The sequence below is a fragment of the Candidatus Kuenenia stuttgartiensis genome (genome assembly GCF_900232105.1).
GTDB lineage: Bacteria > Planctomycetota > Brocadiia > Brocadiales > Brocadiaceae > Kuenenia > Kuenenia stuttgartiensis_A.
Window position 1 is genome coordinate 2,018,198 of sequence record NZ_LT934425.1, and the last position, 57,671, is coordinate 2,075,868.

The 57,671-nt window shown below is 41.0% G+C and carries 40 protein-coding genes (1 of these 40 cut by a window edge); 23 read left to right on the forward strand and 17 right to left on the reverse strand.

Annotation, left to right across the window (positions count from 1 at the left end; all coding sequences use genetic code 11):
- Nucleotides 1–45: 45 nt before the first annotated feature.
- The 5 genes from groL to KSMBR1_RS09295 form a co-directional block, all read right to left on the reverse strand.
- Nucleotides 46–1,683 carry a chaperonin GroEL gene (gene groL, locus KSMBR1_RS09275; RefSeq protein WP_099327020.1) on the reverse strand — a complete coding sequence of 546 codons (1,638 nt, stop codon included), beginning with the start codon at nt 1,681–1,683 and terminating at the stop codon, nt 46–48.
- A gap of 524 nt (nt 1,684–2,207) precedes the next feature.
- Nucleotides 2,208–2,546, reverse strand: a complete 339-nt coding sequence (locus KSMBR1_RS09280) for a type II toxin-antitoxin system HicB family antitoxin (RefSeq protein WP_099325073.1) — start codon at nt 2,544–2,546, stop codon at nt 2,208–2,210.
- Nucleotides 2,543–2,803, reverse strand: coding sequence for a type II toxin-antitoxin system HicA family toxin (locus tag KSMBR1_RS09285; protein ID WP_099325074.1), 261 nt, complete (start codon nt 2,801–2,803; stop codon nt 2,543–2,545). Before KSMBR1_RS09285 ends, KSMBR1_RS09280 begins: the two co-directional genes overlap by 4 nt.
- Before the next feature lie 100 nt (nt 2,804–2,903).
- Nucleotides 2,904–3,983, reverse strand: a complete 1,080-nt coding sequence (locus tag KSMBR1_RS09290; protein ID WP_099325075.1) for an ABC transporter ATP-binding protein — start codon at nt 3,981–3,983, stop codon at nt 2,904–2,906.
- Entirely contained in the window at nt 3,980–4,687 is a 708-nt protein-coding gene (locus tag KSMBR1_RS09295; RefSeq protein WP_157820503.1) for a carbohydrate ABC transporter permease, read from the reverse strand. Before KSMBR1_RS09295 ends, KSMBR1_RS09290 begins: the two co-directional genes overlap by 4 nt.
- 538 nt (nt 4,688–5,225) lie before the next feature.
- Between KSMBR1_RS09295 and KSMBR1_RS09300 the strand changes: the two genes are divergently transcribed.
- The 7 genes from KSMBR1_RS09300 to uvrB all read left to right on the forward strand — a co-directional run bounded on the left by KSMBR1_RS09300 (nt 5,226) and on the right by uvrB (nt 19,373).
- A complete protein-coding gene (locus KSMBR1_RS09300; RefSeq protein WP_099325077.1) occupies nt 5,226–6,002 on the forward strand; it encodes a hypothetical protein in 777 nt (258 codons plus the stop codon).
- Nucleotides 6,003–6,212: 210 nt separating this feature from the next.
- A complete protein-coding gene (locus tag KSMBR1_RS09305) occupies nt 6,213–9,911 on the forward strand; it encodes a mechanosensitive ion channel family protein (protein ID WP_099325078.1) in 3,699 nt (1,232 codons plus the stop codon).
- A 480-nt stretch (nt 9,912–10,391) separates the two neighbouring features.
- Nucleotides 10,392–12,608 carry a TonB-dependent receptor plug domain-containing protein gene (locus tag KSMBR1_RS09310; RefSeq protein ID WP_164994385.1) on the forward strand — a complete coding sequence of 739 codons (2,217 nt, stop codon included), beginning with the start codon at nt 10,392–10,394 and terminating at the stop codon, nt 12,606–12,608.
- 14 nt (nt 12,609–12,622) lie between these two features.
- On the forward strand, nt 12,623–13,648 hold the full coding sequence (locus KSMBR1_RS09315; protein WP_099325080.1) for an ABC transporter substrate-binding protein: 1,026 nt from the start codon (nt 12,623–12,625) through the stop codon (nt 13,646–13,648).
- A 639-nt stretch (nt 13,649–14,287) separates the two neighbouring features.
- Nucleotides 14,288–16,672: an EAL domain-containing protein gene (locus KSMBR1_RS09320; RefSeq protein ID WP_164994384.1), complete on the forward strand. Its 2,385-nt coding sequence runs from the start codon at nt 14,288–14,290 to the stop codon at nt 16,670–16,672.
- A gap of 251 nt (nt 16,673–16,923) precedes the next feature.
- Nucleotides 16,924–17,328: a ComEA family DNA-binding protein gene (locus tag KSMBR1_RS09325; RefSeq protein ID WP_099327021.1), complete on the forward strand. Its 405-nt coding sequence runs from the start codon at nt 16,924–16,926 to the stop codon at nt 17,326–17,328.
- Between the two features lie 77 nt (nt 17,329–17,405).
- The gene (gene uvrB, locus KSMBR1_RS09330; protein ID WP_099325082.1) at nt 17,406–19,373 is read left to right on the forward strand and encodes an excinuclease ABC subunit UvrB; all 1,968 of its coding nucleotides are present in this window, start codon (nt 17,406–17,408) and stop codon (nt 19,371–19,373) included.
- A 177-nt stretch (nt 19,374–19,550) separates the two neighbouring features.
- Here uvrB and KSMBR1_RS09335 read toward each other — a convergent pair whose 3' ends face one another.
- From KSMBR1_RS09335 to KSMBR1_RS09385, 9 genes are all read right to left on the reverse strand, one after another.
- Nucleotides 19,551–20,138, reverse strand: a complete 588-nt coding sequence (locus KSMBR1_RS09335; RefSeq protein WP_197705390.1) for a DNA-processing protein DprA — start codon at nt 20,136–20,138, stop codon at nt 19,551–19,553.
- 123 nt (nt 20,139–20,261) lie between these two features.
- Nucleotides 20,262–20,612, reverse strand: coding sequence for a hypothetical protein (locus KSMBR1_RS09340; protein WP_099325083.1), 351 nt, complete (start codon nt 20,610–20,612; stop codon nt 20,262–20,264).
- Nucleotides 20,612–21,085, reverse strand: coding sequence for a hypothetical protein (locus tag KSMBR1_RS09345; RefSeq protein WP_099325084.1), 474 nt, complete (start codon nt 21,083–21,085; stop codon nt 20,612–20,614). Before KSMBR1_RS09345 ends, KSMBR1_RS09340 begins: the two co-directional genes overlap by 1 nt.
- Nucleotides 21,054–21,845, reverse strand: a complete 792-nt coding sequence (locus KSMBR1_RS09350; RefSeq protein ID WP_099325085.1) for a TIGR04255 family protein — start codon at nt 21,843–21,845, stop codon at nt 21,054–21,056. The genes KSMBR1_RS09345 and KSMBR1_RS09350 overlap by 32 nt, the downstream gene beginning before the upstream one ends.
- A 339-nt stretch (nt 21,846–22,184) precedes the next feature.
- Nucleotides 22,185–22,373, reverse strand: a complete 189-nt coding sequence (locus KSMBR1_RS09355; protein ID WP_099325086.1) for a hypothetical protein — start codon at nt 22,371–22,373, stop codon at nt 22,185–22,187.
- Between the two features lie 240 nt (nt 22,374–22,613).
- Nucleotides 22,614–24,800 carry a DEAD/DEAH box helicase gene (locus tag KSMBR1_RS09365; protein WP_099325088.1) on the reverse strand — a complete coding sequence of 729 codons (2,187 nt, stop codon included), beginning with the start codon at nt 24,798–24,800 and terminating at the stop codon, nt 22,614–22,616.
- Between the two features lie 2 nt (nt 24,801–24,802).
- Nucleotides 24,803–25,363, reverse strand: coding sequence for a hypothetical protein (locus tag KSMBR1_RS09370; RefSeq protein ID WP_099325089.1), 561 nt, complete (start codon nt 25,361–25,363; stop codon nt 24,803–24,805).
- A 372-nt stretch (nt 25,364–25,735) separates the two neighbouring features.
- Nucleotides 25,736–29,167 (reverse strand): Eco57I restriction-modification methylase domain-containing protein, encoded by a 3,432-nt coding sequence (locus tag KSMBR1_RS09380; protein ID WP_099325091.1) that lies wholly within the window; start codon nt 29,165–29,167, stop codon nt 25,736–25,738.
- A gap of 148 nt (nt 29,168–29,315) precedes the next feature.
- A complete protein-coding gene (locus tag KSMBR1_RS09385; protein ID WP_099325092.1) occupies nt 29,316–32,663 on the reverse strand; it encodes a helicase-related protein in 3,348 nt (1,115 codons plus the stop codon).
- 512 nt (nt 32,664–33,175) lie between these two features.
- Here KSMBR1_RS09385 and KSMBR1_RS21970 point away from each other — a divergent pair.
- Nucleotides 33,176–34,051, forward strand: coding sequence for a helix-hairpin-helix domain-containing protein (locus KSMBR1_RS21970; RefSeq protein ID WP_099325094.1), 876 nt, complete (start codon nt 33,176–33,178; stop codon nt 34,049–34,051).
- A gap of 75 nt (nt 34,052–34,126) precedes the next feature.
- On the opposite strand, the gene KSMBR1_RS09400 is transcribed toward KSMBR1_RS21970, so the two are convergent.
- Together KSMBR1_RS09400 and KSMBR1_RS09405 are read right to left on the reverse strand one after the other, a co-directional pair.
- On the reverse strand, nt 34,127–36,232 hold the full coding sequence (locus KSMBR1_RS09400) for a VWA domain-containing protein (RefSeq protein WP_099325095.1): 2,106 nt from the start codon (nt 36,230–36,232) through the stop codon (nt 34,127–34,129).
- A gap of 974 nt (nt 36,233–37,206) precedes the next feature.
- Nucleotides 37,207–38,604: an alanine/glycine:cation symporter family protein gene (locus tag KSMBR1_RS09405; RefSeq protein ID WP_099325096.1), complete on the reverse strand. Its 1,398-nt coding sequence runs from the start codon at nt 38,602–38,604 to the stop codon at nt 37,207–37,209.
- A gap of 503 nt (nt 38,605–39,107) precedes the next feature.
- On the opposite strand from KSMBR1_RS09405, the gene KSMBR1_RS09410 reads away from it, so the two are divergent.
- Entirely contained in the window at nt 39,108–39,992 is an 885-nt protein-coding gene (locus KSMBR1_RS09410; RefSeq protein WP_099325097.1) for a hypothetical protein, read from the forward strand.
- Nucleotides 39,993–40,270: 278 nt separating this feature from the next.
- On the opposite strand, the gene KSMBR1_RS09415 is transcribed toward KSMBR1_RS09410, so the two are convergent.
- On the reverse strand, nt 40,271–40,930 hold the full coding sequence (locus KSMBR1_RS09415) for a protoglobin family protein (protein WP_099325098.1): 660 nt from the start codon (nt 40,928–40,930) through the stop codon (nt 40,271–40,273).
- Nucleotides 40,931–41,615: 685 nt separating this feature from the next.
- Between KSMBR1_RS09415 and folK the strand changes: the two genes are divergently transcribed.
- The 14 genes from folK to KSMBR1_RS09490 all read left to right on the forward strand — a co-directional run.
- Nucleotides 41,616–42,089, forward strand: coding sequence for a 2-amino-4-hydroxy-6-hydroxymethyldihydropteridine diphosphokinase (folK, locus tag KSMBR1_RS09425; protein WP_099325100.1), 474 nt, complete (start codon nt 41,616–41,618; stop codon nt 42,087–42,089).
- Between the two features lie 15 nt (nt 42,090–42,104).
- Entirely contained in the window at nt 42,105–43,178 is a 1,074-nt protein-coding gene (locus KSMBR1_RS09430; protein ID WP_099325101.1) for an LptF/LptG family permease, read from the forward strand.
- A complete protein-coding gene (locus KSMBR1_RS09435; RefSeq protein ID WP_099325102.1) occupies nt 43,171–43,920 on the forward strand; it encodes a ComF family protein in 750 nt (249 codons plus the stop codon). The genes KSMBR1_RS09430 and KSMBR1_RS09435 overlap by 8 nt, the downstream gene beginning before the upstream one ends.
- Nucleotides 43,921–44,015: 95 nt before the next feature.
- Nucleotides 44,016–44,375 (forward strand): ribosome hibernation-promoting factor, HPF/YfiA family, encoded by a 360-nt coding sequence (gene hpf / locus KSMBR1_RS09440; protein ID WP_099325103.1) that lies wholly within the window; start codon nt 44,016–44,018, stop codon nt 44,373–44,375.
- 36 nt (nt 44,376–44,411) lie between these two features.
- A complete protein-coding gene (locus KSMBR1_RS09445; protein ID WP_099325104.1) occupies nt 44,412–44,882 on the forward strand; it encodes a PTS sugar transporter subunit IIA in 471 nt (156 codons plus the stop codon).
- A gap of 441 nt (nt 44,883–45,323) precedes the next feature.
- On the forward strand, nt 45,324–47,360 hold the full coding sequence (ptsP, locus tag KSMBR1_RS09450; protein ID WP_099325105.1) for a phosphoenolpyruvate--protein phosphotransferase: 2,037 nt from the start codon (nt 45,324–45,326) through the stop codon (nt 47,358–47,360).
- A gap of 485 nt (nt 47,361–47,845) precedes the next feature.
- Nucleotides 47,846–48,589, forward strand: coding sequence for a TIGR03936 family radical SAM-associated protein (locus tag KSMBR1_RS09455; protein ID WP_157820504.1), 744 nt, complete (start codon nt 47,846–47,848; stop codon nt 48,587–48,589).
- Nucleotides 48,590–48,592: 3 nt separating this feature from the next.
- Nucleotides 48,593–50,122, forward strand: a complete 1,530-nt coding sequence (locus KSMBR1_RS09460) for an Rne/Rng family ribonuclease (RefSeq protein WP_099325107.1) — start codon at nt 48,593–48,595, stop codon at nt 50,120–50,122.
- Nucleotides 50,123–50,162: 40 nt separating this feature from the next.
- Nucleotides 50,163–50,477 carry a 50S ribosomal protein L21 gene (gene rplU / locus KSMBR1_RS09465; protein ID WP_099325108.1) on the forward strand — a complete coding sequence of 105 codons (315 nt, stop codon included), beginning with the start codon at nt 50,163–50,165 and terminating at the stop codon, nt 50,475–50,477.
- Nucleotides 50,478–50,610: 133 nt separating this feature from the next.
- Entirely contained in the window at nt 50,611–50,859 is a 249-nt protein-coding gene (gene rpmA / locus KSMBR1_RS09470) for a 50S ribosomal protein L27 (RefSeq protein WP_099325109.1), read from the forward strand.
- A gap of 878 nt (nt 50,860–51,737) precedes the next feature.
- Complete coding sequence (locus tag KSMBR1_RS09475) at nt 51,738–52,229, forward strand: ferritin family protein (RefSeq protein WP_099325110.1); 492 nt, start codon at nt 51,738–51,740, stop codon at nt 52,227–52,229.
- Nucleotides 52,230–52,440: 211 nt separating this feature from the next.
- Nucleotides 52,441–54,771, forward strand: a complete 2,331-nt coding sequence (locus KSMBR1_RS09480) for a glycoside hydrolase family 15 protein (RefSeq protein ID WP_099327023.1) — start codon at nt 52,441–52,443, stop codon at nt 54,769–54,771.
- A complete protein-coding gene (locus tag KSMBR1_RS09485; RefSeq protein WP_099325111.1) occupies nt 54,768–57,224 on the forward strand; it encodes a response regulator in 2,457 nt (818 codons plus the stop codon). The genes KSMBR1_RS09480 and KSMBR1_RS09485 overlap by 4 nt, the downstream gene beginning before the upstream one ends.
- A 173-nt stretch (nt 57,225–57,397) precedes the next feature.
- A protein-coding gene (locus KSMBR1_RS09490) for a response regulator (RefSeq protein ID WP_099325112.1) crosses the window boundary here: on the forward strand, nt 57,398–57,671 show its 5' portion. Its footprint extends 98 nt past the window's final position; only the first 274 of its 372 coding nucleotides appear in the window; its start codon is at nt 57,398–57,400; its stop codon lies off the right edge, out of view.

Consider the following 57,671-nt stretch of genomic DNA (forward strand, 5'->3'; position numbering starts at 1 on the left):
CGCAAAAGCGGGGTTTTTTGTGATGGCGGTAAAAACGTAAAAAAATTAATACATATCTCCATAACCACCATAGCCGCCGCCAGGAGGCATTGGAGGGGTCTTCTTTTTCTCCGGTATCTTGCCTATTATGGCGTCTGTTGTAAGCAGCAAAGTGGAAACGCTCGCTGCATTTTGCAGTGCGGTTCTCACCACTTTCGTCGGATCAATGATGCCTTCGCTCACCATATTGCAATACCGGTTTGCCCCCGCATCATAGCCTTCATTTCCTTTCGCATTTTCAACATTCTGTACGACAATTGCAGCGCTAACCCCTGCATTCGCTGCGATTTGTCTTAATGGCGCCCTTAAAGCCCTCTGAAGGATATCAACGCCTATTTTTTCATCGCCTGTAAGGGCAAGATCATTCAGGGGGGAAATAGACCTGAGAAGTGATACGCCTCCGCCGGGAAGGATGCCTTCTTCAACGGCAGCTCGGGTTGCATGGAGTGCATCTTCAACACGCGCCTTCTTTTCCTTCATTTCACTTTCCGTTGCCGCGCCTACATTGATCATTACCACGCCGCCAGCCATCTTGGCAAGCCTCTCCTGAAGCTTTTCCCTGTCGTAATCCGATGTGGTAGTCGAGATTTCCCTTTTTATCTGTTCAATACGATCCTTGATTTTTTTGCTTTCACCGGCGCCCTCGATGATGATTGTATTTTCCTTGTCGATTTCTATCTTCTTTGCGCGGCCAAGGTCGCTTAATTCTAACGTTTCAAGGTTAATACCCAAATCTTCAAAAACAGCCTGGCCGCCGGTAAGGACAGCGATGTCTTCCAGCATCGCCTTGCGTTTATCACCAAAACCCGGCGCCTTAACTGCAGCGCATTTCAGCGACCCACGAAGCTTGTTCACAACAAGCAAGGTCAAGGCTTCGCCTTCTATCTCTTCGGCAATAATCAAAAGAGGTTTGCCTGTTTGAGAAATTTTCTCCAATATCGGCACCAGCATCTTGGTGGTGGTTATCTTTTTCTCATGAATAAGCAGGTAAGGGTCTTCCAGAACACATTGCATCGTGTTAGGATTCGTGACGAAATAAGGAGAGAGATATCCTTTGTCAAACTGCAATCCTTCAATCCATTTCGCTTCAGTTTGCAAACTTTTGCCTTCCTCTACCGTAATCACGCCATCTTTGCCGACCTTATCCATAGCGTCGGCGATAATTTTACCGATTTCAGCATCGTAATTAGAGGCTACCGTGGCAATCTGCTCAACCTCTTTTCTTCCCTTTACCGGAATACTCATCTGCCGCAGCTTGTCCACTACACACTGAACGGCCTTGTCTATGCCGCGCTTCAACGCCATTACGTTGGCTCCAGCAGTAACATTCTTAAGCCCTTCTACAAATATTGCCTCTGCAAGCACCGTAGCTGTGGTTGTTCCGTCACCGGCAACATCGCTCGTTTTTGCGGCAACGGACTTTACCATTTGCGCACCGATGTTTTGCATGTGGTCGGGCAAGTCTATTTCTTTCGCAACAGTTACCCCGTCCTTCGTAATCGTTGGCGAACCAAAACTTTTTTGAATAATAACATTACGTCCCCTCGGTCCCAACGTTACCTTTACCGCATCTGCTAATTGTTTTACGCCAATCTTGATTGCCTCCAGCGCGTCGTGATCATAAATAATTTTTTTTGCCGACATAACAAAGTTTCCTCCAAATGTATGTACTGCTGACTTTAATAAATCTTTTAACGGCTGAATTAACGGAGCAAACAGTATGCCGAACAATGCCTGCCACCCCTCAGTTGACTTCTTTTTCCCCTGCAAATTAACTTATTTAATCACAATAGGATATGTGAAAAGTTTTTTGCACAAAAAAATCTTTACGGATTACATAAACAAAAGTATGCCATTGTGGCAGTGCTTTGCTTAAAACCACCCTTTTAGATGTGTCAATATGACAGTATTACATGGTAGGCGAATGGTATTCGGCGGACGAGCAGGCTTTGCACGAAACCTACCGGCAAAAACAGTCGGCAGTCGGCAATCCACAGTCTACAATTTGCCGATTGCCTGCTGTAAGTACTTTCCATTCTAATGATGGACGACGGATGATAGATGATGGACGATGTTCGTCCTTCGTCCATCGCCCAAAGTTGGGTCGGGATAGGACACTTCATGTATTTTAAGAATTAATCAGGGAGTGTCCCTCTATTTTCAGGTGATCAATTATGTACCAATTCTTTCTCTATTGCTGTTTGAACAAGCTGATTTAATGACAAGCCTTTTTGAATAGCTCTCTCGGCTGCTTTTCTGTGCATCTCTGGCGGTATACGAACATTAAAACTTCCCCTATATGACTTTATAGGCACTTTACCCATTTCTCTGCAAAGAGCAGCATAATCATCCGCCGCATTGTGAAATGCCTTTACTAGTTCTTCTACACTATGACCCTCAAAGATTACAAGGTCATCTATACCCTCGATTTTCCCATGAAAAACTTTATCCTCTGCGCTGAAATGCACAGTTCCCGTGAAACCTTTGTACGTTAAAACATCCTTCATTGTATTAACCCCTTATTTCTTAATGCTTCTTCTATATAATCCAATTGATATCTCTTAAGCTCAACTCCCGGATGTGGTTTATGCAATCTTATAATATGCCTTGTTTCCGGATTAATAAAGGTTACCCCCGACCCGGTAGTTTTGCCTGACTTTGCCTTTTCATAACCAAATCCAGCCAGAAGACTTTTAAGATCATCATAGGTGAAATCCTTTGGCTTTGATAAGAAACGCCTCAATAATTTCTCAGCCTTACTCATGCTATAAATATAACAGCAAAATAAAAATGTGCAACTGTAATATAGTTGCTATTCCTGTTTTCTCTTATTGCGTAGCACTTTAATTTTTTGAAAAAGATATTCACGTATGCATGGTATTAACAGATCTGTCTAGGATTCTCATTCCTGTTGACTGGTCGAACCAATGAACCGCATCCGGGGAAAATGCCAGGCCAACAAGGTCGCCAGCCGAGACCGTTGATTCGGTATTTTTTACTGACCAAAGTATATCCGGGGAGATCCTCACATGGCATACTGATTCATGCCCAAGGTATTCAATATGTTCCACAATGCTTTTAATGGCGTTTTTAAAATCCGGCGAAACGCATTGCAATTTTTCAGGACGTATCCCCAGAATAACCTGCGGCGTATTTGCCGGGGGAACCGGGGATTCAAGGATTGTTTCCCCTAAGGCAAAAGAACTTGCCGTGATTAGCCGCACCTCTGCAAAATTCATGGCCGGAGCGCCAACAAACCCAGCGATGAAGGTGTTTTGAGGCGCATTGTATATTTCATAAGGAGTCCCTATCTGTTGCAGATGCCCCTTATCCATAACAGCAATCCGGTCTCCCAGTGTGAGCGCCTCGGTTTGATCATGGGTAACGTAGACGGTGGTAACATTCCGTTGTTTTTGAAGTTTTTTTAATTCCCCCCTCGCTGAAATTCTTAGGCGTGCGTCAAGGTTGCTCAAAGGTTCGTCCATTAAAAATACCTGCGGATTTCTCACGAGCGCCCTTGCCAGTGCAACCCGCTGTTTTTCGCCGCCGGAAAGTTCTTTTGGATACTTTTGCAATAAGTTGTTTATTCCCAGCATCCTGGCGGTATTTTCCACGTTTTCATTTAGATCCTTTGCCTTTCGTATCCTGAGAGGAAATGCAATATTGTCAAATATTTTCATATGCGGATATAAGGCATAGTTCTGAAACACCAGGGCAATGTCCCTTTTGCCGGGAGGCACAGTATTTACAAGGTTATCATTAAAATAAATATCTCCCGAAGAGGGAGTCTCCAGCCCCGCGATCATATTTAATGTCGTGGTCTTTCCGCTCCCGCTCGATCCGAGTACTACAAGGAATTCACCGTCTTGTATCTCCATGTTCAGGCAATTCACCGCAGCGGTGTGTTTGTAATATTTTGTAATATTTCTTAAGTGAATTCTCATTCTTTCACCGCTCCGGAAATAATGCCCTGTACGATATACCTTTGAAAGGCAAGTAAAAAAATAAGGAGCGGAACGGTAACAATCACTGAAGCTGCGGCAATATCTCCCCACGGAACCTCATATGTGCCCTGGAACAGGGCAATGCCTACAGAAGCGAGCCTGGAGGATTCGTCAAGGGTAAAAGTAAGGGCAAACAGAAACTCATTCCAGCAAAAAATAAAGGTTAGAATTGCTGTGGAAATCAGCCCCGGCAATGCAATTGGCGCAATAACGTACCTAAGCGCCTGAAAATGGGTACAGCCGTCAATGAGAGAGGCGTTATCCATTTCGATGGGTATTTTATCAATATATTTTATCATAAGAAATAGCGCCAATGGAAAGTTGTGGGCGCTGTAGGCACAAATAAGCGAAACGGGTAAATTTATCCACCCCAGGGTGTAAAAAAGTTTATACAGGGCGGCAACAAGACAGATCGACGGAAGGGTAAACAAAACAACAATCATAAACAATATCGCCGTTTTCCCTCTGAACGAAAAACGCGAAACACTGTAGGCGGCGAGCAATGCACATGGTATGGCTACGCATACGGTAGAAAGCGAGACCATGAAACTATTGAACAAATAATACGGGAAATGGCTTTTAAAGAGGACGTTTTTGTAAGAGTCAAGGACATACGTTTCAGGGAAAACGGGAGGCAATTGCATAATCTCTGAAGGGGGTTTGAAGGAGGTTAATACAATCCATGCAAACGGGCCTATGCTCCAACAGACCGCCATGAGGGTAAATAGAAAAAAAAGGCATCTTTTTCGCATTTTATAAAGGATGTTATCCGCCTTGCCTACACATTTAAGAAAGCAGGGGCGAGGCACTTGCCCGTTTGGGCATGAGCACATTTATGACAATTTACGGCAAGTGCCTCGCCCCTGCTTTGCGATTATTGGAATTTTTCAAAAACTAAAATGTTACCTATAAAAATAAAGATACGTAATCGGGTTTTTTGGGCCTTAATCGTGACCGTTATAAGACACAAGGAAGGTAAAATTATATACAATACGCATATTTATGAGAAGAAAAAAAGACGGCATTTGAACAGTGTAAAGGGTGTCTGGCAGATACTTTCTATTGAAAAGCCCTAGTGTGTACTTTATAATCGATTCATTAATATTTGCAACAGTTTTCCGATAACCAAAAATGGAAACATGTTGTAATCATTAAAAATCGCATATCTTTGATAAGAAACAGGTGCTCAGGTTGCAAGGAATTAATAACAAGTACACAATACTTAATTTAGCAATAAAGGATTTGGGGTTAAGCGCCTTCACAAACTTCATCGGTATTAATCTGCGTTTTTTTACGGAAAATACCCTAAACGCATTTATCTTTTTTAATATTATCCAGGCGGATGACCCCGCAAACAGGTATGATATACATACCCCAAGCCCCCCCGATATAGCCGGAGATGCAGCAACCATAATTACCCTTACTATCGCGTACCTTTTTTTTACGTCCTATAACGTAAGAAATGCGCTCAACGTCACAATCCGCAATAATAATAAAATGGATGCGCAGTACATTAAAGCGGTCAAACATTTAGAAGCGTGTTACCGATGGGTAAAAAACTTTTTTTTGGTAACCGTGGCAGGTTTTGGAGTATATCTTTTTTCGAAATATGTATTGTCAACGGGAATCGACGTGGTCTTTGTTGAAGGCAATGCTATTTCAAATATTTTAGGCATCGTAAGCTGTCTTCTCCAAATCTGTTACCCCTTTATCTTTGTTTATGTATATTGTAAATATGTATTCGCAAATACGGCTATTGCCCTGTTGTTCTATACTTTTTTCTTTATAAGGAATCTTTTTGCGACGGGTTTGCTGGGATTTGTTACTTATTATGATCTGCATGTAGTTGCCCCTTTTTTAGATTGGCTGACGATTCTTATACTATTATATTCCATAGGCTGCATAATGCTGCATCATCGCGCCTCTAAATTGTTTCATAAAATTGAATTTAAGGGATGACAGGTTTACAACCTGAACCCATAGTTTTATGTTTAGGAATTTCAATATTTTCAGTTAAATAATGAACAAACCCACCCCTCAATCCCCTCCCAAGAGAGGACTTATAAAATTCCCCTCTTGAGAGGGGTCGGAGGTGGGTAAAAATGAATGCCGTTGGGTTTTTGGCTTTTCAAACCTTAGCCTAACGTAACCATAGGAGGTATTTTTCAGTTGAAAACCTTAAAAAAGTACATCATTAAAGTTGTTGTATGCGTAGCAATGTGTTTGCTGTGGACGTCACTGTGTATACAGGCACAGGACCAAACCGTTGCCGTTGAGAAAAAAGCAGATGAGATTAAACTAGCGGGACAGCGTACGACAATAAAAAACGAAGATCTTGAAAAGGCGAAAAATAGACTCGAAGAAATAAAGGTCAGCGCAGAAAAGACTATTGCTGAAAATGAAACGGCAATTTTGAAATTGCAAAGCGATCGGGAATCAACATCTTCCTACCTTAAAAAATTAACGGAAGAAAAAAATACCTATCCGGCAGAAGAACCGCATGTGAAATATTTGGAATTGTTAGACAAAGAGATCGGCATCCTAAAAGAAAAAATTGACGCGGGCAATGAGCAATTAGAAGAGTGCGAGGATCTCATCGCAGCACTTCAGCATCAGGTAAAGACATATGCAAATTACGTTTCATTATTAACCTCGGCGTTAAAGTTAAATGAAACAATTGCAGCAACCCCTGCCGACCAGGCGGCGCTTGTCAGACAGGAAGCTGAGATTGCAAAGGGATATATCAAAGCGGCGCAGGCAAGCATGAAAGAAAAAGAATCATTAATTGCCATTGCTACAAAAGAATTGGAGGATTACAGGCTTAAAGCGCCCGTTATCATGCAAGGGCTTGTTAAGGTGCTGGAGTCATTGAAGGCGGATACTGCCGGCAGTAAATTGGAAAGTCTGGTGCAGGAAAAGATAAACAATGTTTTGTTCTGGCAAAAGGAGGTAAGCAATCTATGGATTTCAATATTAAAAAAAAGACTGACGATAGCAAAAATTCAATATGATGAAGCAATTCAGGCGCTAAAGTCTGCAGAATTCAACGCGGAGTTATTGGCAGAAAAAGCCGGCCTTTTGGAGGAAAAGCAGAAAACAGAAGAATTGAAAAGAAAACAGGAAGAGCTGGCGTACGCAAAAAAGGTTGAAGAAGTTACAAAAAAGGCTGCGGAGGTCACCCGGGCAGAGACGGAAAAAACCATACAGGAGGCTGCTAAGAAAGGAGAAGAAATTGTTCAGGAGCAAATGATAACCACCTCCCCAGAAAAAAAGAGGGTGCTGGAATTAGAGGCGGAAGTCTACAAACAGAACGGTATGGTGGCAAAAATGAAGGACGCACTTATTACGGAAGGCGCACAGCGATATAAAGGGCGTACCGAACTTAAAAAATTACAGGCAGACATTGGCGTTTTTCTGAGTAAGGGCGCCACGGCAAAAGATATCGAGGAAATGGAAAAGAAGGTCGCTGCGGAGGAAAAGCGTTATTCAGAGGCGGTCAATTCAGTAAAAAGCCTTATTGTTTCCTTAGATCAGGTGAAGAAACTCCTTTCTGATAAACTTGCCCTTTCCAGCGAAGAGATGTCAAATATTAAAAAGGAAGTTTCCTCTTTTGCCGATAAGGAATTGGCGCAGCAGGCAATTAATCATGTGGAACAAAGAATCAAGGCGCAGGAAGAACAGTTCTCTCTTGTTCTGGAAAGAGTAAATATTTTATATGAACGTCTGGAAATAAGGGAATATGGCATGTCAGTGCTTTCAAATGTCAAAGAAAAATTACAACAGATGAAAGCGGCAAACATATGGAAAAGGGATGAAGTGCAGATAACCACCCAAACCTTTGACGTAATTTACCTTGATGTTATAAACCTTCCTTCAGGTATTCATGCTCTTCTTGAAACAGCAAAGAGCCATATGAAAAACGCAGCGGCATATATTACTCTTGAGAAAAATACGGTTCGTTTCTGGTTAAGATGCCTTGGATTGGCGTCACTCATAGCATTATTTTATTTTTCCAACCGGTATATACGCCGATGGAGCACAGACACCCTGCAACAGTTGCATGAATCAATAACCTTTACCTATTTTAAATCGCGGTTGCTCCCCAGCCTGCTTGTAATACTGGATAAGAGTATTACTGTGCTCTGGGTGGCGGTCCTTTGCATATTGATACGCGCGTTATTCCCTGTAAAAATACCGTCAACAACTTCAGCGATGTATATACTATTATATATTTCTCTTTATACGGCGCTGAAAGGTTTTCTTGTGGAGTCTTTCGGTCCGGAAAAGGGACACAGGAAACTCGTTGTTTCACTCGCCTACATATCACCAAAGCATATTTACAAGTCATTAAGCATCATTTTGCTCTTTTCCCTCATTTCCTTGTCTTTTATTACGGTACTTACCGTATTTCAGTACAAAAGAGACGTTATTGACCTGTTCTGGTTCATCTATCGAATAGGAATGCTGCTCCTGCTTTTGTGGCTTGCAACCCAAAAATCCCTGTTTTTCAAATTGTTGCCTGGAAAGAACAGCCAGTTGGGAAGGCTCATTCAGCGTATTATTGGCATTATTTACCCGGTGTTTGTGGTGTTTGTCGTCTCTCTTTTTGCGATACGCAGTCTGGGATATCCTATATTGACGTATGTACTGCTGAAAACATGTATAAAAAGTATAGTTGCCGCAATTATCGCTCTATGGATAGCGAAATTCCTGCTTTACCGGATAAGCAGAATGAGAGAAAGACTTTTTGCGGCGAGAAAAATAGAAAAGAACACCCCCGAAGAAAAGAAATTTAATGCGGCGACTGCGGCTTACGGTATCTCATTAAACTACGTCGCCTCCATTGTTTGTGCGATAGTTATTGTACGGATATGGATGGGAACCTTCCGGGATGCAGTGGATTCTCCCGCCGCGCCCTATCTTATTCAGAAGATTTTTGCACAGGTAGGCATAATTTTCAGGAGCATTGGCAATGGCCTGTTGTACCGTTTCGTAATGCAGGAGGGAAGGTACACAACGCCGCTGAGAATTATCTTTGCAATACTCGTATTGGTTGCGTTTTTCTTCCTTGCGCGTTATATAAAAAAATTGATGGAAGAAAGGGTGTTTTCCAGGCTGGGAATGGAACGAGGGCTTAAGCATTCGTTCTCCAACCTTATCCGATATTTTATCGTAGCCATCGCCGTGCTTATCGGGTTCAATCTGGCGGGAATACCTTTACGCAGCCTTGCCTTCTTTGCCGGCGCATTTGGCATCGGGATCGGATTCGGCATGCAAAACATCATAAGTAATTTTGTCAGCGGTATCATACTTTTACTTGAACGACCAATGCGTGTGGGCGACGTGGTAATCCTTGACGACGGGACATTAGGCACTATTGAAAAAATCAGCACCCGAAGCACCACAATGATCACCCCGGACAATTTTGTTTTAACCATACCCAACTCAAAGTTCGTTGAAGGCAGGGTGACAAATTGGTCATTGCCTGATTCCGTGATGCGGGGCAGTGTTCAGGTGGGGGTTGCTTATGGGTCTGATGTCGCCCTCGTAAAAAAATGCCTCTTAGAAATTGCCGCACAAAATCAGAATGTAAAGAAATTCCCTGAACCTTATGTACGGTTTGATGATTTTGGCGATAGCTCGCTTGTCTTTAAATTATTCTATTGGGCGGATGACCCCGGAAAACGATGGTTTGCCATGAGCGAGATGCGTTTTAGCATCGATGAAGTATTTCGCAAAAATAAAATAGAAATTGCATTTCCCCAAAGAGATATTCATATTCGTTCCTATGTGCCATTCCCCGGCAGCAACACGGTGCATGAAAACAACAAACGGGAAGAAACACAGGAAAAACCGCAGAATACCTGATGGAATGCTAAGGAATTTCAATGCGTAGAGGCGAAGCATCTGCTATAAACGGTTACGACTCGTTCCTCATCCGATATCTAAGTCCACTAAGTTCCCGGCGCGGCCTCTGGCCGCAACCAAATTCGAAATACAAAACAAATTCAAATGATAAAAAACCCAATGCTACAAACTTTACGTAAGCCCCATCTAATCCATTCTTTACAGTTCTGCATTTTGAAAAACCAGCATTAAAAACAAAAGGTTGATGGATAGTCGTCTGTCGTGCGATGCGGTTCGTCGCAATACAAATGACAATTTCCAGTTTCAAAAGGCTAAACTGTTGTATATTTTCTGATGTTCAATTTAACTACAAGAATAAAAATATTTGAAATCTTACTCATTTTTGGTTTAATGCTACCGCAGATTGAAAAAGCATTTTCCTGTCATCTCTACTTTACACCTCTCTTCTCACATCACACCATTCGGAAGTAGGCGGAGAATTTGAAAGAATCAAATATGAATCGTAATTTTGAAAAAAACGAATGTGGAAACATTATCGCGGCGTTTCTGTTTTTCATCTTTCTTCTTGCAGGCATTTCCGGGACACTTTTTGCTGCCGGTACGGAAACGGCACATCAGTGGGAAACGCCTCAAAAACCGGTTTCTCAAACATCCAACGGTGGTATTGATACTTCGGTATTAGATATGCATTCCTCTGAAGTTCTCTGGCTTGAAAGCGAAGGGGTAGCCATTGCCACGAGACATGAAACACCCGTGAGCAAGGCGCCGGGAATTGTTACCGTAATAACGGCTGAAGAAATCAAACACCTGGGCTACCGCACCTTTGCGGAAATCTTAAGGACCGTGCCTGGATTTGAAATCCTTAAGTTGCCTGATTTTGGCGACGTGGTGCCGGCTGTGCGTGGCCTTGAGGCCGCAAACAAGGTAAGGCTGATGCTTGATGGACACTTTGTAAACAGTCCCCTGAAGGGGAGTTCCTTTAACGCTTTTGATGACTTCCCGGTGCAAAATATAAAGAAGATAGAAATTATTCGAGGGCCTGGATCCGCAGTGTACGGAGAAAATGCATTCCTGGCCGTCATCAATATCATCACTAAGGATGCAGGCGATATCGACGGCGCCAGAATAAGCAGCGGCTACGGGAGTTTTAACACATACGAGGAGAATGTTATATTCGGCAAGAAATACGGGAAGGTTGACATCTCCGGCATGCTTCATTACCGGTCAACGGATGGTTTTAGCGGTACGTTAGAGAGAGACGTGCAGACAACGCTCGATGAAGTTTTTGGCACTTCGGCATCAAATACGCCTGGAAATGTGCATGATAAACGGCAGGAATTCGCAATGAATCTCAAAGTTGAGTACGATAACCTGTGGTTTCATGGATGGTATAACAATAAAAACAGGGAAACCTTTGTCGGTCCCCAATACGTGTTGAGCAATGATTCCGATATAGAAAACAATTATGTTTTCGGCGAAATAGGATACAAAAAGATTTTTGACGGGGGACTTACCATAAAGCCAAGAATTTATTATGACCAATTCGATATCAGGCCTGAAATTGAAGCATACCCGGAAGGCTCGGTACTCGCCTTTGACACAAACAAGGACGGCGTCTACGACACCACGGTATCATTTCCTGATGGTTTTATTGGCATTGGCAGTGAGATTGAAAGGATAGCAGGGGCGGAAGTGCCCTTTGATTATGAGTTATTTGATAAAAACATCCTCACCGTAGGACTGGAATATCGTTGGGTGAATCAGGGAAACGTCCGCTATCAAAGCAACTTTAATCCTGCAACCTACGAAGTCTTTGACGCAGTACAAAATCTTTCAGATACCTACCCGTATCTGAAAGAGGCGACCCGCCGGATATTGTCCGTATATTTACAGGATACCTGGGACTTGACAGACACCCTGAACTTAACGCTGGGGGTGCGCCATGACCAGTACAGCGATTTTGGCGGGGCAACCAGTCCACGCACCGGCCTGACCTGGGCGTTTATGAAAAACGCCTCGCTGAAACTCCTGTACGGAGAGGCATTCCGCGCGCCGGATTTTATGGAAATGTACATCCAAAACAATCCGGCACTTCAGGGAAACGAAGACCTCGACCCTGAAATTATCAAGACCTATGAAGCGGGATTGAGTTATAGATTTAACAAATATGTTACGGGCGGTTTAAATTATTTTTACAACGATATACAGGACTTTATCGTCAAGCGGCCGTTAACTCCCGGCAGCACCACCTTACGTTACGAAAATTATGGAGACGGGCACGTGCATGGAGTCGAAATGGAAACGAATGTGGATATTGGCGGAGGCAACTACCTGTTTATGAATTATTCGTTTCAGGATCCTAATGATGACAACGGCAACGATTTGCCATACGTCGCCCGGCACAAGGGCAACTTTGGGGTAAACGTGCGTTACTGGAAATATATAAACACCAACGTAAACACATTTGTCAGTGGAAGGCGGTCGAGGGAGGCTGATGACGCAAGGGATGACATGCCTTCATATGCATTGCTGAATCTTTCCGTAATTGGCAAGGAATTTTTCAGGACGATGGAAATACAGGGCACGGTGTTTAACCTGCTCGACAAGGATTACAATGACCCGGGGACTGCATCCATGTCAAGCGACCTTCCCCGTCCCGGGAGGTCGTTTTTTATTGGATTAAGTTATCAATTTTAGCTCCAGGGAACCGGATGGGTATGCATACACAGGGACAGGAATTGGTTCACGCCGCATCGCACCTTTCAATCGCCTTTATTGGCAACATTTCAAAGCAGATAGCACCCGTTTTCGTTTTTTTTCTGGCATTGTTTGCTGCCGTAATGTTAGGGGCTATTCCAAATGCAAATGGGAGCGGATACCGCGCCGTTATCGTGAAAAGCCTGGATATTCCGGCATATAATGACGTTGCCAAAGGTTTTAAAAAGCAGTGCCGTCATTACGGTATATCTCTCATGGCAACGTACGATTTAAAAGGAGACATTGAAGAAGGAAAACGGGACATCCAAATTATACAGGAACTCAAACCTGAGCCGGATATCATCATCACCATAGGAGTCCTTGCAACAACGCTCGCAAGAAAACACATCAGCAATATACCCCTGCTGTTTTGCGCCGTTATTAATCATGAACTGCTGGATTTGAGCGGCGAAAATATCTACGGCATCTCTTCCAGCGTGCCTTTCGAAGAACAATTTGCTGTAGTGAATAAGATGTTTCAGTCGCAAAAAACGATCGGGATAATATATGACCCGGCAAAAACCGAAAAGATTGTGTCAGAACTAACGTCTTTAGACGGCAGGCACGGCTACAAGTTTATTACCAGAAAGGTTACTTCCGGAAATGCCATCAAACCCGCGCTTGACGATTTCCGTAAGAAAATTGACGTTTTGTGGGTAGTGCCGGACGATACCGTGATTTCAAAGGAGTCAATCGGCATATTTCAGGATGCGGTAACGGAAAACCGCCTGCCCATATTTTGTACTTCGAGTGCGCTTGTCAGGACCGGTGCGCTGGTCTCTATCTCCCCGGATTATTATTCGATGGGTGAACAGGCGGCAAAAATGGCGCAGGAGTTATTGCATGACCCCTCACAAAATTCGCCGCGCTGTATGAAACCGGAAAAATTGACAATCACGATCAATGCCAGGACAGCGGAAATGCTGAAAATAGATATATCGCAGTTTTTTTCATTACCCGACGTGGTGATATACAAGTAATCTAAAAATGAGTAACACTTTGGTTTTTAAAAAAAGCGTATTACCGATAAGCTCCGTAGTAGCAACCTGTTTGTAGATAGGATATCATAACAGATCGTAGAGACAGGTTTGAAACCTGTCTCTATAATCAGGAGCGGCCTGTCTTCCTGTCAATCATATACAGGCCGCTCCTGCGGAGCTATTTACCTGTTGAATTTTATTGTGCTACAAACAGACCGCCTCTAAAGGGGCTACATTGTTTTTTATGTCCCCTTGGATTTTTCAAATAACTAAGGTGCTATGAATTATTTGATCAAAAACAACCCCCCCCTTTTTTCCCCTTTATTAAGGGGGACTTTTGCGGCCGTTTGCTTAACTTAATGACATTGGTTTGCAACCTGAACCCGCCGGGAATGTTTGCCGCACGGTATAGGGGCGAAGTATTTGCTATAACTGGTATAATGCGTTCATGCCCAAACACGCAAATGCTTCGCCCCTACGGTTTCAAAATATTAAAGTGTTACTGATTTTTCAAAAAACTAAATTGTTACAAAAATGAGCATTCGGATAAAACTCATCTTATTTATAAGCGGAATCATCATTATCATTGATGCCCTCAGTTGCATGTCATTCTTTTTTTACTCAAAAAAGAGATACCGCGTGGAACTGAGGTATTTTGGAGAGACACTGGTTAATTTGTTTAGCAGGGATAATGAAATACGATATGCCCTGGAATATGAACAGCCATTGCTCTTTGCGTCACCGGTAAGAAGGATAAAGGAATTTGACAGGGAAAACGTCGTGTGCTACATCAGCATTTCAAATGACAGGGAAAAGCTCTTTGAAGACAAAGCGACGTGGCTGGATATTGAAACAAACGAAATCCCCGGGAGGAACCATCAGGACGATACCTCTGATACAGACTACAGGGTAATCACCGTATCCGGGAAAAGATTCTATGAATATTTTACCCCTATCCGCGAAAGGCAGGTATTTTCAGGCGAGGGCCTTGCGGAGCAGATACTAAGCGAAGAATCGGTCAACAGGAAAAATATGCCGAAAGGGTTCGTGCAGGTGCTGTTATCCACCCACAGGTTAGATGAAAAAATACGCAGTGTTATCATATACAGCATTATGCCGGTAGGTATCGGCATTGTTTTTGGAGGTCTCGGCATTATGCTGCTTTTGACAAAATATATCGTGTCTCCTTTGCAGCATCTGACGAATGTTACCCTGGAGATAGCCGGAGGAAATCTTGACCGTAAGGTACACGCTTCCCATAATGATGAAATAGGGCAATTGTGCGATAATTTCAATCAGATGACTGATGCACTGAGAAACTCACACAACCATCTAACCGCCGAAATCGCCGATCATAAACGGGCAAAGGAACAGCTTCTGAAATTGTCCCAGGCCGTGGAACAGAGTTTCACGGCAATTGTCATTACCGATGTTGCCTGCGCTATAGAGCATGTTAATCCCAAGTTTACGGAGGTCACAGGCTATGCACGGGAAGAAGCCCTGGGGAATAAATTATTTGACCTGCTCTTATTCAATATGTCCGACGAAAGACACGAAAATATTATTACAATGGTGCTTTCCGGTGAAATATGGCGAAAGGAATTGGTTAATAGCAGAAAAGATGGTGAACAATTTTTTGCACAGGTAACCATTTCTGCAGTGCGGGGCGATGACGGATACATTATAAACTTTATCGGAGTCATAGAGGATATTACCGAAAGAAAGAAGTTTGAGGAGATGCTGGTCGTCATGGCGGAACACGACCCCCTTACCAACCTCTTTAATCGGCGCCGGTTTCAGGTGGAACTGGAATATTGGCTTGGATACAGCAAACGATACAACACGGGTGGGGCGTTGTTGTTTCTTGATATTGATAATTTTAAATATATTAATGATACGCTTGGCCATAAGGTGGGCGATGAAATACTGGTCGAGTTTGCAATACTCTTAAAAGAACGTGTACGCCCGAACGACATAATTGCCAGGCTTGGCGGCGATGAATTTGCCGTTATTTTGCCCAATACAAACGTTGATCACGCCCGGTCTTTTGCAGAACAAATAACACAGTCAGCGCAGAAACATTTCCGGGTGTTGAATGAACGCGGACATAATATTACAACAAGCCTGGGGATAGCGCTTTTCCCCGATCACAGCCTTGAAGCTGATGCGCTCCTTGCCTGCGCGGATATGGCCATGTATGGCGCAAAAGAGGCGGGCAAGAACCAGTGCTGCATATTTTCCCTTGAACAGAAACAGAATATCGAATCCAGGTTTTTGTGGGACAAGCGAATTCGTAGTGCTTTGGGAAAAGATGATTTTGAAATATACCTACAACCTATAGTAGATTTGCGGAGTAACGCTGTATTCGGCTACGAAGCATTGTTGCGAATGGTCGGCGAGAATGGAGAATTGATACCACCTGCCGAATTTCTCCCCTATGCCGAGAGACACGGCTCCATTCTTGATATTGATCGCTGGGTAGTGCGCAACGCCTTCCGGCTTTTTGTCAGATATAATATGCAGGAGAAAAAAGCAGTGCTCGAAATCAACCTCTCCGGTAAGGCAATTACCGATTCGGGAATGCTTTCTTTTATTAAAGAGGAGTTGTCCGCATCGCAGGCGGATGCGAGATACATAACATTTGAGGTTACGGAAAGCGCCGTCGTGGAAAATATAGAGTACGCCCGGTACTTTATGAATGACCTTTGCAACCAGGGTTTCCGGTTTGCGCTTGATGATTTTGGAATCGGATTTTGTTCGTTTACTTACCTCAAGCATCTTCCGGTAGATTTTCTGAAGATTGACGGAGGTTTTATTCGCAACCTGCCAGACAATCCGACAGATCAATGTTTTGTAAAGGCAATTGCTGATATCGGAAACGGACTGGAGAAAAAAATTATAGCTGAATTTGTAGAAAACAAACAGACCATTTCCTTGCTTAAGGAGATTGGAGTTGTCTACGGGCAGGGACACTTTTTCAGCAAGGCACTTTCCGCCTCTGAAATTTTTAAAACCTCCTCCTAACCCACACACTGGGGGGGGAAATGTTAAACTGGTACATTTGGGAGCTCGTAGAGACATGACATGCCATGTCTCTACGGGCTGCAACCAAATTCGAAATACGAATATCGAAATACGAAACAAATTCAAATGACCAAAAACCCAATGCTCCAAACTTCCGGTGTTGTTTCATTGGGATTTTGTATTTTGGAATTTGTCTCGTATTTCGTGCTTCGTGTTTAGTATTTTTTATCCACAATCATGGTATTGTTATTATGGAAAATTCGCAAAAACAGCCAAATAAATCTTCACCTGTAAAAAAACAACTTATTATTATCTTTTTTCTTACAACGGCTTTATTTGCCGGAATTGCAATAAAGGCAGGAAGAGATTACCATTGGTGGTTGCCGGAAACGGAAATCGTAAGCGTTCTTACCCCCGAAGACATAAAAACAAAAATCGATATTAATGAGTCCCCCTGGTATGAATTGTTATTATTGCCAAAAGTAGGAGAGGCAAAGGCAAAAGCAATTGTTGCCTATCGCGAAAAATATGGCAGATTTGAAAGCCTGGATGAATTGAGCCGCATCGACGGCATAGGAAAGAAGATAATAGCGTTATTAAAAGATTGCGCGATAGCAGGTACCGGCAGTGCGCATGTATCAGACAATCATGAATGAAATAACAACTAACGAAAATAGCCGTAAAGGAACCGGAATATCTGTTTTCAGACTAAACGATAGGAAAGTATGTGTTTATGTATGATTTTGAATTAATCTCCCCCTTCGAACCCGAAGGCGACCAGCCGGAGGCAATCCGCAAACTGGTGGAAAATTACAGGAAAAACGTCACATTTCAAACATTGCTTGGTGTTACAGGATCGGGCAAGACATTTACTATGGCAAATGTCATTGCTGCATTAGGAAAACCGACACTGGTTATGACTCACAATAAAACCCTTGCAGCGCAGCTTTACAGCGAATTTAAAGATTTTTTCCCTAAGAATGCGGTGGGGTACTTCGTGAGTTATTACGATTATTATCAACCCGAGGCATATATTCCGCAGCGTGATATTTATATTGAAAAAGAGGCAACGATTAACCAGGAAATTGACCGGTTACGATTGGCGGCGACCAGTGTCCTTATGTCGCGCAAAGACGTAATTATTGTCGCAAGCGTTTCCTGTATATATGGTCTTGGATCCCCGGCAGAATATCAGGAAATGTATCTGCATCTCAGCAAGGGCGATGAAGTAGAACGGGACACTGTTTTGAAAAAACTTATCAGTATTCAATACGAACGGAATGACAGCCATTTTAGACGCGGAACATTCCGGGTACGGGGGGATGTTATCGAAGTGTTTCCCGCCTACGAAGAGTTTGCGTACCGGGTGGAATTGTTCGGGGATGAGGTGGATAAGATTTCCATGATAGACCCTTTAACTGGCAATACATTGCAAAAAATAAAAGAGGTTTCTGTTTATCCTGCAAAGCATTTTGTCATGCCGGAAGAGAAAATAGAACGTGTTGTCCAATCAATTACCGCTGAATTAAATGACCGCCTTAAGGACCTTCGTTCCCGTGATAAGTTGTTGGAGGCGCAGCGTCTGGAAGCGCGGACGCGGTATGATATTGAAATGCTTCTGGAAATAGGGTATTGCCATGGCATTGAAAATTATTCAAGGCACATAAGCGGACGAGCGCCGGGAGAGCCGCCTTATACGCTGTTTGATTATTTCCCGAAAGATTTTTTCCTCATCGTTGACGAGTCCCATGTTTCAACGCCTCAAATTGCCGGCATGTATCATGGGGACAGGGCGCGTAAAGAAACGCTGGTTGAATATGGCTTCCGGTTGCCATCCGCCCTTGATAACCGTCCGCTGAGGTTTGATGAGTGGGAATCAAGGATTAAGCAGATACTTTTTGTTTCAGCAACCCCCGGCCCTTACGAACTGAAAAAATCTCAAAACAATATCGTGGAACAGATTATTCGCCCTACCGGCCTTGTGGATCCGATAATTTACGTAAAACCTGCAAAAACACAGGTCAATGATTTGATAACGGAAATTAAAAAAAGAACTTTGAGAAAAGAACGGACGCTTGTCACCACATTGACAAAACGGCTGGCGGAGGACTTAAGCGGGTATTTAAAGGAAGAGGGGATTAAGTGTATGTATCTGCACTCCGAGATTAATGCCATAGAAAGAGTCACTATTCTCAGGGAGTTGAGAATGGGGACGTTTGATGTATTAATTGGCGTCAATTTGTTACGGGAAGGATTAGACTTACCCGAGGTTTCTTTGGTGGCTATTCTTGATGCGGACAAGGAAGGTTTTCTCCGTTCGGAAACCTCCCTTATACAAACCATTGGCAGGACAGCCCGGAATGTCAACGCTGAGGTGATATTGTATGGGGATGAAATAACAAAATCCATGCGGCGGGCAATTGACGAAACCAACCGGCGCCGGGCAATTCAAAGCGCATATAATAAGGAACATAACATTACTCCCGCTACAATACAAAAGGAAATCAAAAAGGGGATAGAGTCCGATATTTCTTCGCATAAGATAGTCTATGAAGCCGTTGCGGAAAGCGAAGAAGAATACATTACCCAGGAGTACCTTAACGAATTGGAAGCCGAAATGCTGAAAGCCGCCGAGGAATTGGCGTTTGAGAGGGCGGCGGAATTAAGAGACAAGATACAACAGCTTAAAAAAAGTGTGTAGTAAAGATCAAACGGCATTTTATCGTAATTTGATAACGTAGGGGCAAAGCATTTGCCGGTTTAGGCATGAGCGCATGTCTGCCGGTTATCGCAAATGCTTCGCCCCTACATTTTGTTTCCAGACGTAAGCCAGTGGCTTTAGTCTGATTGAGTATATATGCTTTAAAATCCCAATCTCTTATCCAGTTTTAAAGGATGAAATTGTTTTCCCTGTGCGTGAAATGTCCGTAATGATCTTTTCAATATTTCCACACGGTAAGGCATAGGCGATAAATATTTCATCCGCCAGTTCTGCCATTAAGTGGTTCCTCTGGTTGGCCGTTTCTCTGGTAACTCGTTTAACCTTTTCATCAAATGGTGTAGCGATCAACAGTCTGTTTTTATCCAGGGCATCCTTTAATTCGGGCTCTAGTCTCTTTTTAAGACCTCTTGCCAGTGCAAGGATGATGGGCTGTGCGCCTTTGAGCAGGTAATGCAACACATCTTTCTCTATTTTGGAATGAAAACCTGATATGACACAAACGCCTTTTTCCCTTTGTGCAATTGCCCAGTCATACGATTTGAGGATGATATCAGCCGGGCATTTGCGGGAACATAAGAAGGCGATTTTGTGGTCTTTAAGTATCTGCTTATTCCCCATATAATTTATATTGTTTTGTGATAGGGGCGAAGCATTTTCCATGACAATGCCCGGAAGCGGTTTAATGGGCAAGGAAAATGCTTTGCCCCTACAGGCATCGTTTTGATTATTATTTGTTGTCGCCATTATTATGTCCCCTGCGGTATTTGATGTCGTAGTTCCGTAAGTATTACCCCATTGATTCTTAATGCAGAGAGCAGGTTAGTATTTTGTTCTTCTTTTGGGATGCAGTTATTTCTTTTTCAATTCTTAATCGGGATAGGCAATTCTTTTTGCTGATTTGGCAAGCACTCGCGATATCTTTTTAGTAATTTCGCCCTTTATCAAGGCGTGGGCATAGTTGGCGGGTTGCGGGTCATGCACACATTCTAGCCCCAATTCTCTTGGTTGTTGTGCTTTTAGATAATACAACCTAAATCTGTGTATATCTTGAATACTATCCTCGTAGGAGGTTAATCTTTCAACGTTTACAGAAAGGCCATACTCTCCTTTTTTTAATTGAAATGCACATGAGGTAAGCGTGCCATCATCCCTTACATAATTAGGATCAATAAAGGGAACTCTTCTCAGCAGATTATCATTATCCAGTATGGCTTCCATTAAAACAGTTCAAGTATTTGAGGCAATAAATGATCAAGCGCACCCTCTGAAATACAGGCATCGCCCTCATAAATCAAAACCTCATTTGAATTATCGGCATTGAAATATACTTCAGCCTCGTAATTTCCTTTTCTAAGCTCTACCACAATTTCCCCATTAGGTCCTGGAGCAACAAAGTAAACCGGAATTCCATGCGCATCAATGACTCTTATAAATGATAATGCATTAACAATGGCGCTTTCTGAAGGTTTTTCAGCTCCATAACTATCCCAATTATCTGCAAAATTTCTAAAACCTAAAATTTTTGAGGTAGCCTTCATGGCTGCATTACTTAATGAAGGCGTTTGTGGATAAATGTCTATAACAATGCTCGTATTCCATTCCTGTTGTTCGGTTTCGAATGCTTCTGAAAGATAAATAGAAGAGCTTGCGCAACGTTTTCTATATGGAGACGCTTCTTGTAAAGCTGTCATAAAACTTCCCCCTTGTCATTTCTTTAAATAACGGTGAAATAATCTCGTGTGCATGTGTGCACCATTTCGTCATTTCATTTCTAGTAAACCTGCCTTTTTTGACAATTGCTGTTTGCCAAACCAGTGTGGGATCATGGGTTTTTTTATCACTGCCTGTTGTTACGTTAATGTGCAAAGCAGACCCATCTTTTAACCCGAATGTTTGATTCAGGTTCAGACCTTCCATCGGACCGAGTGTGTCAAAATGGTTATGCAGTTCTATTTTCAGTGAATCATGTATAAAGGGTAATAAATTATCTTTGACGGTTACTTGATAATCTTTCAATTTTACAGCATCAATGTAGCGTAGGCTGCAAAAATTCAGGTTTATTTTTTGATTATATGCCTCAAATAGCTTATTGGTAGATTCTAAAATCAGTGGGAAAAAGGTATCCTTCCAACAATACTTTTTGTCGGTATCATTTACTGTAAAAATCCCGGGACCCAATTGCAGTACGGGCCAAATATCTTCACCTTTCCAAAACTGATAGATAACGGAATAGTTTAGTAAATCTGTTGGAAAATCATCGGGAATTTTACGTACTATGTGAGGAAAATCATTTTTTAGCAAGGTGGCCAATGTTCCTAAAGCAATAGCAAAACCCTCATCAAATTCCCGATTGCTGTCCGGATTTATATTTAAATCCCAGCGAATTTCAAATATCACTTCTTGTAAGGGTGCGTTAGGGAGTTTTTCGATATGTTCGTTATTCGATATCATATTTTATTAATAATACGATTTATTTGTTAATATAGGAATAGGGCTATTCCTATAGATTTATTGATCTTATACATTGTTTAACCTGAAATCAAGGATTGAGTATTGAAGAGAAATTAAAAAAAACACAAAAGCAAAAATCAATTATTACGAAAAATTTGATGGAATATTCCAATGAAATAAAACTTATTCTTTGTCTTCGTCTTCGTCTTCGTCTTCAAGTTCTTTGCCCATGCGGTATTAATATCATAGTTGATACCTTGTCCTGAGCCAAGCCGAAGGAATGAAGTCTAATTCCTCATCGGTGAAACCGTAGTGGCGAGCTAAACCGCAAACAAGCTGTTATTTAATGGAATGCGCCAATTCAATTTTAGAAAATGCTTTCATTAACATTCCTTCTATGTTTACAATGAACAATCCCATGGCAAAAGAAGTCCGTTGGGCTTTGGCACAAGTTTTTTGCAACGTGTTATCTGCCGGTGCAAACACATTTTCTAATAGAAGGACAAATTTATAATCTTCCGACCACATATCGTCTTCTAGTTTTCCCTCCTAAAATTATCCTCAATCTCATTTAGTCTTTCCCGGCACTGATTTATCATGTGTAAAACACATTTAGTACAGTAGAAAGAATCCTTGTACATACCATCTTTGACCTTAAGAACGAGTTGACCCTTCTGGATAGAATGGGCATCATCGTGATAGCATTTTCGCTTTCTGCCAGCGACATCAACCGAATGAGTCTTAAGCATGCTTTTGTATTTTGCCATTTCAGTTACCTTCCATTTTTTTTCTAATTTCAGACACCAGTTTATCAATAATTTCATCCATGTTGTCATGAGCATTTTTGAGTTGGTTTTCCGTGAGTAAATCTCGTTCCCGTGAGCAAACATGCAAGTATTCAAGGACTGCTCTATTAATTAAAATTATTGCCGCCGGAAGATTAGCAGATGCAGTTGTTGATGGAAAATGCTTTGGGAGGTCTAATCCACCAATCTTCAACTGAAGTTCATTTAATAGTTGCTTTGCTGCAGAACGTACTCTCTCATCAAGACGCCGCCTTGCTGCCTTTCTCGCTTCTTGTGGGGACACCTGAAGTTTACTGAGAGTTCCTCTTTTTTGTGCTTGTAAGTATGATTGCATGAGCTTAGTCTCTAATTCCTCACGAGACAAACCAAAAACTTCAAAATCAATCCCTCGCATTTGCATTGTCTGAATTAAGTCCTCGACAGCTATTCTGGTGTCTTCTGGTACAAAATGATCCTGAACAAAATGTACGATGGCCTCTTCAATTACCTCCATTTCAGGTCTGAAGCGTTTGCGACTTGGAGCAGGGTCTTTTTCACTGCTTTTATGAAGAATGAACTCATGCTTACCAAATGCAAGTTCTGCAAAGAATGCCTCATCATCTTGGTCAAATTCCTTTAACTCATTCCACCACCGGTCAACATTGAGGCCAACATGAGAAACAACAAAACCACGATTAGCTGGATGACCAGGAGCGTTTTGTTTAATAACACGCATTACACGACCCACGAATTGAACGTATGGCATCAAATGCCTGTAAGGCCTGAATATCGCAGCTACGCTTAAGTTTGGATAATCTGCACCTTCACCAAGCATTTGGACTTGTACTATTGCATCAATACTTTTTGTTTGTAGCTTATTTCTAACCTTATATTGTTCTTCTTCTGGCAGATTACTGTGTATAATTTCTGTTCGAATGTTCCTCTCGGTGTATAAAGCCCTAATTGAATTTGCATGGTCAATTGAGCATGCAACGGCTATTATTTGGTGCACTTCCCCACTTTCTTTCAATTCTTGCAGGCTTTGGATGGAAGCATCAACAATGCTTTCGTTACATTCACGAGACAGTGCTACGCCTTTACTAAACCAATCTTTTTCCCGTAACATCAGGACGTCGTTTAGCCCAACTTTTCGGTTCTCGCCTTTGTAGGTAAAATAGATTTCTTGAGGCTCTAGCATACGAGAGGCAATGTCCTTGATGTACCCATCTCTTATCGCTTTCGCGATAGGAAAACGGTAGATTCTTTCTCCCTCAACCTTCTTCCCATCGGCTCTGAGTGGTGTTGCTGTGAAACTGACCTTCTTTGCATCGGGAAACTTGTTTAGCACTTCTTGCCAAGTCGGGGCAACATTATGGTGTGCCTCATCGATAAGTATCATATCAAAGAAATCTGGCGCAAGCATTTTAATCCATTTCTTTGAACTTTTGGTTGTAAGCTGCTGAATGTTAGTAACTACGATATCAGCACCATCGCAGTCGTGTATGCTAGCCTCGCTGTCGAGGTAGGCACAGGTAGGGCCATACCCGTTTGAGAGAACACCAAATCTCCGAAGAAAACTGCCACCGCAACTATAATCAAAATTGTCGTGTAGATTTCTTCTAATTTCAAGATTCGGCGCTATTGCCAAAACGCGCCCAGAACTTACGTGAAAGGGTAGCAAAGACATTGCCCCCGTTTTACCACACCCAACTGGAAGTTGAATTATCGCATGGTCGGAATAAGATTCGAAGTACCTCTTCGCAGCATAATATGCTTCTTTCTGCGGTACCCTAAGCCTATCGTTCTTCTCAATATTCGGTGCTAGCGTTTGAAAAGGGTTGGCTCTCAATGTTACTGCAGGAATTCGTGTTAGCTCTTTCTCAATCCATTGTTTGGTATCAGGTAAAGTGGAGAGTGATAATGCATGCCTAAATACCTTTACTGCTTCAGAATAACGGCGGGAATCACAGAGACAACTAGCCTGGCTAATGAAATTGATAACTGCATTTTCCACTTCACCTTTAGTCAAATATGCTCTGGCTATGATAGCCTCAAATACCGCAACTTCAGAACCTAGGTGGAAGATATCGCGATTATTTTTACTGAGCTTTGCATACTCAAGGGCAAGGAGTTTAGCATTTTTTTCTTTCTTGAGTTCATTTAGGTCCATTGTCACTCCTCACTTCTCTGGTAATACCATAGCCTTGCCTTTGAATCTTTGTATATGGCCACACAGACATACCCTGGTCTGCGAAATGGATTCTCAAGTAACTGCACAGATTTTTTTGCGCATATTTCTTCAATGTCGCCGTTCTGCTGACCACTTACTTCAATCATTTCTTCTCTTTCTCCGATCCAATAGTCGGCTTTTTCTCCTCGACGAGTTACCTCCGTGATTTCTCGATTGACGTTCAAATGCAAGAGTATACAACTGAGGCCAAGAGTCGCGAACTCAGTGATAACTGGTTCTTGGTAGGTGTTAATGCATTTATTATAGTCATCTCTAAGTCCTGACCAATTTAAATTAACATCCGTCTCAGTAGCCTCTAAGGCTGATGACCGGTAACTATTTCGCAAAGTTTTATGCCCATCTGTATAACGTTCTGTTCCTAAGAGTCTTCTGACTAAAGGAGAACGAAAATCCTCTGCACGAATTCTCGGATGATGATTGTGCAGTTCGTTCACATTAACTACGTTGTTATTGTCAGGGTCTAAAACATTTCGTCGATTCATTTACGCTCCCTTGAAGTTATCTTGAAATTTAATACGGTCTTTATTTGCAATAAATGATACATGGTCGTTTATATCTATACTCAACGTTTTCATATCTTCGCTCACACGAACAAATAACTCGTTTGTATCCGAAATACTTCGCTTTTCGTCCACTTTTTGGATGATATCCGAAGTATTTCTAACATTTACAAACTGGTTGAAGACTAAAGGCTCTTGCCTTGACAATTTATGGCACTTTTAATTTCCTCCTTTCTTCCTCTCTTCCTCGCTCATAACCTCATGCTGAACTTGATTCAGTATCCGTTTGTGAACGCAATTTCTGGTAAACCACTTGCTTTGTCTGAAACAGAGTTTAGAAACCCCTATGCAATCTCAATCCTCTACGTCCAGTTCTTTGCCCATACGGTATTTAATGTCGTAGTTGATGATGAAGTCTAATTCCTCATCGGTGAAACCGTAATGTTGGGCTAATACTTTGTCTATTTCGTCTATGATGGGTTTTGAGAGCCTTGGATAAAATTCTTGATAAGTAATGCTTCCTGTTTTTGCTGAGACCTTTTCCTTGAATTGACTATTATTTTTGTAGTCAACCATTAATTCATCACAAAGCTTCGAAAGCATTTTTAAATTCTCTGGTTTTAAATCAGCAACTGAAAATGGAAATTCTTTTAAGTCGCTTGGATTCAAATCTCTACAATTAGTTGTAAGAATAAAGTACCAATAAAATAGACTACTACTCAATATTGAAATAATTGCCTTTTTATTAGACTCTGACTTAAAAAATAAATAATTTTCTCGACTTGAGATAGCTTTGACTCCATTCAAAATGAAATTAGGGCTAAAATCCGTAAATATTTTCCAATATCTACCGCCACCTATTCGATAGAAAATTTTATGTTGCCCTTCTCTTTGTAAATCAAAAGCTAATATTTTCCCCCTCTTCTTTAATTTTTTTAAAATATCATTCTCAATTTTGTAACCGATTTTAGGAATTACGTAATCTTTAGCCTGCAATGAATTTTCACTATAAATGAGTTTTTCGAACAAAATCGATCTCTCTTCGGACTTCCATTTTATAAAAAAAGTCGTATGGATTGATTCAAAGTTTTTCTTAGGTGAAATAATGAAAATTGTAAGCAAGACTTCTGCTCCAGTAAATAGTTTACTTGGACGTTCGGCAAAGTTGCTCAACCAAACTTCTTTTGAATCAAAAGACAGTTTTTGTATACACTCCATCCGTTGTGTACAAATAACACTTATTGGTACAATAAGGCTAAAATAACCTTTTTCGGAAATTATTCTTCTTGACCTTTCACAAACAAAGCCAAATAAGTTTCCGCATTCCTGAACACTATAATTGTTTAGGGTGTAATCTTTTCTTACTTTTGAATACTCCACATACGGCGGATTGCCAATAACCACACCGAACCCGCCTTTTTCTTGTATGGTTTCATAAAATTCCGCAAACCAGTGGAAGGGTTGATGGCTGGCCTTCCATTTTTCAAGGTCCTTTGGTTTCCCCTCTATATCAATTTTATAGAGCTGCGCGAGATAGATATTTAACGTATCATTTAACTTTCTCAACCGCTCCTCTAAATCCTTCTTTGCGCCGCTCATTGCGGGACTGTCAATTATCACCTGTGAATTTTTAAAATTCTCGTACGCCATTTTTATCATTTCTGCCTGTTCTTTTATCGATTCGATTTCCTTCTTTGAGAAAAGACGGCCTTTTGCCTTTTCCACTTCTTCAAGTCTTGCAAAGCCCACAAGCGTATTGCCTGACCGGATATTGAAGTCAATATCAGGCAGCGGCTCTAATCCCAGATTCGGCTTTTTATAGTCCACGTCCACCGTTGCCACCAGTTTCAGGAATAACCTCAGCTTGGCAATTTCTACCGCCTCATGCATGATGTCAACGCCGTAGATGTTTTTTAAAATGATGTTCTTATAAATGAAATATTGGAGACTGGGGTGTTCGAGTGATTTAACTGCCGCTAAGGTTTCCTGGAAGAATTTGTATTTTGACACACCCTTTTGCCCCTTATCAGGAGTAGAATTTTTGGCATCTGTCATAAATGCCTCCATACGCTGAATGCATGCCTCGTATAACGGTTCAAGGATGTTGATTGCGGCAAAAAGGAAAGCGCCTGAACCGCAGGTGGGGTCAAGTATGGATATGTTTGTTAAGGCTTTATAAAAGTGTCTGATTAATTCAGGATCATCAGTGCTTTCGATTACATCCTGAGCAAATTGCCGGATGTTAAGGTTGTATGTGATAAGGTCGTTTATCTCGTGTATTTCACCGTTTTCAATCTTTTGCGTTGTCTCTGCATAACGTTTCCTTCGTTCAACCACCTCACGCCATATTTCAGTGGGAAGTCCATATTCCGGCGGGGTGGGTTTATTCCATGCTGTGCGTTTGGAAACGTCATTCAGTCCGGCAGCAATTTCAGATGGCAACGGTAATTGTGGTGGTAATGGTAGGGGCGAAGCATTCTCTGGTGTGTGCGATGGTTGTAGAGAATCGTTCCGCTGTTCTGCGGATAAATGTTGTGCGGGTTGTGACAGAGAATGCTTCGCCCCTACGGGAATAACGATGCCGTGTTTTACAGCATCATACAGGTATTTATCAGGTTCTGTTTGCAGGAATCTCCATATTTCGGCATCGGGGTTTAGCGCTTTGGGATAAGTTCTTTTTACCTCATCGAACAGGTAAGGGATTACGCAGTTTTTACTGATGTAGTCCGTAATGTCCTCTTTGGTATAATATGCCCCCATAGATGCCCGGTCGTTGATGTATTTTTCAAATATGTAACCAATTACATCGGGATTTATGTCTTTACCTGTGGCGGTAATGCGTGTATCCAGGTGCCATTCATACTGGTCAAAGAAGCTGAATACCTGCTCAAATGCCTCATCTGCTATCTCAATGTTGTCATAGTTTTGCTCTATGTGGTGAACATCAAACAAGCCGCCGTTGAGATACGGCACAATGCCGATTTCATTGGTGATCTCTGGCGTTCTTTCATACGAACCCAGTCCCTTATGGAAAAGGATGAGCAGGAAGTTTCTATAAAATGAGTAAAACCTATTCTTGCCCCTTTTCTCCTGTGTGGCTTTCAGCCTGTTTTTCAGGTAGTCTTTGTCATTATCTAAAAACCCTTTTTTCTGGATAAAGTAGATGAACATCAGGCGGTTCAGCATCAGGGATGCATACCAATCCTTATCTACATTTTCGCTGATGCCCTTGATGAAATCTAAAAATGAGGTGTGTTCTTTTTTGAACTGGTCGTAAAAACGCTTTGTAACTTTTTCGGCATTGGCGTTGAATTGCTCTTGTATGAGGGATTTAACGTCCACGATGCGGATCTTTTCCTCATCATCTATGGAAAAGAAAAGGCCCTTGAGTTTCTGGAACAATAGTTCCGGTTCCTGATGTATGTAGTAATGCGTCTCCCTTACAGCCAATGGTTTTCCTTGTTCACGGATTACCAGTTGCCAGATTTGGTGTTTTTGAGAAAGATCGCTAAAGATGATGAGGTGTTCAAAATAGAGTTTGGTAATGGCGCTGTCTATTTTTTTTCTGATGTGATAATCGGGCATCTTGCCATGATTACCTGGAAAGCAGGCAAAGATCACAAAGCCTTTTTTTTCTGCCACGGCCTCCAAATTGTACGTTTCGTTTTCAACGACTACAGATTCTTTTTTCCGTACATTGTCCCACCCCAGTTCATTAAAAAGCTCTTTGAATTGATAGTTTTTTATGAGATGTTTAAAACGTGTTTTGTCTATGGAGGTATTCATTTTCTTGATTTATTATAATTGCCGTATCTGGTATAGGGGCGAAGCATTTGCCTGCGTATGGTTTAACTCGTTCAACAGAGTGGAGTCGGCGCGTGTACCGTATTTACATCCTTATCTTCTATGCAGGCAAATGCTTCGCCCCTACGTTTTAGGGTTGTTTTTTAATTAGCCCTAAAGAACAAATAATTTGAGGTTCTTTGTATGTTTTTTCCTCTTCTTTTGTATTACATAATTTATCTTCATCTCTCAGTGATACGACCAGGTTTGCCAGGTCTTCATCAGATATGCCCGCCTTTAACTGCCTGTTTAATGTTTCCCGTGCGAATTCTTTCAGCGGGAATTTATATATATCGTCTATAGCCCTTTTCATTGCATCATTTACAAACAGGGTACCTTTGTATTCCTCATAATGGCGGTTCAATCGCATATATGTTCTATATCGGGCGCTTGATTTTTTGCCTAACTGGCCGCCAATGGTGCTCTCAACTTGTATGATATGCTCTATTCCTTTTTCCACCAGCTTGTGATGATTATCCAATTTAAATAATGGCGTTGTATCAGGATTGCATTCTGCCGCCCTTAGAATAACAAGTTGCGATTGTGTAATAATTTCACCCTTTCTGTCTACCCATATTAAAACATCATTGTCATCTGCCGTTCTTGTGTAAACAACAACCCCGTCATCTATTTTCTCATCTTCGTGTTTCAGTGATTTCGTGGCATAGATTACATGAGGCAAATCAGGGATTGTTTTTTTCAAGGTTGGGTCGGCATCGGTGGCATTTTTCCATATCTGATAAGCATAGGACGCCAAATCAACTTCTGTATCGTCTTCTTCATCGAGTATGCCCTGTTTTTCGTTATAAAAGTCGTGAATTCTAACCGGGTCACCGTCAAAAAATACCTCATCAGAACCAACCACCTCAGCGTTTTCCTTTATTCTCTTTCCAAGCCTGCCTCTTAATTTTATAATTTTTTCTATACCATCCTCAGGTAAAAATGAATAGCAGAGTATTTTGTCTGACTTCTGCCCGATTCGGTCTACCCTTCCTGCCCTTTGAATAAGCCGGATTATAGCCCAGGGCAGATCATAATTGACGATGATATGTCCGTCCTGCAGGTTTTGACCTTCACTTAAGACATCGGTTGTTATTAAAACCCTTATCTCATCGCGGGCATTTGCGATTTCTTTTTTGTTATTGCTTACCGGGCTAAATCTATATGCAAACGTTGTAGGGTCTTCACTATCGCCCGTAACACATTCTATTTGATGTACGTTTCTCTTTTTCAATTCATCATGTAAGTAATATGCGGTATCTGAGAATTGTGTGAATATCAAAAGTTTTCCTTTCGGATATTTATTTGCGCAAAGATCATATAATGCGTTTAATCGCCTGTCATCAGCGGGGTTCCAGTCCTTGCCTATCTTTAATATTTTTAGAATTTCTTTACTGTCATTGATTAATATATTTTTCAATGTATTTTCAAAGAAACCGCTTCTGATCCAGTCAAAACGGTTATGATAGTTGGTTTCATATAATGTATAAATCTTCTTAGCCTGTGCATAGTAACCCTCTTCATCAAGTAAAATCTTCATTGTGCCTTCGTTTGTGCCTGCATTATCGAAGTCAACATCATCCAGAAATTCATCAAGCATATTTGCTTCCTGAGCGCCTATTGGGAGCAGCAGGTTGTTCTCTAATGCATAAACATAAATATAATTACGCAGAATATGGCGGCTTAATGATACCAGAAAAGAATAACCACTGCTTTCTAACCTTTTAAAGAGATTTGTCCTGCAAAAGCCCATGAGCCGCCTGCCTGCATGAGATAGATTATCCTGTATAACTGTTTCTTCTTTTGTTGGTTTAAGGGTGGTCTTTTTATCAAGATAATTACCCAGTCCGTATCTCGGAAGATTTAGACTGTTAATGGTATCTACAACTGTGTCAGAATATAATTTTGCATATTGGTCTTTCGGGTCGTTGTGGTTAAAATCGTATTCAACCTTTTTCGGTACCCTGTCGGGGAAATAGGAACGACTGCCGTCTGAAAACAGGAGATATTTCCTGCCGTTGACAGGGTCTGTTTCCGCATAATTCTGTTTAATAAAACTTCTTGGCCTTCTTACCATATATAACCGCATCAGTTCCCGCCAATCATCAGCGTAGGAGCTTTTTTCGAATGCGGGTAATGTTGTTGCAGAGTACTGATATTTAGCCATAAATTGAACCCTGCCGCCTATACTTTCGATAAACTTTTCGGGGCTGATACCTAAATCTTTATCTTCCTGAATAAAAAGGCGAAGTTGATTGGATAAATCAAGGTACGTTTTATTATACGGTGTAGCAGAAATCATAATGACTTTGCTCTCGTTAATCTGGATGTATTCCTGAATAGCCCTGTATCGTTTGCCTTCCCTGTTTCTTAAATTATGGCTCTCGTCAATGATGATTAATCGGTATCTTCTTAGTTTTGGCAGAACAGACTGGACTTGTGTAATGGGCAAGACCTTTGCCCGTAATTGGTATGTATGCGCGTAATCCTCCCACATGTTTGTCAGGTTTTTCGGGCAGATTATAAGCGTTTCGAGGAAAAAGTCTTCTTCGAATATCTTTGCCAAAGCCGTTGCTGTAAGGGTTTTCCCAAACCCAACAACATCGCCAATTAAAACGCCGTCTCTTTTGTTCAGGTAATGCGCGGCGATTGAAACAGCCTTTTGCTGGAAGCTATGTAATTTCTCTTGAAGTATCTTTGGGATTTTAAATTCTGTTAACCCCGCACGCGCCTCACGGGATAAGTGGTAGGCAATTTTTAGATAGATGTGAAAAGGCGAAACCAATCTGTCAGCAGCCCAGCTATTATCAATTATCTCTGCTAATTCTCCGGATATATCTATGCACCATCTGTCATTCCATCTGTCTTCAAACCATTTTGTCAGCTTTAATGCTGCATCTTGTTCCAAAACGTCAACATTTAATTCACCCTGATGAAGCAGTCCGGCAAGGGTTAAATTGCTGCTGCCCAGGTAACCGATAATGGGACTTATTTTGTCGTCTCTGAATAATAGGTATAATTTGGCGTGTAATGTGTGTCTTAGAAAAAGTTTAACAAGTACCTTTTTGTCTTTTATCTGTTGAGATAACCTTCTTAAACCAATCTCGTCTTCATCTGTGGGAATGCCAATGGTTAATTGATCTTTAAATTCCTGCGCTAATTTCTTCCTTATGGTGGATGCCGTCTGATTGTCAATAATAGCATGTTCAGCTTTACAGAAATACTCCCGTATGATTTCAAGCGGAGGTTTTTGCATCCCTATGAGCAACCTGCAACAATTCCCCTCATCCCCTTTTAAATTGTCTATATGAACTGCAACCTGTTTCCACCCTCTTAAATTGAAATAACCAACACAAAAGTCGCCCCTGTAAGACACCTCCAGGGTATTGTTTAATCCCTGAACTAAATGGTTTTCGATGTTATCAAATATTTTTGGCAAGGTATTTATATCCCGAATGACAATGAATGATAAAATGATAGGAAATTGCTTTTTCTCTGTGGGGGGGATATTAAAACAAAAATGATTAATAAAGCAAGTATTTTATTCTTTGTAAGAGTGTAGTTTTTTGAAAAATTCCAATAATAGCGATGTTTGCCTAATAGTGTAGGAGCGAAGCATTTGCCGTAAATTGTCATAAATGCCTTCATACCCAAACGGGCAAATGCTTCGACCCTACTTTTTCAAAAACTAAAGTGTTACCAATATTCAATTCTACAGAAATAAGGATATGCGGGGTATTCCCGGCAAAGTAATTGAATGGGATGGTTTTACTGTAAAAATCAAATACAATCATATATATTTAATTGACATTTTCAATTCCTGGAAAGTTCTCGAAAATCTACTAAAAAATATTGGATTAGAAAAACCACACCCAGGGCAATCCAGCTGGCCACAAAAAGCTTGGCGGCCAATTTATTCGTTATGCAAAACCTTTTTAATGTCGGGTCACAATGAACGGACTGATTAAATTGCTCATCAAATCCCTATCCCTTACAGTAGTGTTGGTGTTTGTAGGAATTTCCCTATCACATGCTGCTGAGTTGCAGAAACTCACTAATGCCAAATTGATAAATAACCCGGCAAATGATGGCGATAGCTTCTTTGTGGAAGCTGATGGAAAACCTCTCCATATCAGGCTTTATTTTGTTGACTGTCCTGAAACTTCAGCCGGCTCTAAAAGCGATGCGCAGCGAGTAAGGGAACAAATGCGCTATTTCGGATTGCCTGGCGTAGAACGCACTATTCATTTTGGCAATGAAGCAAAAATTTTTGCAGAAAGTATCCTTGCGAAACCTTTTACTATTCATACAGCCTTTGCAAGTGCCTTGGGAAGGTCAGCCAAAGGCCGCATATATGGGTTCATCACTACATCCGATGGAGATGATTTTGCGAGTCTACTCGTTAAAAAGGGTTTTGCCCGCACTTATGGTATAGGCAGAGAAACACCCGATGGAGTATCACGTGCTGAAATGATTGAAAGACTTCGGGATCTTGAGATTTCGGCCATTTTGAAACGTGTTGGTATTTGGTCGGTTTGTGACCCGGATCAGATTGCTGAACTTCGTTCAAAGCAACGTAGTGAAGATCAGGAATTAAAGGAATTACAAGGCCAGGTTAAAAAAGCACTCTCCCCCCAAAGCTTGCTTGACCTAAACACTGCCAGTAAAGAAGAGCTTCAATCTATCAAAGGAATCGGTCCTGTTCTTGCAGAAAGAATTATAGCCGGTCGCCCCTATAGAGCCGTAGATGATTTGCTAAAAGTGAAAGGAATTAGCACTAAAACACTTGAAAAGATTCGTCCTTATGTTGCGGCAGGTAAAGAGTAGAGGAAAAACAGTCCCCAGTCTTCAATCTGCCGACTGTATTAAAAATTTTGCCAAAAAATGCAAAGAAATTACTGATTATGGTATCCATTCAACGGCATTTCCAACGGAAATGATGGTAGAAAAATCTTTTGACTGAGATCTTTTCCCCTCCTCATGAAATACTTGCCCCATATCATAGATTGAATTATCCAATTTAAAAGGAATGGCAAATCCTTTCTCATTAATATCGGCAACCACTATCTTACAAAGAGTTCCGAAGTCTCCAAATTCAAGGTTATAGCGGGGGTCTGTTTTGTCCGGGGATGATAGACGGTACCAGCCATCAGGATCTTTGCTTAATATCCAATTTTGGCAGAGTCCACCATCATAAGATGATGTAAGTATCACGTTATAAGGCTTCTCCAGCCCTATCCAAAAGCGAAATTCATTGATATACCTTGGTACATGTTCGCACCATATAAATATTTCTGCCTGATTATATTTAATAACAGAAGGTGTGGAAAAGCGTATGATTCCTTCTATAGTCCTCCCAAAGATAGAAGAAGGTTCTACTTCGTCATGCAATAAAGGTGTGCCGGTAATGCCACCGTAAGTAATTTCGTTTTTTACAATAAATTTTCCATCCTCCGGTTTTTTGGGAGTAATATATTTTATTTTATATTGACCTTTTATATCTTTGATTGTTTGTTTAAATCTTTCTCGGAATACGGCTATATTTTCAGCATGAACATAAGTACCTCCGGTTTCCAGTGCGATATTTTTTAACACCTCCTCTTCGCTGCCTCTCCCTATTCCCAGTATATAGATGTGAACGTCCCTCTCTTTTGCCAGGGATATAACATTACCGGGAGTATTAAAACTGCTATTGTCAAATCCGTCAGATAAGAATACGAGGGTTTTAAAAATATCTGGGTCTGGTTTTTCCGGGAATTGTTTTAATCCTTTTAGCACCGCATCCCAGCAACTCGAAAAATCCCGGTAAATCTTGCCGGAACTAAACTGGCTAACGGCTTCTATGGCGGCATTCTTATACGTCGTAAAATCTTGTAGAATTGCAGGAGGTTCATCGGGTCTATGGAACTCAACCACACCTACCTGATGTGTATCATTAAGACTTTCTATTAAATCTTTAGCGCTTAGTGCCATCCGGGTAATATCCCCGTTCTTTTCATACATTGATGCTGAATAGTCCAGAACTATCATAACCTGTAATTGAAAATCGTCTTGTGTGTAAAGAAGTGCATGGCTCTCCAGATAATCAATCTCCGTTCCGTTTTCCCAAATCCTTATGTTTTTCCGGACAACTTTATTAGGGTCAAATAAAATAGCGTGATTGCTCTGGTCTCTTAATGAGAATATAAATTGTATCGTGTTGGGAATCTGATGGTCTGTTGTTTGATTTAATATCTTTATATTCCGAACAGGCTGTAGGATCTTTATGGGACGGACTTCATCAAATAATGCCGGATTTCCGGCATCTTCTACCCGAATTGCATAATCATCCCCCTCCCGGATAAAATCATCAACTTTCCAGAGAAATGATCCTTTGGAAGTATCATCTTTCCTGAAATTATAATTGTCCGCAATGGTTCCAATTTTTTCTTCTTTTGAATAGAGAAAAATGTTTACACTTTCGCTTACGCCTGAAGTTGCCGTCCATTCTATTGACCTGTTATCACCTACGGATAATGAAGTGCTTGCTGCCGGAGATATAAGGGTTAATCTTTCTTCACTTTTTTGCACTAGTATTCGAACTTTAGCATCCCCTGCATTTGTGAAAATCCTTAATTCATCCATAGAACTACCATAGGACATCAAGTTTCTATCTATCTTTACGCTAATTTTTCCCGGGGTTTCCTTTATAGCGCCGGTTACAGGTTTAATGGTAAGCCAATGGGGGGTTTTTTTGTTCTCGATTTCAAAATTTAGATTTTTAACGTCCGGACGAAAAAAACCTTCAGCCTTTGCCGTATTTTTAATAGTAAATTCCATCTCTGTTTGTTTGTCTCCAAAATTCAAACTGATTGGAGAGATTTCAAGTATTGGCGGTGCATCTCTGCGCAACAAAATAATCAGTATTGCAATAAATATTAAAGCAATGGTAATGTAAATAAATTTTTTTTTCTTCTTTGTCCTATATGGTTTTTTCTTTTCGCTATTATCTTTCGGTATATATGACATTTTTTCAAAACTCCTTTTCTTGTATCAATTTTTTAAACAATTATTCAAAATTATTGAATCATTGTAACTATTCAGCGTAAACATTACGGCTGCACCCCCGCTTGTTCTCAAACCCTGTGTTGAGCCTGCCGAATTATCAGTTTGGAAACACATTTATCTGGGAAACTCCGGTTTTTCATACGGGTTAAGGCTTGCAAGCCATGGTTTAACGTTTAGGAATTTCAAGGTTAGGACTGAAAGGCTGTTAGTGTATATAGCCAGGGGTGCAGTCCTGGTTATATGCTTTCTGCTCTTCAGGCCTGTTGTATTTCGGTTGCTTAATATATTACTAATGAATAGTTTCGAATTGTTTTATATTCAATATTAAGCTTGTGCCAAACAATATGGACAATAGCCACTCTCTATCAAATAATATTAAAAATATCATCTATCCCTCAATATACCTGTATAGGCTCTGTTGAAAAATCCATAGTTGCCAAAATTTTTAAAAAATTCTATTTAACCATACTAACAACTTATGGCACATGTTTTTTTTAAACTGCGGAAATTTCGACGTTATCAATTGAGTTCGCCATTGTAATTATTAATCATAAATTCTGCAATCGATTTTTAAGGAGCAATAATCCGCCATTTACAATGTCCCCGGCTGACAAAAAACAATGGAAAAAATCGGAATTACGCATTTCCATCATGGTTGCTGCTAAATCAACATCGATAAACTTCTCTTTAAGCCTGTGTTCTGAAGTTAGGTTGCTTTTGGCAGTAATTTTTTAGAGATAAAACAAATTTTGGGGTCAAGATAAAAAGAAGGCGAATCGGTGTTCAAAGAAACGGCATGATGAATTAGAGAGTGGCAATGCAGAATAGGCAATAAAGGCTGTAAGGATATTGTTGTCTTATACTCCATGTTCCGGAAAAAAATTACTAAGTAAATCGTAAATCAAATGCTGTAAATGTTCACGTTGGGTTTCGATCTAATTTGCCGGAGCATCTAATCCTAATGACACCACCCTTTCTTTTGGGGACTTCATCCGTCTGAAATAATCCTTCGCAAGAGAAGCAACTACAGGGGAAAGCACCGTAAGCGCTATAAGATTTGGCGCTGCCATAAGGCCGTTCATAGAATCACAGAAATTGATAATGGGGTCTATTTTCACAGTGGCGCCAAGGAGGATGAATCCAAGGTAGCTTATGCGGTACAGATGAACGGCCTTCTTTCCAAAAAGGTAGTCTGCTGCACGGTCGCCATAATACGACCACGAAATCAGGGTGGAAAACGCAAAGAATATGATGCTTGCGGCGACAAACTTCGCGCCTATATTGTTGCCAATGCCCATCGAAAACGCCATGCCGGTTAATTCACCTTTTACATGACATACCTCATGGGCGCCTGTTACAATGATAACGAGTGCCGTCATGGAACAAATACAAATAGTATCAATAAACGGGCCAAGCATGGCGACAAGCCCCTCCCGGATAGGTTCCTTTGTCCTTGCCGCCCCGTGCGCAATCGCGGCGGAACCAAGTCCCGCTTCGTTAGAAAAAAGCCCCCTGGAAACTCCGGAGCGAATCACACTTCCAAGTATACCTCCCGCTATCGACTCAGGGGCGTGGAAGGCATAATAAAATATCGTATACAATCCGGAGGGAACTGCTGAATAATGTATGCCTAAAATAATAATCCCGCCGATAACGTAAAAGATACACATAAATGGAACAATCTTTGAGGCCACACGTCCCACACTTTTAATACCGCCGATAATTACAAGACCCACCAGTATCGCAATAATAAACCCCACAATGATATTAAACAATAGGTTTGGCTCGCTGCTGCCACGAATAAGTTCGTTCAGGCTTACCACAACATTATTGATCTGAAACATATTTCCGCTGCCAAAACTTGCCATAATCGCAAAGAAGGCAAATAACACCGCAAGCCATTTGAATTTTGCTCCCATGCCAATCTCAATAAAATGCATGGGTCCCCCATGCGCCTCTCCGTTTTCATCAATACGCCTGAAATGCACGGCAAGCGAACAGGAGGTAAACTTTGTCGCCATGCCGACAAGTGCGGTAATCCACATCCAGAATACGGCGCCAGGCCCTCCCATCAATATTGCTGCAGCTACTCCGACAATGTTCCCGGTGCCAATGGTCGCGGAAAGGGCTGTGGCAAGCGCCTGAAAGTGGGTAATTTCCCCCGGATCCCGCACATCATCATAGTTACCCTGAAGCACTTTTATTCCGTGAGTGAACCCCCTGAGCTGAACAAACAATAACCGAAACGTTAAATACAGTCCTGTCCCCACTAGGAGCGCCATAAGAGGTAAGCCCCATACATAACCGTTAAACGTCTCAAGGCATTTTCCCATTGTTCACTCCTCATCCTAAGCTGGCATAGCCAGCACCAAAATAAGCAAAAAATATGAAATACGAAACAAATTCCAAAATCCTTCCCCCTTATCGCCTCCAAAGGGAGACAATGTCCCACGCTGGCTGGGGTGCAGAGGGTGGATTCGTATTTTCGGATTTCACCATTAAAAATTTTGCAAAAAAATGCAAAGAAATTACTGAAGCACAGGGTTAGCGCGTGTACAACATTTTACGTCCTTATCTTCTATGCAGGCAAATGCTTCGCCCCCCCCTGCCTGGATGTTTTCATTGTGTTTTTAAAAGGAATATGGTAAAAGTCCCTAATTATTAGTTATTTTATTATAATTTGCAAAAATAACTAAAAAAAATTTGCGTATGCGTATGAATCGGGTCAATGCCTCATCCCCTGAAACCAGGCTGACTATAAATAATTTCTGTTTACGCGTTCGTTTTTATAAAAGCAATGCGTAATCGCCTCAACCCTTTCTAAACACAATAAACCATGAAGATAGAATGGATTAAACGTATAACTCCTTGCCTGCCAATAATTTTTATTTTTGGTTGCAGTGCTTTGCAAAAACAAAGCATTTATGATGAAACGCGGTCACAGATGCTGGAAAAAAGAATGAATGATTTGTCCAAATCCGTCACCATTCTCGTTAAAGATGTAAACATGATACATAATGAAATAGAGATACTCGCAAACAGCCAGGATGCTCTTATGCAAAAAATTAGCTCCGTGGAAGAGGGAGTTGCTTGCCTCAGCAAGAGCTTTCCAGACTCTTCAGACACAAGTGTCGGCGGTTCAGAACATAATCAAATTTCCGGAGGACGAAAGGAAGCAGATGTTAGTTACAATGATAACGCAGGGCACAGGCGCACATCTGCCCCTGACGGGAGTATCCATGACGAAACAATTCATGCCGTTGTCAGAAACATTGCCGCGGGTTTCTGGGACGCATTGTTAGAAAATAACCTTGACACCGCAAAGACTTTTGCAACCATGGCAAGCGGGAAAAATTTGACCATCAACAAAAATATAGATGACAGTAGCAACCATGTAACTTTTGGAGATATCGTTGCTGACAATGATAAGGCAACAATAGAAACCATGTTGAATACACAAAAGGATGGATCCCAAATAAGTATTCCACTGCAAACAATCCTTGTTAAAGAAAAAAATCAATGGAAAGTGGATGCCGATCTTACCATGATGTCTGTTTTTGGAGGCGCTATGGGAGAAGTCATAGAAGGCATTGGAGAGGCAGTGAAAAATAGCGGTGAAGGTATGGGCAGGTCTCTTGCTGAAGGCATGTCAAAAGAATTAGAAGATATGGCAAACGGCAAAGAAAATATGGGGCAACAGGGCGCAACGCCGGCACCTTAGTCGGCAACAACAGTCGGCAAATTGCAGATTGAGGATTGCAGACTGAAAACTGTTCTCATGCCTGCTTCTGGCGTGCCATCTTATAGGGGTAAGAGGCATTTGCCGGGAATAGTGTCGCGGGTTGCAGTATTTTACGAGGTTCCCTTGTCCATACCGGCAAATGCATTGTCCCTTACACAGGTCTGTAAAACTTTGTTCTTATGGAGATATTTCAAAAAACGAAGTGGGTGTCACAATCCCGCTCTCCGTATTTCTTTTGCCTTTACAACCAGCCTACATTACATCCATGGCGCGAAATAATCAATATGATACACATCAATTATCAACCAAAACAGCTTTGTCCATGCGGTAGTAAATTTCTGTAGTTTTTCCGGTTCACTTTTATATGCCTCTGCCAAAAGGTTAAACAAGTATTGATGAATGTACCCCCAGAGTGCCAGGTTTAGTCTCATGGGTATGTACAAATCCTCATTTCCAAAGATCGGAACATGCACTGCGCCAACCCATCTCACATAATTCCAGAATTCCTCATCCCACTTGCATTCAACGATTTTCAGGATAAATATTTTTTGTCTTGCCCTTCGCACCTTTACGTATTCATCAGAGATATTCCCTGTTTCATCCATAAACCATCTTGACAACCATGGGTCATTAACCAGTTTTTCCCAATAGATATGATCAAGGATTTTCTCCAGATTTGGCGCAACAAATTCCTCTACCGATTGCTTAATCGCCGCAGTATCCTTGTCATTGAAATCCAGGCATTTCGACATATATTCAAATCGCTTCATTATATCCATACTCGTATCCCTGTAAATATTCCATGCATTATTAAATGCCGGCACATCCAGGATACGGGATGATTTGCCTGTCGATCTTTTATTTTTTGCTTCCATTGGAAAAGTCTTCATCCACGCTTCTGCCATTGCTGTTGCCATTACGTTACGCTCCTTACAACTAAGTTAAAAAAGTAAATAGTCCAAATAATCTCAAATAACAAAATAACCTTTCCACTGAATCTCTTCCCACTGCACCTCCTGATTAGTCTAAAATGTAATATAAATACGATATCTGCGTTTTGTAATAAGCAATCATCGTGCCTAAAAAAATCCATATTTTTGCCGATTTCTTAACTTAATAGCTACAAAAGATTTACGGATGTAATCCTCTTATGGCAGGCATAGTTGATTATTTAAAACACCTAGGGGAAAAACAAAAGAATCGAAATTTTTTCGGAGAATGCATTCCGGGATAAAAAAACAGCGAAATAATTTCGCTACTCCTGCCTTCTTAATTGGTGCTGTTTTCATAGGGTACTTTTTCGGTTTTTTGAAAAAAGGCAATTAGTGAATATTTGTAACAATTTAGTTTTTTGAAAAAGGCATGAGATTTTGATGTTTTTATGAAAACGCATGAATAAACTTTTGATACGTGCTGGATTTTGTTAACATTTAAAGCAATTGAAAAAGGCATTTTGCTTTACCAGCGGTTCTTATATCAAAATAACGACCCACAGAAAGGTTGCATGGCGTTTTCCTGCAAAGGTATCATAAAAAGCATGGAAACATTCTTTCTCCGTTTTTTTAGGAGAGTAAATAGAAAACGGAAACGGGAAATAATAGGGTGCTTGAAACGGTATATATTGCTTTAGGTGCGAATTTGGGCAATAGGGAGAGAAATTTAAGGAACGCTTATGAGTATATGAGTGCGTCTGAAGATATTCACACCTTAAAAATTTCGCGCTTTTATGAAACAGCCCCTCTTGGGGGACCTCTACAGCCGATGTTTTTAAATGCGGCTCTTGAATTGCAAACATCACTAACACCCCACCAATTGCTGGAAAAACTTCAGCATATAGAATTGCGTATGGGCAGGATACGTAAGGAAAAATGGGGACCTAGAACCATAGATATCGACATCTTGCTTTTTGGCGACAGAATTGTGGAAGATGATCAACTAAAAATTCCTCATCCCTTGATGCATGAAAGAATATTTGTGCTGGAACCTCTCGTTGAAATAGCGCCAGATATGGTACATCCCGTTTTAAAAAAAACAATACTTCAGATATATCAGGAGTTTAAAACTTTTAACCAATAAGGTTTGCGAAATTACATGTTTTCAAGGCTGGACAGATACCTGTTAAAAGCGTTTTTCCCAACATTTTTTTTGTGTCTCCTCATTATTTCAGGCACATATGTTATTATTGACCTTCTTCAAAAGCTGGATGATTTTTTGGAGATGGGAATAAATTCATTTGGCGTTGCATCGCGTTATTATGCCTACCTCTTTCCGGTGATAATCACGCAATTTTTTCCTGCCATTACTTTAGTTGCGGTGGGCATTGTACTGGTCAGACTATCCAGAAACAAGGAAATACTGGCGATGCAGGTTGCGGGAATTTCACTATACCGAATATTGCTGCCCATATTTGTCGTGACGGTGTTTATGGGGTTTGCGTCGTTTGGCGATCAGGAATGGATTGTTCCCCGGTTTGCTGAAAAATTGGAGGCTATGCAGCAAAATACCTTTGATAGCGACGTTCAACGGAACCTGCTTGTGCATGATGATGAAAACAATGCATTAATCAGAATATGGAAATATAGTAATAAAACGCAAAAAATGGATTCTGTGTTTATCCTTTCGCGGGATGAAAATGGAAAGAAAAGATTCACCCTTAATGCAAAGAAAGCGGAATGGATTGGAAATAACACGTGGGTATTAAGCAAGATATTAAAACATGTTTATGACGAACGGGGGAGATGGGTGGCTCCGGTTCATCGGTTGGATACGCTTGAGTTCGTATCCTCCGTAACTCCATTAGAACTTGGAAAGAAAAAATTAGATTCCAGTTTGTTAAGCCTTGAACAGTTAAATGAATTATGCGAAAAGGAACCCGATAATCCGAAGAATAAGGTATTGTTTCATTCAAGAATTGCCTATACGCTTACGCATATTGTGTTGCTTTTTTTGGGAATACCTCTTGTTGTTGGGTTTGAAAGAATGAGTAAAAACATTTTTTTGCGCGTAAGTTTGTGTATCCTTGCCTGTGGGGTGTTTTATGCGGTGTCTTTTATTTGTTCCAATCTTGGCAATACGGGAATGGTTCACCCCGTATTGGCGGCATGGATGCCCATTGTACTTTTTGGGTCTGTGGGAATATTCTTTTTTGATATGATGAATGCTTAATGCGATTAATAATTATGTACAGGCATTATTAGACGTATTCTATCCGCGGATTTGCCTCTATTGCAATAGGAATATAAATTACCATTGCGAGCAGTATATTTGCGGTACATGCAGGAAAAATATTCCATTTGTAAATGAGAGACATTGTATTCGGTGTGGGAGTGTTTTAGGGCAGTATTCCGTCGCGTCTGAGGTAAAAGGCTGTGCTTTTTGCCGGTCAGAGCATCTTTACCATGATTCATTAACGGCAATTGCATATTATGATGGTGCGATTAAAGCTTTAATACATAAATATAAATATGAAAGACAGCGTTTCTTATATAAGGCAATAGGGGACTTTCTGCGGAAAAACAAAAAACTTGGGGAACTTATGCGGGAAATAGATATTATTGTACCGGTACCCCTTTATTGGCGAAAGAAATTGCAGAGAGGCTTCAATCAATCAGAGCTTATAGCGCGTGAAATTCATCGGGCTTTTTTAACGCCTTTCTCCGTAAATAACCTTATCAGAATCAAAAACACTACTTCACAAACAAGATTATCTAAAAGCAAAAGATATTCAAATGTCCAAAAGGCGTTTTTTATTAAAAACCCGGCAATAATGAAGGGAAAAAGGGTATTATTGGTGGACGATGTTCTCACTACTGGCTTAACCATGCGTGAGTGCGCAAAAAAACTGAAAAAAACAGGGGCCAAATCCATACATTTGTTTGTTTTTGCAATTGCAGAGTATAAGAATTAGGTATTCTGCTTTAATTTCCTTGACGGAAAGTCTTATATCAGTAAAATGTAAAGGTTTTAAGTGAATATTTTTTATTTAAAGAAAGGAATTGTGCTTTGGATAATATAACAATAGTTGCCAGACATTTGGATATTACGGAAGCAATAAGAAATTATGCCTTGCAAAAAGCTGAAAAAATAAAAAAATTTTTCGAATGGATTTTGCATGTACAGGTAACGCTTGACATAGGGGGGGATAGCAGCCATCTTGTCGAAATGGTTGTCAATGTTTCAAGAGGACCCACGATTGTGGCAGAGGCGTCAAATACAGACATGTATCGTTCTATAGATATTGTTGTGGATAAAGTAGTTGCGCAATTGAAAAAACACAAGGGGAAAATAGAATCTAAAATTGTTCGTCAAAAGAAGCATTCTATTGGAGAAGTCGCAGAATCTGAAGGCAAACAAGAGGTATAGAGGTATAAAAGAATACTTATTGGGGGTGCAAGGGTAATGAAATTAACTGATTTTATTGTATCTGAGGCGATTATAACAGAAATACAGTCCGTTGAAAAAGAAGCAGTCATCAGGGAGATGGTATGTGCTCTTCGTGATGCGAAAAAAATCGATGCAAAAGATGTTGGAAGGATTATTGAAGCCCTTATGAAAAGGGAAGAATTAGGAAGTACGGGCATAGGCAAGGGAGTGGCCGTACCCCACACAAAGCATGAAAGTATAAAAAATGTTATAGGTTCTGTGGCCCGTTCTGCAAAAGGGGTCGATTTTAATGCATTGGACGGCGAACCAGTATTCCTGTTTTTTTTGCTGCTTTCCCCCACCGATTCCACCGGGTCACATCTCGCCGCTTTAGAGAAAATATCTACCGCAATCAGAGATGATGATTTCCGTCGCTTTATGCGTGAAGCAAAAGGCATTGAAGGGATGGTAGATACACTGAAGGAAGTAGACGGTATTCAGGTGTAATACTCAGCAGGGTGCTTTTATTCCTCAATACCCACGCTGGCATAACCGGAACCAAACAAGTACTAAATAAAAAATACGAGGCACGAGGCACGAAGCACGAAACAAATTCCAAAATACAAAATCCCAATGAACAAAACCGTAACACTTTAGTTTTTTGAAAAACCGGGTTTTTAAATAGTTGAAATTTAGAATTTGTTTAGAATTTCGTATTTAGCTTTCGGGTTTCACCATTAAACATTTTGCCAAAAAGCACGCACTGACGAATGGAAGTGTGCAAAGAAATTACTGATAAGCTATTATGGCGAACGGCTGTCGGACTAATTTTTTGCATGGCGACGGACAAGCTATCGCAAGAGTGAAAGAGCATTATTCTCCTGTTTTTCAAGCATTACCATTTATTTAGATACAGTATTTTATTGTAGTTTTGTAGAGAAGCGTATAATGGATTTTTTCTTTGTAAACTCCAAAATATCTGAACGGAAAGTGAAGATATGGAATTCAAATGGCCTGCACGCGCGGCCTGCAACCAAATTTTCCGAAATTGCCAATAAATATACTTCTGAGATACGCGTGGAAGCAAAGGGTAAAAATATTGATGGCAAAAGCATCATTGAGCTTTTAACGCTTGGTGCGGAAAATGGCACGGAGTTATTAATAAGTGCGAAAGGGGTGGATTGTGCAGAAGCGCTGGACGCTCTGGAAGAACTGGTGAATAGCAAGTTTGAAGAAGAATTTATGGAAATCCGAAAAGGCATAGCCGTTTCACCGGGGGTTGTGATCCGGCAGGCTTTTTTGTTTGAGAGCGAAGGCTTCCGGATACCACGCCACGTCATAAAAAATGAGGCAGTTGAAGATGAGGTTTGCAGACTCGAAAAAGCGATCGATGCCTCTAAAAAAGAAATAGAGGATTTGGAAAAGAAGGTTTCTGAGAATTTAGGTTCTGAAATAGGGTCCATTTTCGGCACTCACAGAATGGTTTTGCAGGATGCACGGTTGAAAGATGAAATTATAAAACGGATTCGGAAAACCAACTTTACGCCTGAATTTGCAGTTTCTCTCGCCTTGCGTGTATATATCAGGAAATTTCAGGATATTAAAGATTCATACCTGGCGGAAAGGGTAACAGATATCTTTGATGTTGAACGCCGTCTTTTAAGAAATTTGTTGGGTGAAAAGAGGGAAGAACTTAAAAATCTTGAGGAAGAAGTAGTTTTAGTGGCGCACGACCTTACCCCTTCCCAAACGGCCATGCTTGATCCTCAAAAAGTGAAGGGTTTTGCCACCGATGGCGGAGGACGTACTTCTCATACGGCAATCGTTGCGCGTGCATTGGGGATTCCTGCAGTGGTAGGGCTTGGCACTGTTACCTCGGATGTTTTTGGAGGTGATATCGTAATTGTAGACGGAAACCGGGGATTGGTAATTGTCAGGCCAGACGATGAGACGTTAGCAACGTACCAAAGTAAGGTAAAGAGTATCGATGTTTTTGAGAAAAAACTGGCGATAGAACTAAAAGACCAACCTTCCACCACGGCGGATGGAAGACATATTTCCATTTTCGGCAATATTGAATTTCCACGGGAAATAGGTGTAAATTTAAACTACGGTGCGGAAGGGATAGGCCTTTACAGAACGGAGTTTCTCTATTTGAATTCTCCAACGCCTCCGACAGAAGAGCAGCATTTGGAGGCATACACTACCGTTGTTCAGGAACTAAAGGGAAGACCTGTTATCATCAGAACGCTTGATTTAGGTGCAGATAAGCTGCCATACCTGGAACATAGAAAAGAGGGAAATCCTTTCCTTGGGTGTCGTTCTATACGTTATTGTTTTGAAAACCCTTCCATATTTAAAATACAGCTTAGAGCCTTGCTGAGAGCCTCTGCTCTGGGAGAGGTGAAAATATTGTTTCCCTTAATTTCATCCATCCAGGAACTGAGACGGGCAAAACAGATGGTGTATGAGACGATGGAAGATCTGGACAAAGAGAATATTTCCTTTGATAAAAACGTCAAAATGGGAACGATGCTGGAAGTCCCCTCTTCTGTTATGATTTCAGACATGTTGGCAAAAGAATGCGATTTTTTTAGCATAGGCACAAACGATCTTATCCAATATTCTTTGGCGGTTGATAGAAACAACGAACGGGTGGCATATTTATATTGTCCTGTACATCCGGCGATTTTAAGGTTTTTGAAATTTGCGATAAAATCTGCACATGAAAATGATATTCCTGTTGGAATTTGCGGCGAAATGGGAGGGGAACTGGAATATACGATCCCCCTTGTAGGGCTTGGTCTGAAAGAGTTTAGCGTCGCTCCCGCAACAATCATACCCGAGATGAAAAAGATTATCCGGTCTGTTTCTTTTGAAGAAGCCAGGGAAGTGGCGGAAACTGTATTTAAGTTTGACAATCCGGAAAAAACCAAAAAATATCTTAATGATTTTGTAAGAAAAATTTTACCGGAAGTATATTAATACTTTATCAGTAATCTCCTTGCACACTTCCATTCGTCAGTGCGTGTTTTTTGGCAAAATATTTAATAGTGAAACCCGAAAGCTAAATACGAAATTCTAAACAAATTCTAAATTTTAGTAACTATTCAGCGTAAACGATACACGGCTCGTTCCCAAACTCCAGTTTGGGAATGCATTTGTTCGAGAAACTCCGGTTTCTCGCCTGTTTGCTGATAGATAGGGAATAAAATCACAGGGTTAAGACAGTTTGTAATTCGTCAAGTCTGACACGCACTGGAAACAAAGTTTCCAGTGCAATTGTGTTCCCAAACTGTGGTTTGGTAACGAGTTGCGCTCTGATCTCCGGTAGTTTAATAAATTACGCTGAATAGTTACAAATTTTAACTATTTAAAAACCCGGTTTTTCAAAAAACTAAAGTGTTACGGTTTTGTTCATTGGGATTTTGTATTTTTGAATTTGTTTCGTGCTTCGTGCTTCGCGCTTCGTGTTTCGTATTTTTTATTTAGTACTTGTTTGGTCCTGGCTATGCCAGTTTAAGAATGTATATCTTTACGGTAAAGTTGTTTTTTTCACCTCACTGTTTTATGAAGGATGGCTGGCCATAGGAGAAAAAATACGCATTCGTTTTTCCAAATCGGGGGATATTCGGTTTATTTCCCATAATGATTTGATGAGAACCATTGAACGGATAATACGAAGAGCAAATATCCCCATCGCAATGTCCAAAGGTTTTAATCCTCACCCAAAAATATCCATGCCGTTAGCGCTTGGTGTTGGCATGAGCGGAGAAGATGAAATTTTGGAATTGGAGTTGCTCCATCATGAACCGCTTGAGTTACTGGCGGAACGGTTCCGGAGGCAATTGCCGGAAGGGATTCGCATTGTTTCGGCCCGGCAGATACCGCTATCGGAAAGAGGCGCTGTTGATAATGTGACATATAAGATTATTTTTAAAAATAAAGATATTCTGCAAACCTTAAAAATTGAAGATTTCTGGAATGAACATTCTATCGTAATAAAACGCATGAAAAAAGAGGTGCAAAAATCCGTAGAAATCAGATCTTCTGTTCAAAAAATCTGGCGGGAGAACGAAGCCCTGTTTTTAACTTTCCGATTGACGCCGGATGGTATGCCGAGGCCTGAAGAAGTCGTAAGTGCCCTTGGGGTCGATATAAATAACGAGCTTTTTGAAATTATCAGGACGGAAGTGGATATCTCTTCTGTATAAAGAATGGAAAAAACAACGAAAACGAAAACAAGGATGCTTATAAATGCGATTGAACCTGAAGAGTGTCGTATCGCTATATTAGAAAACAACATTCTTGAGGAATTGTATATTGAAAGAAGCTCACGTGAGCAGATTGCAGGGAATATTTACAAAGGAAGAGTGGTTAATATAGAACCAAACCTGGAAGCGGCATTTGTTGATATAGGGCTCAAAAAAAACGGATTTCTCCATGCTTCGGATGTGTTGGTTCCGTCAGAAGGAAAGAATCAGGGAGAAGAAGCGGATCCCCCCCCTGTAAGACACCATCGGATACGCGATGTTTTGCAACAAGGTAAGGAGATACTTGTTCAGGTAACAAAGGAAAGCCTTGGGACAAAGGGACCCAGTTTGACCACCTATATAAGTTTGCCGGGCAGATATCTGGTTTTAATGCCGGAAGTAAAGCGTTACGGCGTTTCCAAGAAAATAACCGAGGAAGAAGAGAGACAAAGGTTAAAGAAAATCCTTGAAAGCTTAAATCCCCCGAAGAATATTGGTTTTATAGTTCGAACCGCCGGTGTACAACAAACAAAGAGAGAACTACAGAAAGATTTTCATTATCTGTTGAAACTATGGAAGAATATCTGTAAAAAGTCGAAAGAGATTGACGCGCCAGGCGTAATTTATCAGGAAAGCGACCTGGTGATTCGCGTAATTCGTGATATATTTAGCCAGGATATAAATGAAATCATTGTAGATTCAGAATCTGTTTTTAAGAGAACACGAGAGTTCCTGCGGATAATAATGCCTAAATATGAAAAACAGCTTAAATTCTACAACAAAGAGAAGCCATTATTTCATAATTTTGGAATTGAAAATGCCATTGAAGAAATAAACTCGCGAAAAATTCCGTTGCTGCATGGCGGATCAATCGTTCTTGAACAGACAGAAGCATTAGTTGCGATTGATGTGAATAGCGGTAAATATAAAGGGAAATGCGATCCCGAAGAGACGGCGTTCAGGACGAATATGATTGCGGCAAAAGAAATTGCACGCCAAATAAGACTGCGGGATTTAGGGGGAGTAATTGTTATTGATTTTATCGATATGCGGAATGAAAAACATATCCAGGCGGTTGAGAAGGCAATTGCGGATTCGTTGAAGAGGCATCGCGCAAGAACAAAGATGCTGAAAATGTCAAAATTTGGTACAATTGAAATCACCAGACAGAGAATCCGGCCAAGTCTGAGAGACGTTTTGTTTGAAGAATGCAAATTTTGCTGCGGAACAGGCTACGCAAAAACAGTAGAATCTCTGTGTTTAAATATCATGAGAGATGTAAAATTTGCTTTACATTTACCTCAAGTCGTAAGGATTGAAATAACTTCAAATAATGACGTAGTCGATTATTTACAGAATCAGAAAAGAAAACAAATGGCGGAGATTGAAGATGCGTATAACAAAAAAATAGTTATTTTTACCGATACAGCAAATGAATATGGCAAAATAGATATTCGTTATTTTGATAATAAGGGTGAACCCGTTACCGTATAATTTTTAATTCAGTTTTAAGACAAGGAGGAGAAATAAAGAGATGTATGCTATTATAAACGACAGGGGCAAACAATATAAGGTGAGAACCGGAGAACAGTTTTGTATTGATTTAAAGGCGGATGCCAAAGTTGGAGATGATCTGGAGTTTGACAATGTGCTGGTTTGTTCAGATGAATCCGGAAATGCAACATTTGGAAGCGCTGCAAATGCAAAGGTCGTTGCGGAGGTAAAAGGTGTAATAAAAGATAAAAAATGCGTGACGATAAAGTTTCGAAGGAGAAAAGCGTCTATGAGAAAACGCGGACATCGTGAGAGATACACAAAGATCAAGGTAAAAGAGATAATTGCCGGGTAGCAATCCGGGAAATAGTGCAGATACTATTTTAATACACGGGAAGTACATTTTGTATAAACGTAGTTTTTCAGGGTGGCGCGGACAACATGTTTGTCCGTGTCTGCCCGTATGGTTAATTTAAGAGGAGAAAAAAATGGCACATAAAAAAGGACAAGGTTCTTCAAGGAATGGAAGAGACAGCAACCCCCAAATGAGAGGCATTAAAAAATTTGGCGGCCAATCCGTGATAACCGGCTCAATCATAGTTCGTCAATGCGGCACTAAATTCAGGCCAGGCAAAAATGTGGGACTTGGGAGAGATTATACGATTTTTTCCATGATAGAAGGCGTGGTGAAATTTGACACGAAACGCCGTATAAGTGTATATCCTGCCACTAATTAAATAGGCTGTTTATTTTCACCATAAAATCAATTTCTCCATTTCTTTTAGATTTGGAGTGGTAATATAGTATTACTCTGTAAAAACGTACTTTCTTGATAATAGTTTGCCCACCCCTAAGCTGGCAAGCATGAAATCCGAAACAAATTCTAATGACGAACTGATTTTCGCACTCGTTCCCAAATGCTACAGCTTGGGAACGAGTGTTTAAACAAGCACGAAATCCGAAAGAAGTATTCGTTTAGCATTCCAAATAAATTCCCTGAAAAACAGTGACCATATCATATCCACTTCCGCGATTATCATAATTAATCACTTGGGCACTTTTTGACAAAAAAGGTAACTATCCGGCGCGATTTATTAAATTACCGGAGATCAGAGCGCAACTCGTTCCCAAACAGATACTTCACTAAGTTCAGTACAAGGTTTGGGAACGAGCCGTGTATCGTTTACGCTGAATAGTTACCAAAAAAGGCACTTCAGCCGTTCTGGATTTTAGTTCGCAGGATTAAAGTAAAGTGTCCCTGGAATTACCTTCCCATACTGGTCACGGACTTTACGGTATCCACCATTTCATTTCTTTTTTATTGTTAACGGGCATTTTTTTTCTCAAAAAATTCATCTTTTAAAAAAATCCATTAAAATGGTATACTTCTAACAATTAAAATTAAGATGCAAAATATAATTGTAAGCAACGCCTCAGTTTTTTGAAAAAAACCATTAATAGCGATGTTTGCCGCAATAATGTAGAGGCGAAGCATTTGTTATAAATAAGTTCATACCCAAACGGGCAAATGCTTCGCCCCTACTTTTTCAAAAAACCAAATTGTTGCAATTGTATTTGATCTCCTGACAAATTAACTCTGTATTTTGGGGGAAAAATGGTAAATGAGAAAAGCGATGTATTGAAAAAAATACTCGAAACTGCTATTGTGCAGGAAAACAAATCTAAAAAATTTTATTTGAAAATGCGGGATCAAATACAAAATGAAGATGCCAGAAAGCGTTTAAAGCTGATGGCTGACTCAGAACAAGAACATGAAGAAATAGTTACTTCCTGGTATGAAGAGGCATATGGAAAAACATTTGATCCTGAAAGTACCACTTCGCATGAAAACAGACTTGATGTACAAAAACTTGACGACAATGCAGCGCTCATTGATGTTGTACGGCTTATTGCGAAGGCGGAAAATAAGGCATACCAATTTTACAAAAATGCCGCTTTTACCGCCAAAACACCGGAAGAAAAAAAATTATTTGAAACCCTTGCCAGCGCTGAACAAATGCATGCAGATCAATCTTTGACCGAGCTGGATATGCTTGCCGGCGAGGAATTCTTTTTTTCAGACGAGGAGATCCCCTGGGAAATATAAAACAATCGTGACACTTTAGATTTTTGAAAAACGCAAGAACGCAAGAACGAGAGGCAAGGATGTCCGCCGTCCCTATATCGGGCGGCAAACATCGTTAGTATTGGAATTTTTCAAAAGACTAAAGTGTTACGTATTTTCGGTTTTTTCCGGCAAAGAGCAAAATGATTCTTTGCCATCAACTATTACCACTAAAGTTAAAAGGTTTGCAACTATGCCCAGAGATATTCCCGTTGGAAACGGATCATTATTGGTGACCTTCGATTCAAGCTATTCGGTTCGGGATTTTTACTTCCCTTATGTTGGAAAAGAAAACCATACCAGGGGTTATCCATGCCGGTTTGGGCTATGGACACAGGAAGGTTTTTCGTGGATTAATCCCAAAGAATGGAATATTTCTTTGGGGTATCTTGATGAAACGTTGGTGACTGCTGTGTTCCTCCGTCATGAAAAGCTGTGCCTTCAACTCATGTGTAACGATGTAGTTGATTTTGAGAAAAATATTTATTTGCGGAAAATGATAATTAAAAACTCCGCCCCAACAGAAAGAGAAATACGTCTTTTTTTCCATCAGGATCTGAGTGTTATGGAAAATGAAATTGGCGATACGGTGTTTTACGACGCAAAACAAAACTGCCTCATTCATTATAAAGGTCCCCGTTACTTTTTAATCAACTGTTCGGCCGGAGACGTGTGGGGGGTGCGCGAATACGCTACCGGCATAAAACGGCACCAGGGGGCGGAAGGCACCTGGCGTGATGCGGAAGACGGCATTCTGGGAGGTAATCCAATTGCCCAGGGATCTGTAGACTCGACAATCGGCATTTCCCTGAAAATCCCTCCTTTCGGAGAATCGGTTGCATACTATTGGATTGCCGTCGGCAGGACGTATGCCGAAGTAAATTTGTTAAATAATATTCTTTTAAGCGAAAAGCCGCAAGCCATACTCGACCGTACTGCAAGCTACTGGAAACATTGGGTCAATAAAGAGGAATTTAATTATGGGAACCTTCCGGCTGAAGTAATTAATCTCTTTAAACGCAGTTTGTTGGTGCTTAAAACACAGATCGACAACGGCGGGGCAATTATTGCTGCAAATGATTCGGATATCCTTCAATACGCAAAAGATACCTATAGTTATATGTGGCCAAGGGATGGTGCTTTAGTTGCCCATGCGCTCATGAGCGCTGGCTATAGCACTGTCTGCAGAAAGTTTTTTGACTTTTGTGCGAACGTGGTTGCTCCGTACAACTTTTGTGCAAGTGTTATGGTCGAAGACGGCTTTTTATTGCACAAATACAACCCTGACGGTTCATTCGGCAGTTCGTGGCACCCTTGGGTAAGAGGAGAAGAAATACATGTGCCTATCCAGGAAGACGAAACAGCCCTTCTTCTCTGGGCGATTGGGCAATATTATGACATGTATCGGAAAATCGATGTAATACGCCCGCTATACCATTCGTTTATTGAAAAGGCCGCAGATTTTCTTGTAAGCTACAGAGATGATGAAACGGAATTGCCCCTCCCTTCGTATGATCTTTGGGAAGAAAGACGCGGTATTTTATCGTTTACAGTAGCTACCGTATACGGAGGCCTGATGGCCGCGTCCAGGCTCTCCGAAATATTCAATTACACGGAAAAGACAAAACTATACCGGCAGACTGCTGAAAAAATTAGAAAAGCGATGGATCAATATCTTTATAGTGAAAAGCTTAACCGGTTTTTACGCATGATAGTTCCGAAAGAAGAAGGTGGATTTGAAATAGACGAAACTGTTGACGCAAGCCTTTACGGGCTGTTTGCCTTTGGCGCTTACCCACCGGATGATGTCAGAGTACAAAACACTATGAAGGCAATTGAAGAGGTCTTGTGGGTAAAGACGGAAATAGGAGGAATTGCCCGATACGAAAGGGATTTTTATCAGCGTGCCGGCAATGATGACTCAATTCCAGGGAACCCCTGGATTATTTGCACTATGTGGCTGGCGCAGTATTATATTGCAATTACAAAATCCGTGAAAGACCTTGATAGGTCAATATACTATTTAAAATGGGCTGTTTCACGCGCACTGCCTTCCGGCGTGCTTGCGGAACAAATTAACCCCTTTACCGGAGAGCCGATGTCTGTCTCACCCTTAACATGGAGCCACGCCACCCTCGTTCAAACAGTCATGGACTACCTGAAAAAATTACAGGAACTGCATACCTGCGGGCAATGTGGCAGATCAATATTTCTGCATGAAAGGGATGGCAGGCAGCAAATAAAAAAACATCTGCCCGGGAACCTTGTTTCTTTTGAGGAACAAGATGTCCGCCAGTATGCCGATAACGTAATCTTAAAGAAAAATGGCGCGGCTATCTCTGTAAATATAGACAAAAATAAATGTGTTGGCTGCGGAATTTGCGCAGTAAGAGCCGGCGATGCGATTGCACTTGTAAATGATAAGGCAAGGCTTGTTCCGGAGAAAACAGGCACGTGGGATGTTGAGGAAGGATTTGAAAAGTGTTGTCCGTTAGGGGCTATTCTCGTTAAAAAAGAAACATGAAAATAAGACATAAACTGGTAATCATTTTGGCAGTTTTACTGATCGCATTGAACGGTATCGTGGGGTTTTTTATCTACAAGCAAACACGCCAGGAATTCACAAAAGAAATCCGGGGAAAGGCAAAAATGCTGGTGATACAACTGGAAACGACACGGAATTATCTTGCCTCCATCATGCATAAAATAGAACTTAACGAGCAAACAAAAAAATTTATTCCTGCCGTTGCCACAAACGCCATCAGTAAAAATTTTGCAGAAAAAACGGGTTATGTCATTAAACAGACGAGCTTAAGATACCGGAATGAAGAAAACAAACCCGATCTCTTCGAAGAAAAAATACTCAGGAAAATGGAAGAAGACCCTACTATTAAGGAATACTGGGCAGACGATGTTTTTGATGGAAAAAGAGTAGAACGTTACCTATATCCGCTATATGTAACAAAAGACTGCCTTCTTTGTCACGGGCCAAGAGAAAAGGCACCACCGGTTGTGCGGGATTATTATGATGCGGGCTATGATTACCAACTGGGAGAAATAAGGGGGGCGTTCAGCGTCATTATACCAAAGGAAATAGCTGAACAGCGGTATGCCGCGGCTATTATATTTTTCATTATTATTGGAACGGCAAGCATTTTACTGGTAGTGGTCATTATATTTTTCACTACAAACAAATTCCTGAAGCCTATAGAAAAATTAACTGCCGCCGCCACGGCCATTAAAAAAACCGGCGATTTAACAACAAGGGTAGAAATTTCAACCAATGATGAAGTCGGGCAGTTGGGAGAAGCTTTTAATGACATGTCGGACAAGTTGAGGTCATCGTATGCTATGCTGGAGCAGCGTATTACTGAGAAAACAGAACATTTACAAAAGGCGGTCTCTGCGCTGAAGCGTGCGAACAGGATGAAATCAGAGTTTTTAGCCAATATGTCTCACGAACTCCGTACCCCTCTTAACGCAATAATCGGATTTGCGGAGGTGCTGAAAGATAAACTCTGCGGAGAGTTAAATGCCGAGCAGGAAGATTTTGTTAAGGACATCCACAGCAGCGGGAGACATCTTCTGCAAATGATTAACGATATACTGGATTTGTCAAAAATCGAAGCCGGCAAGATGGAACTGCAGTATGAATCATTTCTTGTATCCGACGCCATCGAGGATGTCTATACTATTTTAAAAGGCCTGGCCAAAAAGAAGCAGCTTCAGTTAAAAACGGTTATACAAGAAGATGTGAAAGATATTGAAGCAGACCGGGTGAAATTTAAACAGATATTATACAACCTTCTCTCAAACTCCATAAAATTCACGCCGCAGAATGGTACAATTACAACAAATGCAGCTATTGTGGACGGAAAAATGCAGGTTTCCGTGTCTGATTCAGGCATAGGGATAAAACCCGAGGACCGTGAAAAAGTGTTTAAAGAATTCTGGCAGGCAGACAGCTCGTTTTCAAGAAAATATGAAGGCACAGGGTTGGGACTTGCTTTAACCAGGAGGATTGTTGAGATGCACGGGGGAAAGATTTGGCTCAAAAGTGAATATGGGAAAGGGAGTACTTTTTATTTTACGATTCCAGTAACAAAATCTCAAAGAATCCTGCATCCGGAGGATGAGATGGCTACGGTATGTCCCATATGCGGCGAGGAGGTAGGGGATGAAGGAACACATGTGCATAAGCTGTCCCCGGTAGTAACAAAAGGAAAAAAAACTATTCTCGTTATAGAAGATAATCGTATGTCTGCCAATCTCCTTACCTTATATTTAACGAATGCCGGATATAACGTCGTTGTAACGGCAGACGGAGTAGGTGCAGTTGAAAAGGCGAAACAATGCAACCCGTTCCTGATTACGCTTGACATTTTGCTGCCGGGAATTGACGGATGGGAAGTCATTTCTAAACTGAAGGGCGATAAAGATACCGCTCACATACCGGTAATAATCGTTTCAATCTTTGACAACAAAGAACTTGGGTACAGTCTGGGTGCTGCTGAATATCTGATAAAACCTGTAGGCAGAAAACAGCTAGTAGATGCAGTAAATGCGGTTGCCAATACCTTAAAAACAAAAGAAGAACCAGTGAAAATTCTCGTGGTGGACGATGACGAGAAGGCGGTCAAACATATAACCACTATTCTAAAAGAAAAGGGGTGTGATGTTTTAAAGGCGTACAGCGGCGAAGCAGGCATCAACCTCGCTTTAGAAAAGCACCCTGATATTATCATCCTGGACCTGATGATGCCGGGCATGAGCGGATTTGAAGTCATAGAAATATTAAAAGCACATCCGGTTGCAAAAGAAATCCCTATTATTATTTGCTCCGCAAAGGATATTACCCCGGAAGAGAAAAAAGAATTAAACGGCAACATACTGGCCTTAATTCAAAAGGGAAGTCATACTGAGGAGGATCTCCTTATGGCAATCAGGAAAATAGAGCAAACCCACCATAAAGGATAGTGGTACCCCTATAATAAAATGAAACATCCATAAGCCGTTGCTCACAAGGGGAGATAAAACTTCCACTAGTCGAAGGCTCACAAAAGGGCATGAAAAATTTTATTTTTAAACAGCCAAATTCATTTTCGAAAGAAAATTACTATACAACCGATATATCGGGAAGGGGACAATGAATGTCGAATAAAAACGTAATGGTAGTAGAAGATAATGAAAAAAACAGAAAATTGATACGCGTCGTGCTTAAAGCAAAGGGATATAATGTCATCGAAGCAACTACCGGCGAGGAAGCATTAAGTTTGTTGAAAGAACAAATACCGGATATCATTCTTATGGACATACAACTTCCAGGGATTGACGGGCTGACACTGATACGGCAAATCAAAGCCGATGCCGGTAAAAAAGATATTCCCATAATAGCGGTAACTGCCCATGCAATGAAGGGGGACC

What these genes read in the sequence shown, in the direction of transcription:
- groL (WP_099327020.1), bottom strand. Translation starts at nt 1,683, where the DNA reads ATGTCGGCAAAAAAAATTATTTATGATCACGACGCGCTGGAGGCAATC.
- KSMBR1_RS09280 (WP_099325073.1), bottom strand. Translation starts at nt 2,546, where the DNA reads ATGAAGGATGTTTTAACGTACAAAGGTTTCACGGGAACTGTGCATTTC.
- KSMBR1_RS09285 (WP_099325074.1), bottom strand. Translation starts at nt 2,803, where the DNA reads ATGAGTAAGGCTGAGAAATTATTGAGGCGTTTCTTATCAAAGCCAAAG.
- KSMBR1_RS09290 (WP_099325075.1), bottom strand. Translation starts at nt 3,983, where the DNA reads ATGAGAATTCACTTAAGAAATATTACAAAATATTACAAACACACCGCT.
- KSMBR1_RS09295 (WP_157820503.1), bottom strand. Translation starts at nt 4,687, where the DNA reads ATGCAATTGCCTCCCGTTTTCCCTGAAACGTATGTCCTTGACTCTTAC.
- KSMBR1_RS09315 (WP_099325080.1), top strand. Translation starts at nt 12,623, where the DNA reads ATGGGTATGCATACACAGGGACAGGAATTGGTTCACGCCGCATCGCAC.
- KSMBR1_RS09325 (WP_099327021.1), top strand. Translation starts at nt 16,924, where the DNA reads ATGGAAAATTCGCAAAAACAGCCAAATAAATCTTCACCTGTAAAAAAA.
- uvrB (WP_099325082.1), top strand. Translation starts at nt 17,406, where the DNA reads ATGTATGATTTTGAATTAATCTCCCCCTTCGAACCCGAAGGCGACCAG.
- KSMBR1_RS09335 (WP_197705390.1), bottom strand. Translation starts at nt 20,138, where the DNA reads ATGGCGACAACAAATAATAATCAAAACGATGCCTGTAGGGGCAAAGCA.
- KSMBR1_RS09340 (WP_099325083.1), bottom strand. Translation starts at nt 20,612, where the DNA reads ATGGAAGCCATACTGGATAATGATAATCTGCTGAGAAGAGTTCCCTTT.
- KSMBR1_RS09345 (WP_099325084.1), bottom strand. Translation starts at nt 21,085, where the DNA reads ATGACAGCTTTACAAGAAGCGTCTCCATATAGAAAACGTTGCGCAAGC.
- KSMBR1_RS09350 (WP_099325085.1), bottom strand. Translation starts at nt 21,845, where the DNA reads ATGATATCGAATAACGAACATATCGAAAAACTCCCTAACGCACCCTTA.
- KSMBR1_RS09355 (WP_099325086.1), bottom strand. Translation starts at nt 22,373, where the DNA reads ATGTGGTCGGAAGATTATAAATTTGTCCTTCTATTAGAAAATGTGTTT.
- KSMBR1_RS09365 (WP_099325088.1), bottom strand. Translation starts at nt 24,800, where the DNA reads ATGGACCTAAATGAACTCAAGAAAGAAAAAAATGCTAAACTCCTTGCC.
- KSMBR1_RS09370 (WP_099325089.1), bottom strand. Translation starts at nt 25,363, where the DNA reads ATGAATCGACGAAATGTTTTAGACCCTGACAATAACAACGTAGTTAAT.
- KSMBR1_RS09380 (WP_099325091.1), bottom strand. Translation starts at nt 29,167, where the DNA reads ATGAATACCTCCATAGACAAAACACGTTTTAAACATCTCATAAAAAAC.
- KSMBR1_RS21970 (WP_099325094.1), top strand. Translation starts at nt 33,176, where the DNA reads ATGAACGGACTGATTAAATTGCTCATCAAATCCCTATCCCTTACAGTA.
- KSMBR1_RS09400 (WP_099325095.1), bottom strand. Translation starts at nt 36,232, where the DNA reads ATGTCATATATACCGAAAGATAATAGCGAAAAGAAAAAACCATATAGG.
- KSMBR1_RS09405 (WP_099325096.1), bottom strand. Translation starts at nt 38,604, where the DNA reads ATGGGAAAATGCCTTGAGACGTTTAACGGTTATGTATGGGGCTTACCT.
- KSMBR1_RS09410 (WP_099325097.1), top strand. Translation starts at nt 39,108, where the DNA reads ATGAAGATAGAATGGATTAAACGTATAACTCCTTGCCTGCCAATAATT.
- KSMBR1_RS09415 (WP_099325098.1), bottom strand. Translation starts at nt 40,930, where the DNA reads ATGGCAACAGCAATGGCAGAAGCGTGGATGAAGACTTTTCCAATGGAA.
- KSMBR1_RS09430 (WP_099325101.1), top strand. Translation starts at nt 42,105, where the DNA reads ATGTTTTCAAGGCTGGACAGATACCTGTTAAAAGCGTTTTTCCCAACA.
- KSMBR1_RS09435 (WP_099325102.1), top strand. Translation starts at nt 43,171, where the DNA reads ATGCTTAATGCGATTAATAATTATGTACAGGCATTATTAGACGTATTC.
- KSMBR1_RS09445 (WP_099325104.1), top strand. Translation starts at nt 44,412, where the DNA reads ATGAAATTAACTGATTTTATTGTATCTGAGGCGATTATAACAGAAATA.
- ptsP (WP_099325105.1), top strand. Translation starts at nt 45,324, where the DNA reads ATGGATTTTTTCTTTGTAAACTCCAAAATATCTGAACGGAAAGTGAAG.
- KSMBR1_RS09460 (WP_099325107.1), top strand. Translation starts at nt 48,593, where the DNA reads ATGGAAAAAACAACGAAAACGAAAACAAGGATGCTTATAAATGCGATT.
- rplU (WP_099325108.1), top strand. Translation starts at nt 50,163, where the DNA reads ATGTATGCTATTATAAACGACAGGGGCAAACAATATAAGGTGAGAACC.
- rpmA (WP_099325109.1), top strand. Translation starts at nt 50,611, where the DNA reads ATGGCACATAAAAAAGGACAAGGTTCTTCAAGGAATGGAAGAGACAGC.
- KSMBR1_RS09475 (WP_099325110.1), top strand. Translation starts at nt 51,738, where the DNA reads ATGGTAAATGAGAAAAGCGATGTATTGAAAAAAATACTCGAAACTGCT.
- KSMBR1_RS09480 (WP_099327023.1), top strand. Translation starts at nt 52,441, where the DNA reads ATGCCCAGAGATATTCCCGTTGGAAACGGATCATTATTGGTGACCTTC.
- KSMBR1_RS09485 (WP_099325111.1), top strand. Translation starts at nt 54,768, where the DNA reads ATGAAAATAAGACATAAACTGGTAATCATTTTGGCAGTTTTACTGATC.